Source organism: Virgibacillus aidingensis, assembly GCF_010994035.1.
In the GTDB taxonomy this organism is placed as follows: Bacteria; Bacillota; Bacilli; order Bacillales; family Amphibacillaceae; genus Virgibacillus_N.
This window is the reverse complement of sequence record NZ_WIXN01000014.1, coordinates 57,672-105,063: the sequence shown is the minus strand read 5'-3', so window position 1 is coordinate 105,063 and position 47,392 is coordinate 57,672. Positions and strand designations below refer to the sequence as shown.

The 47,392-nt window shown below is 36.1% G+C and carries 44 protein-coding genes and 7 pseudogenes (1 of these 51 running past the window's edge); 41 read left to right on the top strand and 10 right to left on the bottom strand.

What is annotated here, in order from left to right; translation table 11 throughout:
• Window positions 1-217 precede the first annotated feature (217 nt).
• The 3 genes from GHD25_RS13095 to GHD25_RS13085 are packed head-to-tail and all read left to right on the top strand — an operon-like array spanning window position 218 to window position 3,378.
• Window positions 218-1,816 carry a Vga family ABC-F type ribosomal protection protein gene (locus tag GHD25_RS13095; RefSeq protein WP_240452361.1) on the top strand — a complete coding sequence of 533 codons (1,599 nt, stop codon included), beginning with the start codon at window positions 218-220 and terminating at the stop codon, window positions 1,814-1,816.
• A gap of 12 nt (window positions 1,817-1,828) precedes the next feature.
• Window positions 1,829-2,716 (top strand): Vgb family protein, encoded by an 888-nt coding sequence (locus GHD25_RS13090; protein ID WP_164217511.1) that lies wholly within the window; start codon window positions 1,829-1,831, stop codon window positions 2,714-2,716.
• Window positions 2,717-2,733: 17 nt separating this feature from the next.
• Complete coding sequence (locus tag GHD25_RS13085; protein ID WP_164217509.1) at window positions 2,734-3,378, top strand: Vat family streptogramin A O-acetyltransferase; 645 nt, start codon at window positions 2,734-2,736, stop codon at window positions 3,376-3,378.
• A gap of 571 nt (window positions 3,379-3,949) precedes the next feature.
• Here GHD25_RS13085 and GHD25_RS13080 read toward each other — a convergent pair.
• Together GHD25_RS13080 and GHD25_RS13075 are read right to left on the bottom strand one after the other, a co-directional pair.
• A pseudogene (locus GHD25_RS13080) lies at window positions 3,950-4,270 on the bottom strand (Rrf2 family transcriptional regulator); the annotation flags it as partial.
• A gap of 124 nt (window positions 4,271-4,394) precedes the next feature.
• A pseudogene (locus GHD25_RS13075) lies at window positions 4,395-4,615 on the bottom strand (TetR/AcrR family transcriptional regulator); the annotation flags it as partial.
• 318 nt (window positions 4,616-4,933) lie between these two features.
• Between GHD25_RS13075 and GHD25_RS13070 the strand changes: the two are divergent.
• Window positions 4,934-5,686: an alpha/beta fold hydrolase gene (locus GHD25_RS13070; RefSeq protein ID WP_164217505.1), complete on the top strand. Its 753-nt coding sequence runs from the start codon at window positions 4,934-4,936 to the stop codon at window positions 5,684-5,686.
• 556 nt (window positions 5,687-6,242) lie between these two features.
• Here GHD25_RS13070 and GHD25_RS13065 read toward each other — a convergent pair.
• Window positions 6,243-6,848, bottom strand: coding sequence for a TetR/AcrR family transcriptional regulator (locus GHD25_RS13065; protein ID WP_063608846.1), 606 nt, complete (start codon window positions 6,846-6,848; stop codon window positions 6,243-6,245).
• Window positions 6,849-6,944: 96 nt separating this feature from the next.
• On the opposite strand from GHD25_RS13065, the gene GHD25_RS13060 reads away from it, so the two are divergent.
• The 6 genes and pseudogenes from GHD25_RS13060 to GHD25_RS13030 all read left to right on the top strand — a co-directional run.
• On the top strand, window positions 6,945-7,658 hold the full coding sequence (locus GHD25_RS13060; protein WP_164217503.1) for a GAP family protein: 714 nt from the start codon (window positions 6,945-6,947) through the stop codon (window positions 7,656-7,658).
• A gap of 24 nt (window positions 7,659-7,682) precedes the next feature.
• Entirely contained in the window at window positions 7,683-7,904 is a 222-nt protein-coding gene (locus tag GHD25_RS13055; protein ID WP_077735380.1) for a hypothetical protein, read from the top strand.
• A gap of 102 nt (window positions 7,905-8,006) precedes the next feature.
• The gene (locus GHD25_RS13050; RefSeq protein ID WP_164217500.1) at window positions 8,007-9,158 is read left to right on the top strand and encodes an acyltransferase family protein; all 1,152 of its coding nucleotides are present in this window, start codon (window positions 8,007-8,009) and stop codon (window positions 9,156-9,158) included.
• 467 nt (window positions 9,159-9,625) lie between these two features.
• A complete protein-coding gene (locus tag GHD25_RS13045) occupies window positions 9,626-10,063 on the top strand; it encodes an RNA polymerase sigma factor (RefSeq protein WP_164217499.1) in 438 nt (145 codons plus the stop codon).
• Window positions 10,047-10,214, top strand: a complete 168-nt coding sequence (locus tag GHD25_RS13040; RefSeq protein ID WP_164217496.1) for a helix-turn-helix domain-containing protein — start codon at window positions 10,047-10,049, stop codon at window positions 10,212-10,214. The genes GHD25_RS13045 and GHD25_RS13040 overlap by 17 nt, the downstream gene beginning before the upstream one ends.
• A 433-nt stretch (window positions 10,215-10,647) precedes the next feature.
• Window positions 10,648-10,967, top strand: a pseudogene (locus GHD25_RS13030) (sigma-70 family RNA polymerase sigma factor); the annotation flags it as partial.
• Window positions 10,968-11,125: 158 nt separating this feature from the next.
• Here the strand turns inward: GHD25_RS13030 and GHD25_RS13025 are convergent.
• On the bottom strand, window positions 11,126-11,290 hold the full coding sequence (locus GHD25_RS13025; protein WP_164217494.1) for a hypothetical protein: 165 nt from the start codon (window positions 11,288-11,290) through the stop codon (window positions 11,126-11,128).
• A 776-nt stretch (window positions 11,291-12,066) separates the two neighbouring features.
• Here GHD25_RS13025 and GHD25_RS13020 point away from each other — a divergent pair.
• From GHD25_RS13020 to GHD25_RS12955, 14 genes are all read left to right on the top strand, one after another.
• A complete protein-coding gene (locus tag GHD25_RS13020; RefSeq protein WP_407637999.1) occupies window positions 12,067-12,168 on the top strand; it encodes a 50S ribosomal protein L33 in 102 nt (33 codons plus the stop codon).
• Window positions 12,169-12,274: 106 nt separating this feature from the next.
• On the top strand, window positions 12,275-13,264 hold the full coding sequence (locus tag GHD25_RS13015; RefSeq protein ID WP_033826672.1) for a ZinT family metal-binding protein: 990 nt from the start codon (window positions 12,275-12,277) through the stop codon (window positions 13,262-13,264).
• 208 nt (window positions 13,265-13,472) lie between these two features.
• Complete coding sequence (locus tag GHD25_RS13010; protein WP_154665482.1) at window positions 13,473-13,610, top strand: hypothetical protein; 138 nt, start codon at window positions 13,473-13,475, stop codon at window positions 13,608-13,610.
• An 18-nt stretch (window positions 13,611-13,628) separates the two neighbouring features.
• A complete protein-coding gene (locus GHD25_RS13005; protein WP_156987657.1) occupies window positions 13,629-15,167 on the top strand; it encodes a metal ABC transporter solute-binding protein, Zn/Mn family in 1,539 nt (512 codons plus the stop codon).
• 130 nt (window positions 15,168-15,297) lie between these two features.
• Window positions 15,298-16,005 (top strand): metal ABC transporter ATP-binding protein, encoded by a 708-nt coding sequence (locus tag GHD25_RS13000; protein WP_033826670.1) that lies wholly within the window; start codon window positions 15,298-15,300, stop codon window positions 16,003-16,005.
• Window positions 15,951-16,793 carry a metal ABC transporter permease gene (locus tag GHD25_RS12995; protein WP_156987653.1) on the top strand — a complete coding sequence of 281 codons (843 nt, stop codon included), beginning with the start codon at window positions 15,951-15,953 and terminating at the stop codon, window positions 16,791-16,793. Before GHD25_RS13000 ends, GHD25_RS12995 begins: the two co-directional genes overlap by 55 nt.
• 443 nt (window positions 16,794-17,236) lie before the next feature.
• The gene (locus GHD25_RS12990; RefSeq protein ID WP_033826668.1) at window positions 17,237-17,638 is read left to right on the top strand and encodes an Rrf2 family transcriptional regulator; all 402 of its coding nucleotides are present in this window, start codon (window positions 17,237-17,239) and stop codon (window positions 17,636-17,638) included.
• A gap of 547 nt (window positions 17,639-18,185) precedes the next feature.
• The gene (locus GHD25_RS12985; protein WP_164217492.1) at window positions 18,186-19,100 is read left to right on the top strand and encodes an NAD(P)/FAD-dependent oxidoreductase; all 915 of its coding nucleotides are present in this window, start codon (window positions 18,186-18,188) and stop codon (window positions 19,098-19,100) included.
• A gap of 655 nt (window positions 19,101-19,755) precedes the next feature.
• Window positions 19,756-20,718, top strand: coding sequence for a VanZ family protein (locus GHD25_RS12980; protein WP_033826666.1), 963 nt, complete (start codon window positions 19,756-19,758; stop codon window positions 20,716-20,718).
• Between the two features lie 1,378 nt (window positions 20,719-22,096).
• Window positions 22,097-22,645 (top strand): NADPH-dependent FMN reductase, encoded by a 549-nt coding sequence (locus tag GHD25_RS12975; protein WP_164217489.1) that lies wholly within the window; start codon window positions 22,097-22,099, stop codon window positions 22,643-22,645.
• Window positions 22,646-23,034: 389 nt separating this feature from the next.
• Window positions 23,035-23,685, top strand: coding sequence for an RNA polymerase sigma factor (locus GHD25_RS12970; protein WP_462943731.1), 651 nt, complete (start codon window positions 23,035-23,037; stop codon window positions 23,683-23,685).
• Window positions 23,669-23,923: a helix-turn-helix domain-containing protein gene (locus GHD25_RS12965; protein ID WP_017795849.1), complete on the top strand. Its 255-nt coding sequence runs from the start codon at window positions 23,669-23,671 to the stop codon at window positions 23,921-23,923. The genes GHD25_RS12970 and GHD25_RS12965 overlap by 17 nt, the downstream gene beginning before the upstream one ends.
• Before the next feature lie 363 nt (window positions 23,924-24,286).
• On the top strand, window positions 24,287-24,433 hold the full coding sequence (locus tag GHD25_RS12960) for a hypothetical protein (RefSeq protein WP_018705607.1): 147 nt from the start codon (window positions 24,287-24,289) through the stop codon (window positions 24,431-24,433).
• Window positions 24,434-24,494: 61 nt separating this feature from the next.
• A complete protein-coding gene (locus GHD25_RS12955; protein ID WP_164217487.1) occupies window positions 24,495-26,255 on the top strand; it encodes a recombinase family protein in 1,761 nt (586 codons plus the stop codon).
• A 781-nt stretch (window positions 26,256-27,036) separates the two neighbouring features.
• Here the strand turns inward: GHD25_RS12955 and GHD25_RS12950 are convergent.
• The gene (locus tag GHD25_RS12950) at window positions 27,037-27,630 is read right to left on the bottom strand and encodes a TetR/AcrR family transcriptional regulator (protein WP_164217485.1); all 594 of its coding nucleotides are present in this window, start codon (window positions 27,628-27,630) and stop codon (window positions 27,037-27,039) included.
• A gap of 97 nt (window positions 27,631-27,727) precedes the next feature.
• Here GHD25_RS12950 and GHD25_RS12945 point away from each other — a divergent pair, with 97 nt between their 5' ends.
• The 3 genes from GHD25_RS12945 (at window position 27,728) to GHD25_RS19995 (ending at window position 29,329) form a co-directional block, all read left to right on the top strand.
• Entirely contained in the window at window positions 27,728-28,441 is a 714-nt protein-coding gene (locus GHD25_RS12945; RefSeq protein ID WP_164217483.1) for a GAP family protein, read from the top strand.
• Between the two features lie 22 nt (window positions 28,442-28,463).
• Entirely contained in the window at window positions 28,464-28,685 is a 222-nt protein-coding gene (locus GHD25_RS12940) for a hypothetical protein (protein ID WP_164217481.1), read from the top strand.
• A gap of 149 nt (window positions 28,686-28,834) precedes the next feature.
• Window positions 28,835-29,329: a hypothetical protein gene (locus GHD25_RS19995; RefSeq protein WP_240452359.1), complete on the top strand. Its 495-nt coding sequence runs from the start codon at window positions 28,835-28,837 to the stop codon at window positions 29,327-29,329.
• A gap of 518 nt (window positions 29,330-29,847) precedes the next feature.
• On the opposite strand, the pseudogene istB reads toward GHD25_RS19995, so the two are convergent.
• The 5 genes and pseudogenes from istB to GHD25_RS12910 all read right to left on the bottom strand — a co-directional run bounded on the left by istB (window position 29,848) and on the right by GHD25_RS12910 (window position 32,818).
• A pseudogene (gene istB / locus GHD25_RS12930) lies at window positions 29,848-30,596 on the bottom strand (IS21-like element helper ATPase IstB).
• Window positions 30,597-31,052: 456 nt separating this feature from the next.
• Window positions 31,053-31,208 (bottom strand): annotated as a pseudogene (locus GHD25_RS20420) (Mu transposase domain-containing protein); the annotation flags it as partial.
• A 24-nt stretch (window positions 31,209-31,232) separates the two neighbouring features.
• The gene (locus GHD25_RS12920; RefSeq protein ID WP_164217479.1) at window positions 31,233-31,469 is read right to left on the bottom strand and encodes a hypothetical protein; all 237 of its coding nucleotides are present in this window, start codon (window positions 31,467-31,469) and stop codon (window positions 31,233-31,235) included.
• Between the two features lie 16 nt (window positions 31,470-31,485).
• The gene (locus tag GHD25_RS19990) at window positions 31,486-31,782 is read right to left on the bottom strand and encodes a transposase (RefSeq protein WP_164217477.1); all 297 of its coding nucleotides are present in this window, start codon (window positions 31,780-31,782) and stop codon (window positions 31,486-31,488) included.
• A gap of 121 nt (window positions 31,783-31,903) precedes the next feature.
• Window positions 31,904-32,818 (bottom strand): class I SAM-dependent methyltransferase, encoded by a 915-nt coding sequence (locus tag GHD25_RS12910; protein ID WP_164217476.1) that lies wholly within the window; start codon window positions 32,816-32,818, stop codon window positions 31,904-31,906.
• A 173-nt stretch (window positions 32,819-32,991) separates the two neighbouring features.
• On the opposite strand from GHD25_RS12910, the pseudogene GHD25_RS12905 reads away from it, so the two are divergent.
• From GHD25_RS12905 to GHD25_RS12840, 14 genes and pseudogenes are all read left to right on the top strand, one after another.
• Window positions 32,992-33,438, top strand: a pseudogene (locus GHD25_RS12905) (UPF0236 family transposase-like protein); the annotation flags it as partial.
• Window positions 33,439-33,720: 282 nt separating this feature from the next.
• A pseudogene (locus tag GHD25_RS12900) lies at window positions 33,721-35,036 on the top strand (arsenic transporter).
• Complete coding sequence (arsC, locus tag GHD25_RS12895) at window positions 35,033-35,455, top strand: arsenate reductase (thioredoxin) (protein WP_164217472.1); 423 nt, start codon at window positions 35,033-35,035, stop codon at window positions 35,453-35,455. Before GHD25_RS12900 ends, arsC begins: the two are co-directional and overlap by 4 nt.
• A 290-nt stretch (window positions 35,456-35,745) precedes the next feature.
• Window positions 35,746-36,429 (top strand): response regulator transcription factor, encoded by a 684-nt coding sequence (locus GHD25_RS12890; protein ID WP_164217470.1) that lies wholly within the window; start codon window positions 35,746-35,748, stop codon window positions 36,427-36,429.
• An 11-nt stretch (window positions 36,430-36,440) separates the two neighbouring features.
• Complete coding sequence (locus GHD25_RS12885; RefSeq protein WP_164217469.1) at window positions 36,441-37,478, top strand: sensor histidine kinase; 1,038 nt, start codon at window positions 36,441-36,443, stop codon at window positions 37,476-37,478.
• A gap of 165 nt (window positions 37,479-37,643) precedes the next feature.
• Entirely contained in the window at window positions 37,644-38,417 is a 774-nt protein-coding gene (locus GHD25_RS12880) for an ABC transporter ATP-binding protein (protein ID WP_164217467.1), read from the top strand.
• Window positions 38,418-38,419: 2 nt separating this feature from the next.
• Window positions 38,420-40,342, top strand: a complete 1,923-nt coding sequence (locus GHD25_RS12875; RefSeq protein WP_164217465.1) for an FtsX-like permease family protein — start codon at window positions 38,420-38,422, stop codon at window positions 40,340-40,342.
• Between the two features lie 15 nt (window positions 40,343-40,357).
• On the top strand, window positions 40,358-40,675 hold the full coding sequence (locus tag GHD25_RS12870; protein ID WP_164217462.1) for a YxeA family protein: 318 nt from the start codon (window positions 40,358-40,360) through the stop codon (window positions 40,673-40,675).
• 345 nt (window positions 40,676-41,020) lie between these two features.
• Window positions 41,021-41,992 carry a tRNA dihydrouridine synthase gene (locus GHD25_RS12865; RefSeq protein ID WP_164217461.1) on the top strand — a complete coding sequence of 324 codons (972 nt, stop codon included), beginning with the start codon at window positions 41,021-41,023 and terminating at the stop codon, window positions 41,990-41,992.
• Window positions 41,993-42,286: 294 nt separating this feature from the next.
• A complete protein-coding gene (locus GHD25_RS12860; protein WP_164217459.1) occupies window positions 42,287-43,402 on the top strand; it encodes an ABC transporter ATP-binding protein in 1,116 nt (371 codons plus the stop codon).
• Window positions 43,403-43,404: 2 nt separating this feature from the next.
• Window positions 43,405-44,343, top strand: coding sequence for a carbohydrate ABC transporter permease (locus tag GHD25_RS12855; protein ID WP_164217534.1), 939 nt, complete (start codon window positions 43,405-43,407; stop codon window positions 44,341-44,343).
• Complete coding sequence (locus tag GHD25_RS12850) at window positions 44,340-45,155, top strand: carbohydrate ABC transporter permease (RefSeq protein WP_164217457.1); 816 nt, start codon at window positions 44,340-44,342, stop codon at window positions 45,153-45,155. The genes GHD25_RS12855 and GHD25_RS12850 overlap by 4 nt, the downstream gene beginning before the upstream one ends.
• An 85-nt stretch (window positions 45,156-45,240) precedes the next feature.
• A complete protein-coding gene (locus GHD25_RS12845) occupies window positions 45,241-46,635 on the top strand; it encodes an ABC transporter substrate-binding protein (RefSeq protein WP_164217455.1) in 1,395 nt (464 codons plus the stop codon).
• Between the two features lie 130 nt (window positions 46,636-46,765).
• Window positions 46,766-47,392, top strand: the 5' portion of a protein-coding gene (locus GHD25_RS12840; protein WP_164217453.1) for a glycerophosphodiester phosphodiesterase. Its footprint extends 132 nt past the window's final position; the window shows 627 of its 759 coding nt (coding positions 1-627); its start codon is at window positions 46,766-46,768; its stop codon lies beyond the right edge, outside the window.

The window sequence follows — 47,392 nt, the reverse complement described above, 5'->3', positions numbered from 1 at the left end:
AAACTCCCCCTAAGATAGAAACAGATTTTTATTTTTAATCTGTCTACCTTAAGGGGAGCATATCAAATTAATTGTTTAAGTGTTTTCTTTTTGCGATTAATTATGTGCCTCCTATTCAGAAATGATAGGAGGTTTTTTGTTTTCTTAAGTAAAAATTGAGAGTAAGTATAAGAATTGTTTGCCTTAATAAAAAAGTGTATGAAGTACATTATTTGTTATGTATGAAGGGAGGGCTCAAGTAATGATTCTTGAAGCTAAGAATATTGAATTAACAATAAAAGACCGTAAACTTTTAGATATTGACCAATTATATATTCATAATATGGATAGAATTGGTGTAGTTGGTCGTAATGGAAGTGGAAAAACAACATTATTGTCCATATTGTCTGGTGAAATCGAAGCAGATAAAGGAGAAGTTATGACAACTGTAAGCCGCTATTATTTACCTCAATTGCAAAAGATGGATACCTTTAAAAGTGGTGGTGAAATAACAAAGTGTTATATTGACAAAGCATTGGCTACTAAGGCAGAAATTTTATTTGCAGACGAACCAACAACAAACCTTGATGCCCGTAGTATAGAAGAACTTGAGAAACATTTCATTCGATATCGTGGAACAATTGTCCTTGTTTCACACAATCGTTATTTTTTAGATCAAATTTGCACAAAAATTTGGGAAATAGAAGAAGGGAACATTAAGGAATTTATCGGTAACTATACAAATTATGTGGAGCAAAAGGAATTACTCCGGCGAAAACAAAAAGATGAATATGAAAAGTTTATAACGAAGAAACGACAATTGGAACGTGCTACAAAACTAAAAGAGCAAAATGCTAAAAAAATGATTAAGCCACCTTCAAAGCGAATGGGTACATCTGAATCTCGCTTATATAAAATGGAGTATGCGACTAAACAAAAGAAAATGCATCAAAACATTAAGGCTCTGGAAACACGTGTAGAAAAATTGGAAAATGTTAAAAAACCAAAAGAACTGCCAGCAATAAAAATGAATTTGCCGAATGGGGAACAAATTCTAGGACGAAATGTAGTTCGTGTTAAAAACTTATCTGTAAACTTTGAAGATCATGTGCTTTGGAGAGATGCTTCATTTGTTATAAAAGGTGGTGAAAAGGTTGCAATTATTGGTAATAATGGGTCTGGAAAAACAACATTGTTGAAACAGATTTTATTAAGAGTACCAAAAGTATCCATATCGCCAGCAGTAAAAATCGGGTACTTTAGTCAAAAGATTGATATTTTAGAAAACAAGAAAACTATATTAGAAAATGTAAAATCCACCTCTCCTTATCCAGAAGATATTGTCCGTACAGTACTTGCTCGGTTACATTTTTTTGGTGAAGATGTATATAAGTCTATTGAAGTATTAAGTGGTGGGGAAAGGGTAAAAGTAGCTTTTGCAAAAGTATTCTTGAGTGATATGAATGTATTAGTAATGGATGAACCAACAAACTATTTAGATATTGAAACTGTTGAGGCACTAGAAAGGTTATTAATGAACTATGAAGGGACAGTCATCTTTGTTTCACATGATAGCCGTTTCGTTGATAATATTGCAACTAAAATTATTGAAATTTCTCAGCAAAAGGTTACAGAGTTCACTGGAAGTTATAAAGAATTTAAAGAAAGGAACCAGAAGACAGAACATGATTATATTAAAGATGAACTCCTAAAAGTTGAAGTCAAACTGACTCAAATCATTAGTGAACTAAATAGTAAGTCTTCAGGAAAACTAGAACAAGAATTCCAAATGTTGATTAATAAACGTAATAATTTAAGAAATCGATTAAAAATATAGAGGAAATTTAGTATGAATATAGCAGAATATATGATTGCAAGAACTAACTCTGGACCTTATGGGATAGCTTCAGCAAAAGACGGAAATGTATGGTTTACTCAACATAAAGCAAATAAAATCAGCTGTATAGATCAAAATGGCAGAATAAGAGAGTATACAGTTCCAACCCCTAACGCTAAAGTAATGTGCTTAACTGTTTCTTCCCGTGGTGATATATGGTTTACAGAGAATGGAGCCAATAAAATAGGAAAAATGACAATAACAGGTGATTTTACAGAATATCCATTGCCACAGCCTGATTCTGGTCCTTATGGAATAACTGAAGGTCCAAATGGTGAAATATGGTTTACTCAGATGAATGGAAACCGGATAGGAAAGTTGACGGCTGATAGTACTATATATGAATATGACCTACCAAATAAGGGGTCTTATCCTACATTTATTACATTAGGTTTGGATAACGCACTTTGGTTCACAGAGAACCAAAATAATTCAATTGGAAGAATTACGGATAAAGGAAAAATAACTGAATATCCCCTACCAACACAAGCAGTAGCTCCAGTAGGTATTACTAATGGCAACGATGGTGCAATCTGGTTTGTAGAAATTATGGGAAATAAAATAGGTCGAATTACTACTGATGGTGAGATTAGAGAATATGATATTCCAACTCCAAATTCACGTCCACACGCTATTACTGCGGGAAAGAATGGTGAAATGTGGTTTACTGAATGGGGAGCAAATAAAATTGGTCAAATTTCTGCTATTGATGGGAAAATTAATGAGTATGAAATTCCAACATCATCAGCAGAACCACACGGTATCGCATGTGACCCAAATGGGGATATCTGGTTTGCATTAGAGTGTAATAAAATAGGCCGTATTAGACATAACTCATAAAAAGGAGTGTATTGTATATGTCAGAAAAAATAAAAGGTCCTAGCCCGAATAGAATATATCCAATAGATGAAAATAAAAACCTTCAGTTTATTAGACCATCATTAACAAAGCCGAATATTATAGTTGGCGAGTACACTTATTATGATAGCAAGAATGGAGAACTTTTTGAGGATCAGGTTTTATATCATTATGAAGTTATAGGAGATCGATTGATCATCGGAAAATTTTGTTCAATCGGTCCTGGGGTCACTTTTATAATGAACGGAGCTAATCATCGCATGGATGGTTCCACTTACCCATTTAATATCTTCGGAAACGGGTGGGAAAAGTATACACCTACATTGGATATGCTACCTTTAAAAGGAGATACTGTTATAGGCAATGATGTCTGGATTGGACTAGACGCTACAATTATGCCAGGAGTAAATGTCGGGGATGGAGCGATTATTGGAGCCAAGTCCATCGTTACAAAAGACGTAGAACCTTACACGATTGTTGGAGGAAATCCTGCTAAGGAAATAAAGAAACGATTCTCTGAATCGAAAATAAAAGAATTACTAAAAATAAAATGGTGGGACTTAGAAAACGAAGTTATCTTAGATAATATTGATGCAATTCTTAGCTTGGATGTTGACGTACTTAAGAATATCATTAAACCCTGATCTTATATGAATTTGTGATGCTCCCCAATATGGTTTTGTTTTTTGGAAATGAATTTAATTGAATTAATATGACACAAGGAAAACTTTAACAAGCATTTTGTCTAGGAGTCGATAGTTAGGTGAGGATTGACCTTATTGCTGTTGCCGAAGATATTTGATGTTTTCGCTGGGAGATAGATTTCACCCCAAAAATGATAGGAACCTGAATGTGATTCAACAACAGGTTCCTATATCCTAAAGTGGAAGGTGATTTCTTTATTAATGAAATTCGTGAAAGTAAAGATACATAAATCTTGGAATTTTACGTGTTATGATGGACAAGTAGTGAGATATAGATCCTATAAGAACTGAAAAGCATTTATGTTTCGGTTTTGATAAAAAAAACACAATTACGCTTCAAGCCCGCTACATTTTCAACTTATTTTCTTTCCTCAAGGGCTGTTAGAGCAGTTTCGACATTCTTAAGAAATACTTTCCCAAACGAGTGTGCTGGATGTTCCTTCGCTTTCAATTAAATAAGGATATGCACAGGCCCTCCTCCAACCGAGAAATGGTTTTTATCTAGTCACAACTAGTTGTTAAGTTTTTTAACAAGATCAATGATTTTTTTGTTCTTTAGTAGTTGCTCCATTTGTTGTTCCGCATCTAAGATTACTTGCTGAATCAAGCATTCGCTTCCATGATTAAAACTGCATTCGAATATAGATGCCCTACCTTCAATTGCATGGATTACATCTAAAAAGGATATTTCATTCTGGTTGCGTTTCAGCATGTATCCACCGCTAGCGCCTGATATAGAATGGATTAAACCAGCCTTTACTAATTTGGTCAACATTTTTGAAAGGTAGGTTCTTGAGACTTCCAGTTTTTCAGCTAATATGTGGACTCTCACAGTCTATTTTGACTTTTAAGATTTGAGTAGAAAAAGAGCTATCATTCCCCCTTTCAATAAATTATTTTCTTGATTTTAATTTTGTTCTTTAACAAAAATAGCACGGAAGATATCGCCGTGCAGTATTCTCCGACCGTTCTTTCTCATGAGCAAGAAAATATTCCATAATAAATAATAGTAATTCATCTTGTTTGAGAAATAATGCCTAAGTGCTCTGGTAGACATTCCGACTTCAGATGCAATTCTTCGGATAGATGCTTTTTCAATACCTTCCGTTTCAATAATTTTCCAAGCTGTTTCAACGATCATTTTTCTTTTGTGATCATGATCAACTATTTTCTGCACTCAAATCACTCTTGCTTTTATTTAATACACTGTGCTATTATAATTTTATCGCAGTGTGTGAAATAAATAAGGGGGGATGTTTAGGTTCTTGAAATCACTTATAGGAACATTAAAGCGGATGGACATTATCAAAGTGGTGAAATAGGACCTTTTTGAGAAATTAAATCATTTGTAAGGTACATTAAACTTTTTTTATAATCGAATAAGTTTAATAAATGGTTTATTAACAGTTTGGGGGATAAGGGAAGGAATCATAGAATGAAACGAAGATAGTCATGGGCAGTGCCTACTTTTTTCATGGAAAGGAGATTGAAATAGATGGATCTTCATTACGAAATTAAAGGAAGTGGAAAGCCGGTTATACTACTTCATAGTGGAGCTATGGATTCACGTGACTGGGAATTCATCACCCCACATCTTTCAAAGTCGTTCAAAGTAATCACTCTTGATGTCCGGGGTGCAGGGAAGTCACCCGTTCCTAATGAACCCATTGATTATGTTGAGGATCTTAGAAAACTCTTGGATCATCTTAAAATTAAGAAAGGTGCCCTCGTTGGACATTCCCTGGGGGGACAAATTGCAACTGATTTTACTCTGACCTATCCAAAAAGAGTGTCTCAACTGGTATTGGTCGCTCCAGGACTGTCGGGGTTTAAATTTTCTTCCGAGCATGCGGAATTAGAGAGCCGAGTTTCTAAAGCTGCACCAGATGTCGAGAAAATGATTAATATAACATTAAACGAGCCTTCCTGGAGCGTTTCTTTCGGAAAAGTATACGATTTATTACGTGAAATGATGATACATAATATTCAAAAGACTTTTGATTGGAAAACATTCAAAACTGCTTCCTCCAATTCAGCGATGGAAAGATTGGGAGAAATTAAAACAAAGACACTTTTTATCATAGGAGAGAAGGACTCAGAAGATCTCTTTAAAATCGCACAATTATATAAGGAAATTCCCAATATTAACTTTGTGCGTATACCTGGTGCTAATCACATCATCACTTTGACCCATCCTAAGGAGGTTTCCGACCACATCAGTCATTTTTTGAGCTTACTAGAATGGTAATATCGCGAAAACACAGATAAGGGATCTGTTCCAGTTAGGGAAAATCGTAAGTGGAAGCAATCAACCAACCATAACGTTGTCCTGAATGTGGTTTTGATAAGAATACCGTCAGAAGTCTTTAGGGACTACTTATCATCTAAAAGCGAGAATACTACCCGATGGCATTCATTGGTTTGGGCAGTCATTCTGTATTTGTTTCAGCAGATTCTCTTCAAGCTTTTTGGACATGGGATTGCTGAAAGGCATTACGCTAACTTGGGGTAGTATGGATGCACTGGTTAGGAGCTTGAAGTAAAGTAGAGAACAAGACTTTATAATTTAATATGATTTTAAAATTATAAAGAAATATTCACAAAGGCGATTGACCCAAATAGTTAATCGCCTTTTAATTACATTTTGTATAGATGTTTACTTGTCTCCAAACGGTAAAGAATACTCTTATTTCAAACCTATAAAATTGCTTAAACAATATAAAATATTATTAAGCACTTTTTAAGTGAAAAACTTCTAAAAACTAAATCTACTAACCCGTTGAATAAAATTGATACATGATCAACTAACTCAATTGACTTTCATTGCAGAGTGTTTCTAAATGATAACGGATTACTTCCTTCACCTTATCTGGAGAGTAGACATCAGGTCTTAACAGAGCATGAATGGACAATCCATCAATTAATACCGCTAGCCTACTCTTTTCTAATTTTACATTAGTTGAATCAGATAAAATCCCTTGTAGAACTAATATCTCGATCATTGAACTTGCTAATTCATACATACCGTTAGTCATTTCATCTTTTTTTTCTTTTAAAGTATCACTTGTAAGTGACTGAAGTGCAAGGATCCACCAAACACTCGTTTCGATTTTCTTTTCTTCATCAATTGGTATGAGCTCTAATAAAACTTCCGCAACCGCCTGCAATGGATTGTCTGACCAACTTTTACTTTGAGAACGTTTTTTCCCTTCTTCCAGATAATAATCCATGATAAATAATAACATTTCATCCTTAGTTGAAAAATAATGTCTTAACGCTCCAGCAGACATGCCTGCTTCAATAGCAACTCTTCTTATAGATGCTTTTTCGATTCCCTCTTTCTTAATAATACTCCAAGCGGCCTCAGCAATTGACTTCCTCTTTTTTTCATGATTAACAATCCTTGGCATAAAAAATCACTTCCCTTTATTAACACAGTGTGTTATTATAGCTTTAACACACTGTGTTATTTAAATTATAACATATAAAAAGGAGGGACTCTATATTTGATCGAAAGTATTGAAGCATTGATGCCTTCTTCATCAATAGACACATCGATAGCTTTGCTAATTATTTCTATTTGCGCATTAATTGATATATTAAGTCCTGGTGTACTTGCTGTAACAGCTTATTTATTATTGACACAGCCTAATCAATTATCTTCTCGCTTGCTTGTTTTTTTGTTTATTACGCAGTTTGGCTACTTCGTAGTGGGCTTATTCCTATACTTTGGTGGAGATTCACTATTGAAAGGAATCGGAAAATTATCTGAATTTGACTTTATCAATTGGTTTTATCTCCTTTTTGGAGCAGTTATGGCTCTAATTAGCTTCTGTAAACCAAATGATAATACAAAAAAACGTTTAATTTCATTTATACCCCAAAAAACAACGATGAAAGGGATGATCATGTTAGGTATCATTGTTTTTCTAATTGAATTTGTAACTGCTTTGCCTTACTTTTATTCAATTTTGTTAATGAATCACCTTACAATTGAGCCTTCCTCTTCTATCTTTATTATAATTGGCTACAATCTTGTAATGGTGCTTCCTTCTCTTCTTTTGTTAGGGGTTAATATTATGTTTAAAGAGAGACTGCAACAATTTCTAAATAAAATTAGATCAAAATTAAATGAAGCTCCGATTTCCTCACTCTTGGTAGCGATAGGAGTAGTAGGTGCGGTTTTTTTCAACATCGGTCTTAGAGGCATATTAAATTAAAAAATTATTAATGAGGTGTTCATCATGAAAGAAATTATCAGTGGACTTGGTCTACTTTTCGTTATACAGGGAGTAGGCGGATTAATCAATCATTTGACTAATGGTGGAAAAAGTTGGTTTTTGGTAAATTATATTGATGCGTTTCAGGGATTTGAAATTGTTATGGACATTATATTTATTGTAGTTGGCGGGATCATAAGTTTAGCCTCTTGGAAAATAGGCGGATCAACTAAAAGTGAAAATTAAAATATAGAGCAAATAGGACGGATTATACATAGCCGTCCAGCTTGGCGGATGCTCCGTTGAGATATATTTTTAAATATTAATAGGGGGAACATAAGAATTATTATGAATTCAAGACATATAGGGAGCTCGTCTCTCCAAAAGGAAGGTCGGTTATACTTTATTGATAACCTAAGGGCAGCTCTTACAATGTTAGTAGTGCTACATCATTTAGTGTATTTTTCCATCTATAACGAAGTATTATCACAAGGGTCTATTGGGGTTGTTATGGGCCTTCTATTCCTTGCTTTTAATCAGACTTTTTTCATGGGGACGTTTTTTCTTATTTCCGGATATTTTGTTCCTTCATCTTTTGAACGTAATGGAGCGACCCGATTTATCAAAGATAGATTCATCCGGTTCCTAGTCCCGTTTATCTTCTACGTTCTCATTCTTAGCCAAGTTCAATCAATTGAAGTCTATATGCTTAACCAGGAGCCATTTACATGGCAAACCTATTTTTCAAATTTAACCTATGGCCCGATGTGGTACGTCGAGCTACTTTTCGTATTCGTTTGTTTATACGCAGTCTGGGCGAAGTTTATGAGTAAAAATAAGCTATCAATAGTTCGGCAGAGTACGCCACCCACCTACAGAATGTTTACAGTCTTTGTCATGATATTAGCGGTAGGATACTTCATCATAAGACTGTGGGTCCCTGCTCTTGATTTACCCGGTGGATCTCCCGAGGTTCAATCATTCGTTGGACTTTTTACAGCAAGCGGGTATGATCTCCCACAATATGTCGGGCTATTCATTTTGGGCATCATCGCTTACCAACGCAATTGGTTTCGAAATATTCCTGATTCTATGGGTAGGGCGGGTTTTGGAATTGCAATTGGAGCATCGATTCTTCTTCTTCCCTTAGTCTTGTTATTGGGGGTAGACGGATTACAGTTTTCTGGTGGCTGGAACTGGACATCTTTGGTTTATTCTCTGTGGGAAGCTCTATTTTGTGTTGGCGTCATTCTCGGATTAATCATATTCTTTCGCAAAAGAGTTTTTCATCAAGGAAAAGGTTGGAGCTTCTTGTCAGCCCATTCTTTCGTGATTTACATCATTCATATACCGATTATCGCTATTGTTATTGCTGGATTGAAGGTCATCCACTTTCCACCATCCTTCATGTTTCTAGCTATGATTCTGATCACGATACCACTTTGCTTCTTGTTAAGTTATATAATTAAGCAGATTCCCTTTGTGTCAAAGATTCTTTAGGATGGTGAATATTAAAGAAGAAAAGAGGATACGACGATAACCATATCTGCCCTTATGCTTCTCAAAAATAGAACTAATGAGCCTTTTCCACTTTGAATTTTTATCTGAGTGCTCAAAAGTATTAATTTTATAATAATAAGTGTTACGTGGAATACCGGAAATTTTGAGTAATGTCTTCACAGGATAATCGTGCCTTAGCTCATATACTACTTTTACTTTTTTGTTTTGTCGTAATTTGTTTTCTTCTTGAACTAAGGCTTTCAACTTTTTGAAATAGAATTTTCCATTTAATAATATGTATAAATTTTTACTCCCACCTGGCTTATGTTCAGTTGGGCTTTTTTGTATTTAATGAATATTTTTTAAAATATTACTCTTATTTTTGGCATTTCATAAAAAATCTTGTTGAAGGTTATGAAAGGGGAAATCATCACCCACCTTTGCAGTTACGAAGGGAGAGGAAATGCATGATAGAACCAGATCGTACCGAGTGGCAAGTTCGCTGTGCATTTAATGCTTTTTGTAAACGTGTATTGAAGAATGAAGCAATCAATATTTTCAACGAAAGACAACAACGACAAGCAAAGGAGATGACATTTTCTGATCTCACACCACAAGAAGAAAATCAACTCTATACCTTAGATCAGCAATATGAAGGAGAAGAAGGACAAAGTTTTCAAGTGGTTGGAAAGAAAATAACTCCGAAATTACTCGCTGAAGCGTTGCGTACTTTGCCAATAGAAAAGCGTAAGACAGTCCTACTATACTATTTTTTTGATAAATCAGATGTAGAAATAGCCAAACTACTAGAGATTCCTCGTAGTACGGTTCAGTATAGACGGACAAGCTCTTTTAAAAGGTTAAAGCGATTTTTGGAGGAACATGCAGATGACTGGGATGATTGATGCTAACACAAAAGACAACGAATGTGGCTTATTACCGTATCCAATTATTTTAGCTGCAAATAAGGGTGATCCAGAAGCGATGAATTACGTTATTTTACATTATACTCCTCTACCGTCATGGTTCGAGCGTTCAAAGCGTCGCAAGCTATGAGTAGAGCTGGAAGGAATACTTGCAGGGTGAAATTCCCGTGGAGCTGTACCAACAGCCGTCTGATTTTAATTGATTAATTATAAGGGGGCGTGTTTTTTGAAACAGAACTTGATTCCTTATAGTATACAAATTGCTATGTTAAAACAACTGCTAACCCGTAAATAATTACCGAGAAAGAATATTACATGGTTCAAAATAAATTAATGAAAAAATATGGCATCATTTCTGATATTACAGGCTGAATTGTGTTTCTATTGGCGATACAATAGAAATAGACTGAGCAATCTGTTTATGTGTTTTTTGTTTGTTGAGAATTTTTTAAGTAGTTTTTTCAATTATGCAACAAACATCTCTTTTGTGTTGGGACTTAGTACAAAGGGAGAAAATAGAGTATAGCTCACTTCCTTTTATGACACGAAAGGAGGTGAGAAAAATGAAACCATCTTCTTTTCAACCAACCATAGAAAATCAATTTTATTATATCTGTAAGAGTGCGATGGAAGATGAGCGTAAAAATCATTTCAAAAATCTATCGAGAATTTCAAAACAAGAAATTTCCTTTTCTAATGCAGAGAATTCTCTTGTGAATCAATTATTTACTTTTGATCACTATGCCACGGATTTGCAAATGTTCACAGTGTACGGTTCTAACATTGGTGTAAAAAGTGATTTGTTAAGTGAAGCATTACGAAACCTGACAAAGAAAAACGCAGGATTATTATACTTTATTATTTTATGGATATGAGAAATGTCTAGATGAAATCTAAATATACCTAATCCATCGAAATCCTTTTATATCAACGTTTTGGGAATTGTTATATGGATAAAAATGTATGAAAAAGGGTTGAAATTGATGTTACTAGAACCAATTTGAACCAAACTGATAGATGTTAGTTGAATACAATTATTATTTACGAAATTTTTACTTTAGACAACGTAAGCTCAAAATCAGATAGATTGGCATATTTTTCAATAATACATTTTACAGCATTATTATCTTCACCTGTATTTAAAAGGCTTAATAATTTCCTCGAAAACGCTTTCATTAAACAGGCTTCTTCAAATGTCATATTCAAATACTTATAGATTGTTTTACGTAAAGCTTTTAACTTCCTCGCAACTTACGAAATCCTTAATGCGTTGTCATGTAAACGATGAATCTCAACACATAAATAACACTAATTCTAATCCATTAGTTCCTACCAATAAACTAAATAACCCAGTTTATTAGAAGTGTATTTAATTGTGAAAAAGTGTTCAATTCAAATGTACAAATTCGGAGGTGCGGATGTTTTCTTTGACTATTTATAGCTAAAGATTTCTAACATCGAGTAAATCAAGTAAGCAACACGGTATTTATGTATACAACTGCAATTAAAAATATTAAATAACAAGGGCTTGTATAACAAATAAATGCCGTTTAATGGTAGTGACTCCTAAATGTTAGATTTTTTATAAGTCCATTTAGGTTATAGAAAATAAAAGAGGAGTTGAGATCTTCGCAATTACCGAATTTAAAACACAACCAATTTTCAAGTCCACATGATTAGGGAAATTAGCTGATTGCTATTATTTAGTATGTGAGAGAAAAAACTGTTGCAAATAGTAATGATTACGATTTATAATAATGAGGTACATTTCAAATCGTAATCATTACGTTTTATCCTCAAGAATCGATTGAATATTAACTTAATAATTCAATACATCGAGTTTTTGTATATTCTAGTTTTCGAAATAATTTTATTTTAGAAGCAACAATGTCTACGCAAAGAAACATATCAATTATTTGGGGGGGAAAGTAATGGGAGTCAAAATTACTTTAGCATCTACATAAGCAAGCGACAGAAATTATATTATTACAAATAATAAGCGAACAAATCTTGACCGTATTGCAAACAAAAAGTTTTGTTCTCGTTTGAAAAGACATACTTTTATCGGGAAACAAAATAATTAATTTCAATCTAGACAAAAAGATGTATTGATTTGGATAAGTATGAGGTATAAAACGTAACAATTACGTTTTATATAAAAATAATAGATAGAAGATTGGAGATGAGAAAATGAAGAAACTACTAATTGGTTTATTCAGCTCGTTATTACTTTGTTTGGTTTTAACAGCATGTCAAGGAATGAAAGAAGAGCAAGTAAGAGGGAAAGAAGAAATTCATGATGAGGAACACGATCACGTTGATGAGCATTCGAATGATGAAGAGACACAAGTTGGGATAAAAATTGAAGGTCTCGCAGCGCATTATCATACTGGAGATAAAATTGAGTTATCAGCTGTATTAGATGAAGAATCAGAGTATGAACATTGGCACTGGTATAGTAGAGAAAGTACAAGTGAAGAATGGGAAGTCGTTTCAGGTCAGGAAACAGAAACATTCATAGGCGAGGCAACGACTGATGGCTTAGAATTAAAAGTTGTTTTGTTTGATGATAATCACGAGCCAATCGTTCAATCAGAGCCAGTTAAAATCGTCATTGATGATCATCATGGACATGACGAAGCAAGTCAACGAATCTATCAAGGATATTTTGAAGACGAGCAAGTGATAGACCGTGAGTTATCTGATTGGGATGGAGATTGGCAGTCTGTTTATCCATATCTTTTATCTGGAGATTTAGATGTTGTGTTTGAACATAAAGCAAAAAACGGAGATATGACTGCTGAAGAGTATAAAGAGTATTACACAGTAGGATATGAAACAGATGTAGATCACATCAAGATTGAGAATAATGTTGTAACATTCTACCAAAACGGTAAAGAATACTCAGGTGAGTACGAATCAGATGGATATGAAATCCTTACTTATGAAAAAGGTAATAGAGGAGTTCGTTTTATTTATAAATTAGTAGATGGAACAGAAGGTATGCCTCAATATATTCAATTTAGCGATCATAATATTTTTCCAGTCGACTCAGATCATTTCCATTTATACTGGGGAGATGATCGAGATGAACTATTAGAAGAAGTTACGAATTGGCCAACATATTATCCAGCGGAGTTAGATGCAGAAGGTCTAGTGCGTGATATGTTAGCTCATTAGTGGCATTTTAGAAGTAACTTGCCAATAAAGATGTTAAAAAGCAGTATCAGTGACAATGTCTGTTTCTATTCTTCTCAAGATATTTTATTTAGAAAAAAATAAACCTTTATAGATTTCTAGGGCTCTATAATGAATGTGGTGGTGAGTTGAATCAATACCTAAAAATAGGACAAAAAACAGACTCCCCCCTCTTTGTTCACCAAAAGCTGTGAAACAAAAAGACAAAGAAGAGGGAAAGACTCTAGTCAAAAAAGGTTTAAAAATCGAGAAAGATATATTTCTCACCACCACATTTGATAATGAATCATTTTTAGAGGGAGTTAAAGGAGATAAATTTTTAATGTAGGTAAAAGGAGAGAAAGAAATGAAACGAAATAGCTTAGTGGCAATTTTACTTATTACAATGATTGGTGTTATTCTTTTTGGCTGTCAAAATGAAGAAAACACTTCAGATAATAAGCTTTCGGTTATAACATCATTTTATCCAATGTATGAATTTACTAAACAAGTAGCTGGGGATCGAGCAGACGTAATGTTAATGGTCTCTGATGGGCAAGATGCACACCACTATGAACCAAGTGCTAAAGACGTGGCACATGTCAATGAAGCAGACGTGTTTGTTTATAGTAGTGAAGATATGGAGCATTGGGTAAGCAGCCTACTCAAAACAATTGAAAACGATAATCTTGTTATAGCTCGTGCAGCGGATGGTGTTGATTTAGCCAATCATGACCACGGACATAGTCATCATCATGAAACAAATCATGAAGCTACTGAAATTATAACAATTAATGGTGTTGAGCACCATTATCATAAGGGTGACATGATTAAGTTAATTGCAGAAATTGATGAAGGTGTAGATTATGATCATTGGCATTGGTATACAAGAAAAGGTTCTGACGAGGAGTGGAAAACTGTTCCAAATCAATTTGGACCTGAATTCAATTATGAAGCAATTGAAGAAAGTTTTGAGGTGCGAGCGGTATTATATGATGAAGCTCATAATGAAATTGCACAGTCAGAAATAATAGAAATTGTTATTGATAATCATCATGGACACGATCAAAACCATGACCACGAACATGGAAGTGAAGAAACAACTGCAAAAGTGGATATAATCGGGATTGCTGATCATTATCATACAGGAGATGTCGTTTCACTTGTTGCTAAGCTTAAAGAAGAGACTGACCTTGAGAATTGGCAATGGCTTACACGCGAAAACCATTATGAAGAATGGGAAGTAGTCACTGGTCAAGAAACGGACCATTTTGAGTATAAAACGTCTGAAGAAAGTTTTGAAGTTAAAGCAGTACTTTATGATAATGATCATAATGTTTACGCAGAATCAGAGCCAGTGTCCGTTTTAATTGACAATCATGACAATCAAGATCCTCATATTTGGTTAGATCCAGTTTTGGCACAAGAGCAAGTAAAGGTTATCCGTGACGCACTTATTAATGCGGATCCAGATGGAAAAGACATCTACGAAAAAAATGCGGAATCATTTATTAAAGAACTTCATGAATTGCATAAAAATTATGAATCCGCATTTAAAGATGCAAAAAATCGGGTGTTTGTCGTACAACACCAAGCGTTTGGATACCTTGCTAAGCGTTATAATTTAGAGCAGATTGCTATTGGTGGCTTATCTACAGAAGTCGAACCAAGTCCTTCACGTATTGCAGAGATTGGAGACTTAGTGAAAGAATATAATGTGCCAGTTATCTATTATCAACAAGGAGCTAACTCAGCAATTGCACAAACTGTCGCCAATGAAACAGGAACGGAGACAGCAGTACTATATGATTTAGAAGTAATATCTAAAGAATTACATGATAAGAATTTAGGCTATTTAGACGCAATGCGTGAGAACCTGAAATCTCTACAGTTAAGTATTCAATAATATGTTGATTAATTAGATGAGTGGATACTAAAAAATTATTATTCTATTTATTAATTAATAGAATGCTATATATGCTACATATTTTGAATATGTAGAAAGAATAAACTAACTAATAGAAAGGTTGTTTAATATGAATTATATTAAAGTGAAAAATCTTGCCTTTCATTATGAAGATGAACCAGTACTAGAAAATATTTCTTTTGAAGTGGATCCAGGAGATTTTGTGATGCTTACGGGAGAAAATGGTGCGGCTAAGACAACACTTTTGCGGAATATTTTAGGTCTCCTTAAACCATCAAAAGGAAGTGTTCAACTTTCATCTAAAAACCGTATGGGTGAAAAGTTAGTTGTAGGCTATGTTTCCCAACAGGTCGCTTCCTTTAATGCAGGTTTCCCGAGCACTGTACTAGAACTGGTGCAGTCAGGGCGTTTTCAAAGAGGCAAATGGTTTAAAAGGTTAGATAAAGAAGATAAAGAGCATGTTCGTCGTTCCCTTGAATCAGTGGGAATGTGGGAGATGCGTCATAAAAAGATAGGGGAATTATCAGGTGGACAAAAGCAGCGGATATCAATTGCTCGTGTGTTCTCAACAGATCCAGATTTGTTTATATTAGATGAACCTACAATTGGAATGGATGTACATTCACGTAATGAATTTTATAAATTATTGAAGCACAATAGTACAGAGCATGACAAGGGTATTTTAATGGTTACACATGATCATGAAGAGATTCGTCACTACGCTAATAAACACATTGAGTTGATACGGAAGGAGGACTCACCTTGGAGATGTTTTTCTATGGATTCATGCAAAGAGCTTTCCAAGCTTCATTTTTAATCTCATTAATCGCTCCAATATTAGGATTGTTTTTGGTATTGCGTAGGCAATCACTAATGGCAGATACTTTATCTCATGTCTCGTTAGCTGGGGTAGCGCTAGGTCTGTTAATTGGTATCAATCCGACATGGACCAATATTCTCGTGGTAATCATCATCGCAATTCTACTTGAATTTTTGCGTCAGATTTATCGCACATATTCTGAAATTTCGATTGCCATATTAATGTCTGTCGGAATGGCAGTAGCGCTTGTCTTGATGGAAATAGGTGCTGGTAGAACTACATTAAGTGTAACGCAATTTCTATTCGGTTCAATTGTTACTATTAACAAAGAACAAATATGGATGTTACTAGGATTAACGATAATTATCGGATTATTATATTTAATATATCAAAAACCTATGTATGTTCTTACATTTGATGAGGAAACAGCTTTTACAGTTGGCCTGCCTATTAAAATGATGTCGATTTTGTTTAATGTGTTAACAGGGGTCACAATAGCAGTAATAATGCCGATTGTCGGGGCTTTACTTGTCTCAGCCATTATCATTTTACCTGCAGCTATCTCGCTTCGTTTAAGCAAAAGCTTCTACGGTGTCATATTAAATGGAATGGTCATTGCACTTGTCGGCATGTTAAGTGGTTTAGTCGCTTCTTATGAATTGGGTACACCACCAGGCGCTTCCATCACAATAATTTTAATGTTGATTTTTGCAGTCATAACACTTGCAAAGTACATGTTACATTACTTGAAATTTGATAGACTATTTAATAAAAGTCAAGGCTAGAATGAAATAAGCAGAAAAGACAAATCGAGTTTACGTCGTAGAATTGTTATTTCAAATACTAAATTCCAAACTCTACTTAATTCTCAATGTATGAAAATCATTGAAACCTTCAAATCAAATATATAAAAATTATAAAAAAAGAACTAAAAGAATATTTCTACAAGCTATTATTAGAAAGAAGGATAGGTTATAAGCTGTTATACTAAGTTGGGTGCATAGAGTAACAATAGATTGACAATATCATAGTAATGTGTCTGCAGAAGAATATATAAGAGAAGCATTACCATTCATAACGAGAGAAATGGGGATTTATAGTCACGATTAGAGCATTTTCAAGAAGTTCGACTAACTACTATAATATAATAGCCCATGCATTATACTTGGCGTCTAACAACATTCAAGTTATTATAGATAAATAAAATCCTTAATTAGGGTGATGATAAATGAAGTTTTCAAAGGCTACAGATTATGCTCTACATACGATGCTTTTTCTTACTGCAGCGACTCCGGATAAACCTGTTGGCGTTCAGCTGCTTGCTGAGAAGCAAAAGGTGTCACCAACTTATCTGTCCAAGATACTGACCAAGCTAGTAAAGGCTGGTATGATTGAATCCATAACAGGAGTGAATGGTGGATACAGGCTGAAACGAAATTGGGGAGATATTTCATTTCTTGACATTATTCATGCGATTGAGGGATCAGCCTCTTTGTTTGATTGTAGTTTCGATCACGGGCCAGATTGTCCGATTCAAAGAGTAGTATTGGCAGCAGAGGAAAAAATGGAAGAGCATTTGAGAAATAAAAAAATGTCCGATCTTGTGCAGGAAATGAACATCGTTTTCTAGCACATATTCTTTCAACCAATTATAGATAATATATATCTCTAAAATCTTTAATGAAATTATAAAAAAAATTAGGAGATTCAAAAAATGAACATGTATAAAAGTACCGTATAAGTTGATTCAAGATACAGCGATCTTTAATCCGGTATTGTAAAACGATGTCCCCGAAAGATTATAGGAAAAAAATCGAAAGTTAAGGAGGAGTTTCTGTACGTAGTCTGCATATTCATATCGCTAACTGTCATCGAATTTTACTAGGGATTTATGACTGAAAAATCCATATACAGAGAAAATCAGCGCCTATCGATGGTGTTTCAAAGATGTGCGAATTATTTAAAAGTCAAATGAGCTAGTGGATGAGTTCTTATGTAAGGAGGTGATGCCAACATGTAATGTAATCATCGTAGCACAGTTAGAATACAGTATAAACTGAATTATGGTTATTTTCAGTAGTACTGGTTAGGTCTTAACAACATATGAGATGTACAGAGTAATTATTGGGCGTATACACATTTGGAAAGTTAATCTAATAAGAGGAAGTGAGTTAATCATGAAGGAAGTTGATGTTGTTATTATTGGAGGAGGTCCTGCTGGTTTAAGTGCTGGACTTATATTAGGACGAGCTAGGAAGAAGACATTGATTATCGATGAGGGGCAACCGCGTAATGCTGTCACTAGAGAGGCTCATGCCTTTTTAACACGTGATGGCATTAGCCCACATGAATTTAGAAATATTGCAAAAGAACAGCTTCGCACGTATCCGTCGGTTTCCCATTTGGAAGATACGGTCGAGTTGATAGTAGGTGAAGATGGACAATTTTTGTTGGAAACTGCTTCAGCGGTGAAGATAGCCGCAAGAAAACTGTTGTTTGCTATCGGAATGAAGGAGCGTGATCTTGGTATACCAGGGTTGGCGGAGGTCTATGGTAAGAGTGCGTTTGTATGCCCGTATTGTGATGGCTGGGAACTAAGGGATCAGCAATTAGTTGTCATAAACAGAGGAGCGACATTAATGCATTTTGTCCCATTGCTTTCTGGGTGGTCGAAGCAGTTAGTAGTTTGTACAAATGGTCCTGATGAATTGAGTGAAGCAGAACGTGAAGAATTGCGTGCACATAATATCCCGGTATTCAATACGCCAATTCATTCAATCCAATCAAATGAGGGCATGGTAAACCATGTTAAGCTTGAAGATGGAACAGAAATTCCGTGCACAGGAATTTTCTTCAAATCAGAATTGGTAATTGGATCGGAATTGCCAGTCGCACTTGGTTGCCGTATATCGGATACAGGAATAATTGAAGTCGATGAGTTTGGAAAAACAAGTGTACCTGGTGTTTATGCAGCGGGGGATGCAACTACACACTTGCACCAATCTATTGTTGCAGCTGCTTCAGGCGCTGCATCCGCAGCCGCAATAAACGGAGAATTAAATCGAGAAGAATGGCAGAAGAGCAACGTTTGATTCAAATTCTAAATATATTTATGAAGAGGACCTTAAATTTATAATGTACCCTTTGTAAAAGACACTTTTATAAGGCCGAGCTACTTGAAGAAAGTGATTCCAGCACTATGAAATACTCCTCATTGGTAGACAGATTAAAAATAAAAATCTCCTTCTATCTTTGGGGAGCATTTTCAACAATGGTAATTTTTGAAAAAAATGAAGTGATAATAGCTTACAAAAATGAAAATATATACTCGTAGTGAGTTATGTTCAGAACCATTTATAAATCAACTCTTTAGAAAAGGTGGCAGGGATACTCCTGCACGGTTTGCCACTGTGCAAAACGGTCCTAAAACAGGCGTGTCAATTTGTGGAAATAACCGTAAATATATTTAGTCGGTGTGGAGGATAATTCTGTCCACGAAGCGGATAGACAACCAGAGATGAGATTATTTCCACAAAAAAGGAGCCATTCCTTCTTTGTGAAGCCCCCTTTAGTTCAGTAACAATTCCTGTACTCTACTTGAAGAGTTCCATATACGTCAATATCTTCATATACATTTTGCAGAAGTCTATTTTGTCTTAATGTCCTCCTCTTTTGTAATCCAGCTTTCTCCAATACTATGTATTTTACACATGACTTTTGATACACTGTTTCAGGAGGTGTTTTTATATGACTGCCAAGGGCAAAAAAACATTGCCACAAAAACGTACAGTTATTTTTACCGTAACTATTCTTTATACTATTTTGATACTATATTTTATTTTTTTCGCTTTCGGCAGAATAGGTGCATCTGCAAGCACGACTGGGGTCACCTTTATTTTCTTTCCGATTGAGTTCTACCATTTGCCAAAGATTTCTGATTTTCTGCATCCTACTCTGATGGATTTCGTAGATCTAGGGAATGTGGCAGCCTTCATTCCATTCGGCATATTGATTCCATTGTTATTCCGTGTGAAGTTTATTCGTTTCTTTTCATTGTTCTTCCTGTCTATTCTCGTGATCGAAACCATACAGGCACTAACTTTGCTCGGAAGCTTTGATATTAACGATGCCATACAAAACTCTTTAGGTGCAAGCATTGGATTCGGAGCGTACAAACTGGGGTATCGGACAAAGAACTTTTGGCTAAATATGGCTATTACCGGTATCTCGTGTATTGTTCTTCTAATCGGGGTATTAGCAATTTGCGGAATTGTGGAGAAAACGTTGACCAAAGCAGAGGGTCCCTTTATAGCTTTGAATGAACTGAAAGATAGTTCCGGGCATACAACAGCAGGAACAAAACCGTACAGCTTTAAAGTTAGCGGTCAAAACGTTGAACCTGAATATAATGTATTTGACGCCAAAAGCAAAGGAAGTGAAACCTACACGTATACGTCCAAGAAGGAGATTATTTTTTCATTTTATTATGGAATACCGGACTTAATGGATAGTGATGGAGGTATACGAGTTTTAGTCGATGGTCGTGAGGTATTATCCGGCTCTGGAACGGAGCAAATGAATTATCCGGAATTGTTCCCACAAATGTTTGAAATTCCACTTGAACGTACAAGCAAGATTATGATAGTCGTTAAGGGAAATATAAAGCTTTGGGATGTAGGGTTTAGGGAAATGAAATATTTCTGGAATTGATCCAAACGTTTTGTTCAAGATAATGGTCTTTTTTTCCACCCCAAACATGCGGTGGTTGAGGAAAGACCTTGAAAACTCATATTAAAGATTTAGCTAAATAAACATATAGTTAAATATCCGAAACCGAAACTAGTGAATACTTAATATCGTAAAGGTAAGCACAACGATAGAGCTTGTCAACGGGGATAGATTCTGCCTTTTTTATTGCCAGCATTTCTTAAACGCATTGAGACTGTCATAGTTTCTGTTCCTCCTAAATTCTTATTTATACTAGCGCATTTTCTCACAAAATAAATTCATTTAATCAATATCGAGGGATATAAAAGTAGGAAAAACGCCAAAAGGTCTCTATTGTTATTGGAAAAGTAAATTCTACTCTTTGTTAATTTAGGCTTTAGATTTTTCCTTATGGAGTTTAATAATTAAGCCAAATACGTTCAAATTCATGCTTTATCTTGCAATTCCAAGAAAAACAAAAAATCCGCGAATCCGTGATATGTTAAGTTTTCTAAGGCTAAGTTTTGCAAAAAGAATTTCCTATTCTAATATGCCTCCAGGTTTGATTCGGCCTGTCAAGTAATCTCATCCTTCTCGTCCATAGAAGAAGAATGACCGTTTGATTGCTCGCATATAAATTGAATTCTCTCTGTCGAAATATAATCCGAAATGATTTGCTTCATTTGAACAATCGCACTAATATGGCCTGTAGATTATCTTTTTCTTTTATATAATGGAGTAGTGCTATGAAATCTTTCTCTTTTCCCATATAACAGTAAATATTTCTAATATGTCTGGGTGTGGAAGCCCAATGAATTAGGGTGCGTTAAAAGCGTTAATTACTTTATTACGCACCTTATCCTACTTGGCTGACTCATAAAGATCCGAAGAACGAAGACCCTTAACTTAATCGATAATTCTTCTCTGCTTTACAGACGAATTAGAAGATCATAATTAGGGGGCTGAAAAGGATGATTAGGGTACTTTTTATTTAAGGCCTATCGCTTTTAGTTTCCTTCAATAATTTCAGTATTTCATCTAACTTGTTTTCTACTTTAAGTGTTTGATCCAAGTGATAAACCTCTTTTCTACTTAATGCTGAAGAGGATTCAGAAATATCGTTTTTTATATGATTAGCAATGTTATTTAATATATTTGCGTTCTCTTCAACACCTCGGTGTAGAGCAATATAATATTCCTTGGTATCTTCTAATTTTTTATTTTGATGTCCTATCTAAGGAGGATGTTAGAAGCACAGAGGTTTAAATTTAATAAATTTTTTGGGTGCTATGTTAGTTATTAATAACTACCTATTTGTTGGGGGAATACTTCTCCCATTCAGTGTATGCAATTTTACAATAATCCTAAGGAGGATGGAACGATGACAAAAATCAATTTAACTATTGGAATTATTCTAGGAAGCTCACGCCCAGGAAGGGTTAGTCCACAAGTAGGTGAATGGGTAAAAGAAATTGCCGACAAGCGCAGTGATGCCAATTATGAGATTGTCGATGTCGTAGATTATAACTTACCTTTCTTTGGAGACATCAGTGGTGAAAAACAAGTCTTAGAATGGTCAAAGAAAATTAGTTGTTTAGATGCGCTTGTATTTATTACTGCTGAATACAATCACAGCATTACGGGAGTATTAAAAAATGCCCTTGATTCAGCTCGAGATGAATGGTATGACAAAGCAGCTGGCATTGTAAGCTATGGTTCATCAGGAGGAGTTCGTGCAGCGGAGCATTTACGAGGAATTTTGGCAGAGTTGCGTATTGCAGATATTCGCACACATCCCGCATTGTCAATGTTTACAGACTTTGAAGAATTTAATGTTTTTAAACCTGCAAAATTACACGAGAAACATGTTAATGAAATGTTAGATCAAGTAAATTCATGGGCATCCGCTTTAAAGTCAGTTCGCAACTAGAAAATAGGTCAAATAGTCTTCTTGATTCTAAAAACATTCATAATTTATCGAAATATTAACTCTGAATACTCTTCTAAAAAAGGATTTAGATATTTAAATAGGAGCTGATTTTTTGAGCTAACAGCATATATCTTTACGCACGAATACAACCTAAAAAACCGTTGTTTGTTAGGAGTGCAAAACTATATAGATAGTTAAAATATCAAACGGCGGTTTTGAAAATAAGAAAATTCAAAACCGCCGTTTTTGCGAAAAATAGGATTACGAAAGGTGTATTAAGTTCGCTCTTTATTAAGGACACGGCGATATGAAGGAGGTTATCGCCGTGTTTATTTATGTTTACCCTGATTTAATATCACTCGACCTATCAAGAAAGGTCTTAAAGTGCTATGGGATGGCTGCAATGTGCGAATACACAATTTCTAATAAAATATATCAACTTTTATGCCCAGCTGTCTTATGTTCAGTTGGGCTTTTTTGTATTTAATGAATATTTTTTAAAATATTGCTCTTATTTTTGGCATTTCATAAAAAATCTTGTTGAAGGTTATGAAAGGGGAAATCATCACCCACCTTTGCAGTTGCGAAGGGAGAGGAAATGCATGATAGAACCAGATCGTACCGAGTGGCAAGTTCGCTGTGCATTTAATGCTTTTTGTAAACGTGTATTGAAGAATGAAGCAATCAATATTTTCAACGAAAGACAACAACGACAAGCAAAGGAGATGACATTTTCTGATCTCACACCACAAGAAGAAAATCAACTCTATACCTTAGATCAGCAATATGAAGGAGAAGAAGGACAAAGTGTTCAAGTGGTTGGAAAGAAAATAACTCCGAAATTACTCGCTGAAGCGTTGCGGACTTTGCCAATAGAAAAGCGTAAGACAGTCCTACTATACTATTTTTTTGATAAATCAGATGTAGAAATAGCCGAACTACTAGAGATTCCTCGTAGTACGGTTCAGTATAGACGGACAAGCTCTTTTAAAAGGTTAAAGCGATTTTTGGAGGAACATGCAGATGACTGGGATGATTGATGCTAACACAAAGGACAACGAATGTGGCTTATTACCGTATCCAATTATTTTAGCTGCAAATAAGGGTGATCCAGAAGCGATGAATTACGTTATTTTACATTATGGAAGCTATATGGCAAGTTTGTCTATGCGTAAACTTTATGATGAGCGTGGTAATACGTATTGGGGCATTGATGTAGACACACATGATCGTTTACGTTCGAAGCTTATGCAGGGCATTTTAGCTTTCAAGATTTAATTACATGGTTAAGTTTTCCCTTTCACATATATTGTTCTTTGACAAAGAAAGCACGGAAGATAACGCCGTGCAGTATAGACCGAAAATCAGATACGTTCTACTGATGACGAGCCACTTGATTCATACGCCATGACTTTCATTAGAAACGAGCGATAATCTATGAATCTAATGCAATCGTGGTGGATTGTTGGCGATAACCCATCAGTATAGATAATGATACTCCTCTACCGTCATGGTTCGAGCGTTCAAAGCGTCGCAAGCTATGAGTAGAGCTGGAAGGAATACTTGCAGGGGTGAAATTCCCGTGGAGCTGTACCAACAGCCGTCTGATTTTAATTGATTAATTATAAGGGGGCGTGTTTTTTGAAACAGAACTTGATTCCTTATAGTATGCAAATTGCTATGTTAAAACAACTGCTAACCCGTAAATTGATTACCAAGAAAGAATATTACATGGTTAAAAATAAATTAATGAAAGAATATGGCATCATTTCTGATATTACAGACTGAATTGTGTTTCTATTGGCGATACAATAGAAAGTAAATAGGGAACACAAAAGGAGGAACTGTTATGTCAAAAGTAGAAGTGATTCGTGCCAATAGTGACTTAGCCAGCCGGAAGCGTGGAAAAGAAATAAAACAGCTTAGGGTAGCAGCCTATTGTAGGGTAAGTACAGATTCGGAAGATCAGTTAAATAGCTATAAATCACAAGTCTCTTATTATTCTGATTTAATTCAGAAAAATGTTGAATGGGTGTTAGTTGATATCTATGCAGATGAAGCCATTACAGGCACACAAGTAACGAAACGTGAAGACTTTCAACGAATGATCAATGATTGTATGAATGGAGATATTGATATGGTGATTACGAAATCAATATCTAGATTTGCAAGGAATACATTAGATACGCTGAAATATGTTCGGATGTTAAAAGAAAGAGATATAGCCGTTTATTTTGAAGATGAAAAAATCAATACATTGACAATGGATGGAGAATTGTTGCTTGTCGTATTAAGTTCAGTCGCACAACAGGAAGTTGAGAATATATCCGCTAATGTTAAAAAAGGTTTAAAGATGAAAATGCAACGTGGAGAGTTAGTTGGTTTTCAAGGATGCCTTGGTTATGACTATCATCCAGAAGATAAAAGTATTTCAATTAATGAAAAAGAAGCGGAAATTGTTCGTTATATTTTTCAAAGATATATTGAGGGAGCCGGAGGGAGTATTATCTCAAGGGAGCTAGAGAATTTAGGCTACAAAACAAAGAGAGGTACTCCAACATGGGCTGAAACAACTGTACTCGGAATTATCAAGAATGAAAAATATAAAGGCGATATTTTAATGGGAAAAACTTTTACATTAGATCCCATTTCAAAACGTCGATTAGAAAACTTGGGTGAGGAAGATCAGTATTATTTACGAAATCACCATGAACCAATTGTCAGTGCTGAAATATTTGATAAAGCACAGGAAATCAGAATGAGAAGAAATCGGGGACGAAATACAGTAGAAAATTACGGCGGGAAGCGAGAGAAGTATAGTCGTAAATATGCGTTTAGTTGTATGATTGATTGTGCCTATTGTGGAGGTACACTAACAAGACGTAGATGGCATAGTTCAACGAAATATAGCAAAACGATTTGGCAGTGCGTTACAAGTACAAAGAAGGGAAAAAAGTTCTGTCCACACAGTAAAGGAATACCCGAAGAAGCTATTGAAAAAGCTTTTCTAGAAAGTTACCGAATTATGTGTAATAATAACAAAGACGTATTGGAAGAATTTTTGCAACGAATGGAAGAAGCATTAAGTTCCAATACGATTCATAAAGAAATAGCTAAAATAGAAAAAGAAATTCAAGGATTAGAAAACAAAAAGAATAAATTAGTGGATATGAGACTGGAGAATATTATCGATAAAGATACGTATGAAGATAAATATAATTCACTTATGCAAGAGATTAATGAGAAAGTACAAACAAGAGAAAAGTCCTTATCGAATTTAGAAGAAGAAAAGGATATTAAAAAACGCTTGTTAGCTTTCAAAAAAGTATTGGAACAAAATGAAGTGATTGATACGTTTGATCGGTATGTATTTGAAAGTGTCGTTGACAAGGTAATTGTAGGTGGAGTAGATGAAAATGGAAACAAAGATCCTGCCATGATTACATTTGTTTATAAAACAGGTTTAAGTAATTGTCTAGATGGCGAAAAATTTAAACCTGCCCGAAGAAATGCGAAAAAAGATAATACAAAAACATCTAACGAATTGTGTTCACATACAGACAACGAGGATAATAAATTGTGTTCACATAGTAGTGACGACACATATTGAGTGTGTGAGCTGGCTGAGGAAGCGGGTTGTAGATCTCGAATAAACAATTTCTTGTCAAAATAAACTCTTGCTAACTTCACCGCCAAATCCCGTAATAATAAACAATTGCTTTTTCAATACAGTACTCAATAAATTCTCGGGATTACCTCATCAGGATCCCGGGTTTTTTCATGCCTTTTTCAATATCTTTTCAATACAGTTGTGTTCCTAAACCATTGATACTACTGGGTTTCTTCAATGTAAGATTCAATATCAAATCAATACTCATTCAATATTTTATCTTTATTCTAAGCCTCTTTCCCCATTATCTTTCCTCGTACTTTTCTTGATTTTGTTAGCAAAACTCTATTATAACTCCCCAAAAAAGGGTGAAAAAACAGCCAAAAGAGCGGGAAAACAGCGATAATTAAACCCAAAAATGGGGGTTCTGTAGCAAAACTTTACTATGACTCGAACGGTGGAATGCGGGTTGGAGGAGTGGGGTTTAGCAAATGATTAATCTTATGGTACAGCGGGTGTAGATCAAAAATAAACATTTGGCAACCATAATAAACTCTTGCCTAATCCCCACCACCAATTCTTTAATAATAAACATTTGCTTTTTCAATATTAAACTCAATAATGACTCGGGTTTTCCTCATCAGGATCCCGAGTTTCATGCCTATTTCAATATCTTTTTAATAAAGTTCTTCAATATAGGATTCAATAGGAAATCAATATTAATAACTATAAGGGTGGAAGTAGATAATCAAATGAGAATGAATTATCTACTTCCGAGTATTTATTTATTATAGAGTGTTTTTAAATGGTAACTAATTACTTCCTTCACCTTTTCTGGAGGATACACATCTGGTCTTAACAAAGCATGGAATGACAGCCCTTCAACCAACGCAGATAACCGGCTGCTTTCTAAATCTGCATTAACTGAATCCGATAATATACCTTTTAGAGTTAATATCTTGATCATTGAATTTGCTAAATCGTATGTACCATCAGTCATTTCGTCTTTCTTCTCCTTTAATGCATCACTCGTTAGGGAACGGAATGCAAAAATCCACCAAACGCTCGTTTCAATTTTCTTTTCTTCGTCAATTGGTACAAGCTCCAGTAACACTTCCTCAACTGCCTGTAATGGATTTTTTGACCATTCTTTATGATCAGAACGCTTTTTACCTTCTTCTATGAAGTATTCTATAATAAACAGCAGCATTTCATCTTTAGTTGAAAAATAATGTCTTAACGCACCAGGAGACATTCCTGCTTCAGCGGCGACTCTTCGTATTGATGCTTTCTCAATACCTTCATTCTCAATAATCTTCCATGCAGCTTCAGCAATTAATTTTCTTTTTTGATCATGATTAATCATTTTTGGCATAAAAACCACTTCCTTTTTTTAATACAGTGTGTTATTATCTTTTTAGCACGTTGTGTTATTTTAATGGTAACACACTATATAAAGGGGGACTAATTATTTGATTGAAATCATTGAAACAATGATGCCTTCCTCATCAATTGATATATCCTTAGCCCTACTAATTATTTCCATTTGTGCCTTAGTTGATATATTAAGTCCTGGTGTGCTAGCTATTACGGGCTATTTATTACTTACACAACCTAATCAGCTATCTTCTCGTCTATTTGTATTTTTGCTTGTTATTCAGTTAGGTTATTTCATGATTGGTTTATTACTGTACTTTGGTGGAGATACACTATTTGAGTTGATTGAACAGTTATCTGAATTTGATTTTATCAATTGGTTCTATACTGTTACGGGAACACTTCTTGTTTTAGTTAGCTTCATAAAACCAAAAGAGGGCACAATAGAACGTCTTACGTCATGGATTCCAAGACAGACAACAATAAAGGGAATAATTTTTTTGGGTATTATTGTGTTTCTTATTGAATTTGTAACGGCATTGCCTTATTTCTATTCGATTTTTTTATTAAATCATCTGTCAATTAATTCTTTTTCTTCTATATTTGTAATAATTGGATACAATCTTGTAATGGTCCTTCCTTCTCTATTATTGTTAGGAATTAGTATTGTGTTTAAAGATAAACTGCAGCATTTTCTAAAAAATATAAAAACAAAATTAAATGAAGCACCGATTTCTTCACTATTAGTAGCAATGGGTGTAGTAGGTGCAGTATTTTTTAATATTGGTATTAGAGGTATCTTAAATTAAAAATATGAACGAGGTGTTTTATATGAAAGAAATTATTAGTGGAATTAGTTTACTTTTCCTAATCCAAGGAGTAGGAGGTTTGATAAACCATTTGACAAATGGTGGGAAAAGTTGGTTTTTGGTGAATTATATTGATATGTTTCAAGGTTGGGAAATTGCGATAGATATTTTATTGATTGTTATTGGTGGAGTTATTGGTTTATTTTCTATGAAAAAATCTAGTTCACCTAATAATAGTAAATAAAGAGTAAGATGATTATCTTTCCTTATCTTAATAGAATAACTTAAACTCATAGGTAAAAAAATCTTGTTTATCTTAGCGTTATTGACATCCAATGTAAGTCTAAAAATGTAATTGTGATGTTGGTTACGAAAATTCGTATGTACTAAGAGGTGAGAAAAATAAATCAACAAAAAAAAGCATTTCAAGAGGGTTTAGAAAATTTTCCAGGAAGATGGCTAGGGGGGCTTTCTTTAATTATAGCTCCTATCCTATTAGTTATTTCCGCTTTGCTGAGAATAAGATTTAATTTCTTTTTCCCAGACCAGTTAGCGGCTTATAATACACATCCGACCTTAATGCTTATATCCTATAGTCTTTTTTTGATTGGAACAATTCTATTATTTCCAGCTGTTTTAATACTTGTACAGTTAATTAGCAATAAAAAACCACGTTTAGGTTTTTGGGGTGGCTTATTAGTCATCGTTGGTCTATTTGCAAGAGCGTTCCACTCGGGAGTAGATCATTTCGCTTTTCAAATTGTAAAAAGTACAGACGTTGACGTTGCTACAAACCTTGTAGGAGATTTTTATGGCATGTTCCATGTTGTTAATATATTAAATCTCTTTTGGATGGATTGTATTAGCTATAGGAGCATATGCGTCTAAAGTTTTTGGATGGTTTCGTTCACTTGCTTTAGGAGTGATGTTTACCTTAGCGTTAGGGGTACTAAAAGGAACAAATATGACAACGATTATCTCATTAACTGGGCTTCTGCATCGCACTTCTTCCATTGGGCGTTGAAGTTTTAAGAAATGGTAGTAGGCCTAAATTGAAAACCGTTCTGTTTTACGTAGTTATTATTGTTTTGGTACTCGGTTCGTGGTTATTCATGAGTGAGATGGAAAGACCAAATTAACTAATACTCTATATAGTAAACAAGGATTGGTTCAAATGTATAAACATATCTATTTCACAAATCAGAGACATACCAGACGGAATACGTGAGGAAGGACATAGCTTAGCTCCAGTTCTGCCATCTTTTTGACCCACTTCAGACAAGTTATTGATCCACTCGTGACAGAAGTGAACCATAAGTTGATTCATAAAAGCCAGTGGAAAGTAATGCATCCCACTGGCTGTTAGCTTATCTAAACTTTTTACCATCTAGTAATTTATAAGGAGATTACTTGGATATCGTTAATCCATGACGCTCTCTCATCGATACTTCACCATCAATAAGTATGTTGTAAGAATCATGCACAATTCTATCCAAGATGGCATCTGCCAGCGTAATTTCGCCAATTTTTCGTGCCATCCTCTTGGGTCAAATTGGGAACAAAAGATTGTTGATCCCTGTTGGTGGCGTGCTTCCACGATTTCAAGAAGATCTCTTGCTTCCGTTTCTTTTAACGGAGTTAATCACCATTCATCTAAGATAAGTAGATTTACATTCTTGTATTTTTTCATTACCTTTCTGTAGGTTCCTTCTCCTCTTGCGATTGCCAATTCATCCAAAAGATCAGGTAATCGGATATATTTTAATTTATAGAATTGACGACATGCAGCGATGCCAAACGCACAAGCTAAATACGTCTTACCGTTTCCCGAAGCACCCATTAATATAATATTGTGATGCTCTTCAATATAATTTCCAGTTGCTAAACGTAAAATTTGTGCCTTATCGAGCTTTCTATCCGAATGATATTCTATATCTTCGATGCATGCCTATGTGTCTCGTAATTCTGCTTGTTTGATGAGTCTATCAAGCTTATTATTTTGTCTTCTGGACCATTCGATATCTACCAGTAATCCAAATCGGTCTACGAAAGATAGTTCTTGGTATTCCGGATTCCTCATTTGCTCTCTAAGTGTTTCTGCCATCGCAGACATTCTCATTTCATTTAATTTTGTTAGTGTGTTATCAGTTGTCATTATTTTTCCCTCCGTAGTAAGAAGCGCCACGAGTGAACCCGTATGCGTTATCATTTTTGGTGTGTTCCTTTGATTGCTTGTTTTCTCTAATGGTAATTTATCATGTCCTGTTTTTAGGATGGTTTGTATACTTTTAAATTCTGGTCGTGGCGTATAAGACAACACTCTTTCACACGCCTTCTCAATGCGTTCAACCGAGTATTTATCTGCCAGTTTCATCAAAGCGTAGGTGGATTTTAACCCTTGCTTTTCTGTCGGATAAGATTCAAGTATTCTTTCTATGGTTAATTTTGTGGAAGGACCGGTTGTGGCACCCCACTCTAATATAAATTCCTTATCAAACGATGCATATTTTCTGTGATCCCTAGGCATATGATCAGGGAACGTACAGAAATCCCCACCTGTTTTATTGGACCTCTTATGCGAAGCAATCCGGATATTTTTATAAAACACCTCAACGATATTTCGGGCTACTCGAACGTCTACGGTACATTTGATATAATCATAGGGAACAGAGTAGTAGTTATTATCAATTTTCACATGGTAATCGGGCTGGACAACGGTCTTTGACCAACTCGCAAGCTCGTATGGTGAATAGGGCAGGGGAATCAATGCAAACTATGGTGGACCCCATTGTCAAGACACAAATTTTATAAAAATAAGGTTAATGTTCACTCCTTCATTTTTTAGAAATTCGGCAATCTTGCGTGAACCAAAATACGGGTATTTGGTATAGATCTCATCAATCCGGTGTTTAATGGCAACCTCTTCAGGAGACGGCTGCACAGGCTTGTAGTAAAGGCTGGAACGGTTGATTCCAAGTAGTTTAGCCTGCTGGGAGACAGGAAGGTCTGGATCCTTCCAATCCACCATCTCCATGCGTTCCCGTCTAGTCGTGGTAGATTCCAGATATTTTTTTCATCCACGACAATTGCGTGGTTAATTTGCCAACTTCAGCGTAGAGAGCTTCTAGTTGTTTTTCGTAATCTTCTTTCATTTTTTCCTTGTCTTTATTCTTTTTCTCAAAGACTTGGGACATATCTTGCAGAAACTGTGTTTTCCACTTTTGCAGCTGGTTTACATGAATACCATGTTCCGAAGCTATCTGGCTCATTGGCTTTTCTTCCTTCAAGATTTCCAACACGATTTGCGATTTGAATTCTGGTGTATATCTTTTTCGTTTCATATACCTACCTTAACATCTCCCTTATTCGTGTCTAAAATCTTGGGTCCATTATATAATGTAGTATCAAATAATAAAAGCCTCTCAATCACCATTACCAATGAGAGGCTCTTAAATTACAAAATTATTTCTTTACAGCGTGGATTAAGTGGATTGTCTCGAATGCAGACAAATAATCCGTTCTATTTTTAAAGAAAAGCCCATTTATCGTGGTTGGTGTTAAATGTTCATAAATTAGTAAACCTGATTTTTCTAACATATTCTCTATTTCATTATAAGTGAAACACGATTTCATTGGTTCTCCACTTGCTGAAGCCATTTTCACCATATTTTCCACTCTATTAGACATTCCTTTTTCTTCAAAGAGTTTTTCATCTGCATAGTCAAAAACAATAGAGCTACCTGATGGAACGTTAGCAAATAAATGGTTGATCAAGTCCGCATTTTCTTCTTTAGTTAAATAATATGAGACACCCAAAAAGCTAAAGAATGTTTTTTTGTTATCAAAACCTTCATCTACTAAATCTTGATGAGAAAACTTACTAGTAAAGTCCATAGAAACAAAATGAAGATGATTCGGGATATTAAGTTTAGCCTCCTCTAACTTTTTCTTTTTTAATTCTTGTGTAGCTGGATGATCAATTTCAAATATCTGTAATCTGTTTTTCAACTCTGGATATCGGAAACTAAAAGTATCTAACCCAGCTCCAAGTATGACATACTGTTTTACTCCTAACTTAACTTCATTAAGTAATACTTTTTCACAATAGGCAGAGCGTGCTAGTGGTGTTGGGGAAAGCTGGACTTGTGTAATCCATTTTAAAATTTCCTCTGTATTATCTTTAAACCTCTGCCCAACATCTTTGTTAAAAAATTGTATCCCATCAATCATATTCTTGCTGATAGCTGAAAACTCTTCTTCGGAAATTAAATTGTTTGCAATAAAATCATCAAAAATTTTTGGTGTATCATATTTACTGTGATATGCTCGGCCGAAAGCCGATACTAAGGAAGTTAAACTGGACTCATTTTGTTTCATACCATCTTCCTCTCAGATAAAAAAATAAGATTCCCCCTGGCAAGGTGAACCTTATTATATACAATAAATAGATAGTTGTAAATTATAGCACAAATAAATTATTTTGTCAAATTAAATGATTGTGTATTATGGGGAAAATATTTTCTAGTTCGACTAGCGGGGTGTTTTCCTTAACCTATGAAAGCACACTTGATGATACCAAGCAGACAGAAAAAGTGGAGAAATTCCGTTCGTATATCCTAAACAATTGGGATCGGATTATAGATTGGAGAGCGTGCATTAACAATCCGCCAAAGGATGCAAGAAGCCTGGGAGCGATGGAATCCAATCAACGCCATATTACGTATCGGATGAAGAAAAGAGGAATGCATTGGAGTCAGGATGGTGCCGAAGCCATGGTCAAAGTGAAGCAGGGCAAGCTAAACGGGACTTTAAGAGAAGCTTATCTTCAGGGTCTGCATCGGAGTGCAAGAAAGCAGCGGGAAGTGAAAAAGATGGTTCGAAGATCATTTTCTCTGCATCAACCGACTCGTTCGTCCATTGGAGCGAAACTGGGTTCAATCGCTGTGTACGAATCCCATTCATCGGCTATTGGAAAACTGGCTAAGAGCTTTAGATAATCACCCTGTCATTTTGTGTTAGGTTCTTGGTTTGTAGAACGTAACACAAAATGACAGGCCACCAAGCGATGACAATCGCGCGGTAGCGTGTAAGCGTACAAAAACAGAGTGCCAGAAATATTGGTATTATAAGGGTACCGAGAAAAGCTTGACACAAACGAATGAATGGGAGTTCTTTTATACAAAAGAAGATAATGATACAGAGCAAGGTGATGAAGAATCTTGTTGTGCAGGTTAATAAACATCGTAGAAATTTCTTGCTGTTAATTGGAGGTCTATTTTTTGTCAACAACATTGATTTTAGCGCTTATTATTTTTATTGTTACATTAATTTTTGTTATTTGGCAGCCTAAAGGATTAAATATCGGTTGGTCTGCCTGTATTGGCGCAGTCATTGCCCTATTAGTGGAAGTGGTCGGATTTGGTGATGTTTTAGAAGTTATAGATATTACGTGGAATGCAACATTATCTTTTGTGGCAATTATCCTCATTTCATTGATATTAGATCAAATTGGTTTGTTTGGGTGGGCTGCCTTACTTATGGCGAGAATTGCAAAAGGGAATGGAATCAAAATGTTCGTCTATGTAAGTATTTTAGGTGCCATCGTTGCTGCATTATTTGCCAATGATGGAGCTGCATTAATATTGACCCCAATTGTACTTGCAATGGTCCGGCATTTGAAATTTAAAGAAAAGATGGTTTTCCCGTTTATTATCGCTAGTGGCTTTATTGCCGATACGACTTCACTGCCATTTGTCGTAAGTAACCTAGTGAATATTGTATCGGCGGATTTCTTTGGAATTGGATTCCTCGAATATGCTTTGAGGATGATCATCCCAAACACTTTTTCACTCATTGCAACAATTACAGTTTTACTAATTTACTTCAGAAAAAGTATCCCAAAAGCACACGATTTATCTAAATTAAGAAAACCAGAAGAAGCGATTAAAGACCAAAAATTGTCGCTTATCTTGGTATGTTTTAACGGTATTATTAATTGGTTACTTTACGAGCGAATTCATTCAAATACCTGTTTCCATCGTTGCAGGGATTGTCGCGATACTCTTTATTCTAATGGCTAGAAGAAGTAAAGCAGTGGATACGAAAGCAGCGATTAAAGGCGCACCTTGGAACATTGTGTTTTTTTCGATTGGAATGTATGTGGTTGTTTATGGATTAGGGAATGCGGGCCTTACCTCAGTTTTGGCAGGTGTTATTCAGGAATTGGCAGAGGAAGGATTATTTATTGCTACCATTACCATGGGATTTATAGCAGCTATTCTTTCCGCAATTATGAATAATATGCCGACGGTTATGATTGACGCTTTAGCAATTGCAGAAACAAATACAACAGGTGTCATCCGAGAGGCACTTGTTTATGGAAACATTATTGGATCCGATTTAAGGTCCAAAGATCACTCCAATTGGGTCACTTGCCACATTAGTATGGCTTCATGTATTATTCCAAAAAGGTGTGAAGATATCGTGGGGAACATACTTTAAAACAGGGATTGTATTAACAATGCCTATCCTATTTGTAACATTGATTGGACTCTATGTTTCATATATTACTTTTCTAAGGAGAATTATTTTATGACTAAAAAGATAATCTGTTTTCTATGTACTGGGAATTCATGCCGAAGCCAAATGGCAGAAGGTTGGGCAAAAGAATACTTAAACCAGGATGAATGGGAAGTTAAGAGTGCTGGAATTGAAGCACACGGACTGAACCCGAATGCAGTTAAAGCAATGAAAGAATCAGGGATTGACATTTCAAACCAAACATCCGATATTATTGATTCTAAAATACTAAATAATGCAACTTTAGCTATTCCCCTTTGTAGTAATGCAAAAGATAGTTGCCCTGTAACACCACCGGCAGTGAAAAGGGAACATTGGGGATTTGATGATCCTGCAAGAGCAGAAGGAACAGAGGAGGAAAAATGGGAAGTTTTCCAGCGTGTTCGTGATGAAATTGGGGAACGAATTAAGCTGTTTGCAGAGACAGGGAAATAGTTTAGGCTAGCTCCTATTGGTTTCAGTATTTTTGTTCGTACTTTTGATGAGGAGAACAAATAAATGAGAGGGTTGATCTCCTCTCCAACTATTTTAAACTGTAAGGGTTTTCCATACTCTATAATCCTATTGGTGATTCACCAAATTCAGTGAAATAATTGTTTATTTTCAATAGGATCGTAAATCCCCAATCAAAGGTGGCTCCATCTTAGTGATAGATAGGAAGGACAAATTGTTTTCTAATTATGAATAGTTTAGAATAAATAAGTATAAAGAAAGGAGGACATCCAATGAATATGAACATTTTTATTATCGAAGACGATTCCCTTCTCTTAGAAGCACTAAATGAAGGGTTAAGCCAGTGGTCATATGAGGTAAGTAGTCCAAGTAATTTTTCTAATGTAATGGAAGACTTTGCAGTGCATCAGCCTCACTTAGTCATGATTGATATACAGCTTCCTAAGTTTGATGGGTTTCATTGGTGTAGAGAAATACGTGCCGTGTCCGAAGTTCCCATTATTTTTCTTTCATCAAGAGATCATCCGATGGATATGGTGATGGCCATGAACTTTGGGGCGGATGATTACGTTCAGAAACCATTTCATATGGATGTCCTTCTCGCCAAAGTTCAGGCAATTCTTCGTCGAACCTATACGTATGAAGAAGTATCCTCCGATGTAATTGAATGGAATCAAGCCATTATTGACGTAAAGGCTGGAAGAATTTATAAGGATGGGCAAAGCATTGAACTTACCAAAAATGAATTTTTTATTCTCTCGGTATTAGTCAAATCAAATAATAAAATTGTTTCCCGTCACGAATTAATGCAAATGCTTTGGGATGATGATCAATTTATTAATGATAATACGCTTACAGCTAATGTTACCAGGTTACGGCAAAAGCTCTCCTCTCTTAATTTAGCCAATGGGATTGTGACCAAAAAAGGACTCGGTTATATGTCCGTTACACTATAGGAGGATTCAAAATGTTTATCTCTTACCTAGTTTATAAAAAGAGTTGGATTGGCCTAATTGCGTTACTCCTTCTGCTCACTAACGCTTTAATCCTATTTGATGCGGGCATTCGTGTGGATTCACACTCAATCATTTATTTAAACGTGTTGTTTCTAACAATCTGTGCTGCTTTTTTTATTTTTAGATACAAGAAAGAAACTTCTTATTTTAAATCCCTGCTTATTCTTTCCAACGAACTGGGAGATGACTGGTTTGAAAGCTTACCTTCCCCTCATAACGGTTTTCCGGACAAAATTGTTTATACACTTTTACAGACAATTCACGAGTTTGAGCAAAATAAACGACGTGAGGATCTTTCCTTCCAACAAATGGACGATAATGATCTTGCATCATGGGTTCATGAATTGAAAACGCCTCTAACAGCGATGAAGATAATCATGGATGCTTATCCTTCTAACGAGTTAGCTCAGAGGCTAAATTCGCTCTGGTTGAGAATGCACCTATTGACCGACCAACAACTTTATATTTCGCGTTTAGCTAACCTAGACTCAGACTTACTCCCCGAAAAACAGAATGTGCAAGATTTGATAAGAGAAGAGATTCGTGAATTATCAACATGGTGCATGGAAAAAAATATATCGATTGATTTGACGGGGAACACTTCATCTACCGTTTACACTGATAAAAAGTGGTGCGGGTTTGTGATTAGACAGCTTTTAACGAATGCGATTAAGTACAGTCCTACAGATGGAAATATATTCATTCACATTGGCCTCCATGAAAATGAATTTGTCATCGTAACAATTAAAGATGAAGGGCCTGGCATTCAAGTACATGACCTGCCAAGAATATTTGATAAAGGCTTTACCGGAGAAAATGGGAGGATACAGCATTCATCCACAGGCATGGGACTTTATCTTGCAAAAAAAATAAGCAAGATGTTACATATTCAACTTGAAGTTGCTTCAACCGTGGGAGAAGGTACTACTATTTTAATGATATTCTCCGGTGATAATCCATTTGAAAGCATTAGGCGATCATTACTATAAAACAGGCATGAATGAAGTAGTTAGGATATTTCAATCCTGACTGCTTTTTATTTGGCAAAGTGACAAAAATATCACATTGGATCGCAATTTATCACGTAAAACTTACGACCTGGAGAAATAAAAGAATTATACTGTCTATAAAGCAACTTGATTGGAGTGTATGGAATGGAAAATCAAAATACACCAAAGACAGTTCTAATTGCTGAAGGATTACGTAAATCTTTTGGTTTAAAGGGAAATGCTCAACAGGTGTTACAAGGAATCGACCTTCGAGTGATAGAGGGTGAGTTTGTTGGAATTATGGGACCTTCAGGTTCAGGCAAGACAACTCTTTTAAATACATTAGCTACTATTGACCGTCCCACAGAAGGGCAGGTTTCTATAAAAGGCAACGAGATTTCGAAAATGAGGGATAGCCAGCTTTCAAATATACGTCGGGAACATTTAGGCTTTATTTTTCAAGAATACAATTTGCTTGATCCATTAACAGTAAAAGAAAATATATTGCTGCCTGTTTCTTTAACAAAAATAAGCAAACATCAAGCTGAAACTGAGTTTAATGCCATTGCAGAGATTTTAGATATTAAGGAATTAGCTAATAAGTACCCTTCTGAAATTTCAGGTGGTCAAAAGCAACGTACCTCTGCAGCACGTGCTTTAATTCATTCGCCTTCGATTGTTTTTGCTGATGAACCTACCGGTGCCCTTGATTCAAAGGCAGCCGCCAATTTATTAAAAAATTTACATGAGATTAACCAAGCAAGACAAGTCACCATAGTTATGGTTACTCATGACCCGCTGGCATCTAGCTATTGTAGCCGTGTGGTCTTTTTAAAGGATGGAAGAATCTTTTCTGAATTGTACCGTGGAGAAAAAACGAGAGAATCCTTCTTTAAGGAAATTCTTGATATGCAAGCTGTTCTTGGAGGAGGCGACTAGAAATGAATACACGAAAATTAGTGATCCGTAGCATGCGAAAAAACATCAAAATGTATTATCTCTATTTTTTCGCAATGATTTTCAGTATAAGTTTGTATTTTATCTTTTCTACCCTCCAGAATGACCAAACCATTGTTCAAATGGTTAAAACAAGTACGAACTTCTCAACAGCCTTTCAAGTTGCCGGAATATTACTCATTTTTATTACTGTAGTGTTTACGATATATGCGACGAGCATCTTTATTAGAAGGCGCAGTCAAGAAATTGGATTGTATCAATTAATTGGTTTGTCTAAGGCTTGGGTCGCTCGGGTCCTGATTTTGGAGTACACTATTCTTGGTCTGGGAGCTTTATTAATCGGAATGCTAGTAGGAGCTTTGCTCTCGCGACTCTTTCTCATATTGTTTATGAACCTGATAGATATTGAGGTTATGGTTGGCTTAACATTCTCAAGCCAAGCAGTCATTCAAACAATCACCGTTTTTACTTGCTTGATTGTTGTCACATCCTTGCAAATTATATGGACGGTGTATCGCAGTAGCCTGCTTCAATTGTTTCAAGCAAATAATCGGACTGATTACTTTGTCAAACGTCCAAGTATCGTTTCAGGCATTTTAGGGTTAGCAGGGTTAAGTTTAATAGGGTTTGGATATTATGTGTCAACCTTGATTATAGACAATGCAGATGCACTGATGTTCCTTATGTTATTCGTTCTCGCTAGTACGATACTCGGAACCTATCTGGTCTTTCATACGACAATCAGCTGGATTTTATATATTTTTCGAAAAAAGCAAAATGGACATCTCGGCTTGTATAATAGCCTGTCAGTAGCACCTTTAATGCACAGAATGAAAGATCACGCCAATTCCTTAACCATAATCACAGTATTGTCTGCGATGACAATTACGATGATCTCACTTTCTTATTCCCTATACTATTCAACTGAAAACGATGTGAGGTTGGCGATGCCTTTTGATTTTGCAGTGGAAAATATGGAAGAGGAAGCTGCTATTATTTCAAGCAGGTTAGAAGAAGAGCAAATTAAATTCAATCATTATGAATTAGATGCTATACGATTTGATGGCGCATGGGTAGAGCAGGATCCAAGTGCAGATCGTCGTCAGAGAACGTTTATGCTTTTCTCAGCAGAGCAGATGGCACATGCAGGATTAGATGTTGAGAGCCCCCAAGATGGTGAAGCAATCTATCATAATACGAGAGCAATAATAGAAGGAATGGAGATTTCATATCCAAAATACGTAGAGTTCCCATCAAATGATGAAGTTAATCGACTAACAGTTTCTAATTTTAAGCTTGAAAACGTAATGAATTACAGATTCTATGGTTCACAATTACTTGTTTCTGGGGAAACTTTCGAGAGAATGAGAGACCGAATTCAGGAGAGTGAGGACAAAGAAATATTGACCTTCGAGGTATTCCAATTATTAGATGATGAAAAATCGGAAACCGCCTCTGGTATCTTTCTTACGAATGTAGACAGTGATCTGTATATAACGGATTTTTATACCGCATACCAGGACTCTCTTCAAACCAACGGGCTGCTCATTTTCATCGCTGGCTTGTTAGGTTTTGTGTTCATTCTTTCAACGGGAAGCATTTTGTATTTTAAACAAATGACAGAGGCTGAACAAGAAAAAACATATTATCTTACACTGCGGCAGCTTGGATTTCGAGTAAACGATATAATGAAAGGCATCATTCGTAAACAGCTCTTTGTTTATTTAATTCCCCTGGGAATTGGGTTGATTCACGCTGCTTTTGCCCTTAACGTAGGTTCTGTTCTTATCGCAGCAAGTATGCTTACTCCAATCTTCATTAGTATGGCCGTGTATATTGTCATCTATTTAATGTTTACCTTTGTTACCATTCGATATTACAAGAGCATTGTTACAAAGGCTTTATAGAAAGGGCGAAAAGTTATGAAAAAGAAGATCTTATTTTCTTGTCTCGTTGTAGTTGTTATTATTGCTAGCCTGTACCTCGGATTTCGCGAAACATTCGATCGTTTTAATCCATTGATTGATCAGGAATATGTATATGTTGAAGTTCAAGATGAACCAACAGATGATAACGGAAGATATAAATATAGGGAGCAAGGTGTCACCGAAAGCGGAGAGACGAAACGAGTCGTATTTACCGCCAGTACGAGACTAGAGCAAGGCACACTCTTAAAAGTACTCTCCAAAGGTACCTATACAGTAGAATATAAATTCATAAATGAGGATGAAATGCCATAAAACCAAACGTTATTAGTGGTTTAGTTAGGTTAATTGCAGAGTTAAGAGTTGCTGGCAAAGAACTAGATAAATGTGCCGATGTGGAAAGGACCAATATGTAATTTAATTTTTAATAAATAAAGGAGCAGACTATGGAAAATAATGATTTTGAATTTTCTATCCTTTGATAAAAAATGCTTATTCATGGTATAAGTATAAAGGAAGCAGGCACTTTCCTGCTTTCATTTTTTACATGAAGTATAAAAATAAAAAACTGGCGCATTTACCAAAAGATGAGCGAATGCGAGTTTTTTTATGCATAAAGTTAGGATAAGGTTATCCGCAAATGAGAGGAATTGAATTACAATGATAGATAATTTCTGGCGTGATTTACCACGGCCGTTTTTTATACTGGCACCAATGGAAGATGTGACAGATGTTGTATTTCGTCATGTGGTGAGTGAAGCAGCCAGGCCTGATGTGTTTTTTACAGAGTTTACGAATACGGAGAGCTATTGTCATCCTGAGGGAATCCAAAGTGTACGCGGCCGTTTGACCTTTACAGAGGATGAACAGCCAATGGTAGCCCATATATGGGGGGACAAGCCTGAATACTTTCGGCAAATGAGTATTGGTATGGCCGAACAAGGTTTTAGCGGGGTGGATATTAATATGGGCTGTCCTGTACCGAATGTGGCGGCCAAAGGAAAAGGCTGTGGCCTGATCCGCCGTCCGGATGTTGCAGCAGCGCTGATAGATGCAGCAAAAGCGGGAGGTTTGCCAGTTAGTGTGAAAACAAGGCTGGGTTACACAAAGTTGGATGAGTGGCGTGATTGGCTGACACACATATTGAAACAGGATATTGTCAATCTATCCATTCATCTGCGCACAAAAAAGGAAATGAGCAAAGTAGATGCGCACTGGGAACTCATCCCGGAGATTAAGAAGCTTCGTGATGAAGTGGCACCGAGGACACTGCTGACAATTAACGGTGATATACCTGACCGCAGCACCGGGCTGGAGCTCGTTCAGCGATACGGTGTGGATGGTGTGATGATTGGGCGCGGTATTTTTAAAAACCCATTTGCTTTTGAAAAAGAGCCGAAAGATCATACCAGTGAGGAATTGCTTGATCTTTTAAGGCTGCATCTGGATCTTTTTGATAAATATTCAAAATCAGAACCGCGTCCATTCAGACCACTTCGCCGCTTCTTTAAAATATATGTCAGGGATTTCCGTGGAGCGAGCGAATTAAGAAATCAATTGATGAGCACTGAGTCAACCGATGAAGTGCGTACATTGCTCGATATTTTTGAACAAAAGCGTATTAAAGTTTAACGGAGAATAGTAGGCGGGAGTACCGTGGAGGTATTTTTGATCATGCCCCGATCCCAAAAAGCGTCTGAGAGATTGTTGGAAAAGGCTGGATTCCTTTTCCATCCTGTCTTTCAGATGCTTTTTTTATTTGTATTAATAAAGTCTGGCAACAATCAAGCCGAAAAAATATTAACACAATATTAACTTTTTTAACTCTTTGTATGCTTTTTGTAATAATGCGGTAAATAATGACTTCCTGCTAAATTATTATGTTTAAATACTAAATAGGAAATCTAAAGAAAAGGGGTGGGGCATATGGGGCAAATTGATTTGATAGATATTTCAAAGTCATACGATAAACAAAAAAACGTATTGGATGAAATTAATCTGTCCATTGAAGAGGGAGAATTTTTTGTACTGGTTGGTCCTTCCGGGTCCGGAAAAAGTACGCTGCTTCGCATGATCGCAGGTTTGGAAGATATTACATCCGGTACGTTAAAAATTAGCGATAAGATTGTAAATCACCTGCCGCCAAAAGATAGAAACCTTTCAATGGTTTTTCAAAATTATGCGTTGTATCCGCATTTATCGGTAGAGCAAAATATTCTGTTTGGTCTAGGTGCAAAAAAAGTAAATAAAAAAGAGCAGCAAAAAAGATTGGCAGAGACTGCTGAAATGATGGGACTGAGTGAACTGTTAAACAGAAAGCCAAAAGAGCTTTCAGGCGGACAAAAACAGCGGGTGGCATTGGCCAGATCTGTTGTGAGCGAGGCACCCCTTTGTTTAATGGACGAACCACTTTCTAATTTAGATGCAAAGCTTCGTGCGCAAATGCGGATTGAGATTCGCCGTCTGCAAAAAAGATTAGGGCTGACAATGGTATATGTTACCCATGATCAGGTGGAGGCCATGACTATGGGTGACCGTATTATGGTGCTTAATGACGGAAAAATTCAGCAGGTCGGCAAACCAATTACGCTTTATAATGAACCGGAGAATTTATTTGTTGCCTCATTTATTGGCTCTCCAAAAATGAACATGGGGAAAGCCGTTTATTCCATGAATCAAAACCAATTAGTTATAGAAGATACACTTCGTATTGCGCAGGGCCCTGATATGGATGATATTCCAGGAAACATTGATTTGACGGTAGGCATTAGAGCAGAACATCTTTTACCCGGAACAGCTGAAAATACAACACATCATTTAGAAGCAGTGAATGTCGAACAGCTTGGGAATGAAACCTTAATTGCATTTGATGTCGGATCCACATTATGGATGGCTAAATGGCTGGGGCAATGGGATGTGCAAGTAGGGGAAATGGTTCCTGTACATATTGATAGTGGAAATTTTTGCTTTTTTGATTCAAATACAGGGTTATTGATCAAGTCTGCAAACTTCGTGAAGGAACAAGAGGTTGTGTCCATATGAGTATGCATAGTACAGCTATTCCGGCAACCGCAGGCAGCCAAATTCATTTTGATAAGGTGAAAAGGAAACAGAGGATAAAGAACTTTTTCAAAGGTATGCTGTTTTTATTGCCATCCATTGTTCTATTTGGCGTGTTTCTTTTCTATCCGCTCGTCCGCACGATCTATTTAAGTTTTTTTCTAACAGATGCTGCCGGAAATACCACCGTTTTTGTCAATTGGGAAAACTACGTGAACCTGTTTAGTTCACCGGTATTCCTGCAAAGCATAAAGTCAACATTTTTATTTGTACTATACACTGTTCCAGTAACCATTATTATTGCATTATTTTTAGCTGTTATTGCTAATGAAAAGTTAAGAGGGATTGGCCTTTTCCGTACCCTTTACTCCTCCACCATGGGGATATCTGTTGCCGCTGCGTCTGTTTTCTGGCTGTATTTATTTCATCCTTCTATAGGTTTACTGAATATGCTGCTCGAGGCGGCTGGTATTGACGGAGTAGGCTGGCTTACGGACCCGGCATGGGCCTTGATAGCCGTATCGATTACAACCATCTGGATGAATCTTGGTTTTACCTTTCTCATTTTATTAGGTGGTTTACAATCGATTGACTCCTATTTATATGAAAGTGCAGACATTGATGGGGCAGGTTATTTTTACAAACTAAGAAGAATAACTATTCCCATGCTTTCACCGTCACTGTTTTTTGTTATAACGGTCACCATTATTAATGCCTTTCAAACATTTGGCCAGATCGATATATTAACACAGGGCGGCCCGGTGAATGCAACCAATCTTATTGTCTATTCTATTTACCGGGAGGCGTTTGTTAATTATCAATTTGGTTCTGCAAGTGCGCAGGCTGTCTTATTGTTTATCATTATTCTTATCATGACATTTTTGCAATTTAAAATTGGTGAAAGGAGAGTTCATTATCAATGACCATTCCAATCACCAGAAAAATCATTTTCTATCTGTTGTTAATCATCTCAAGTATGCTTGTGTTTTCGCCGACTTTGATGGCATTTGTTATGAGCTTTATGACAAATCAGGATATTATGACCGGAAGCTTACCTTCTTCATTGACATTGGATAATTATGTGAAAGCATTTAATCAGTTTCCTTTACTCAAATACTTGTTTAATAGTCTTGTTGTTTCCATTGTAATTATGCTGGGACAATTAATTTTATCCAGCTTGGCAGCATATGCCTTTGTATTTTTGGAGTTTAAAGGAAGAGATTTACTTTTCTATGTCTTTATCGCAACCATGATGGTTCCTTTTGAAGCTTCCATCATTCCAAACTTCCATATCATTCGGGACTTAGGCTGGATTGATACATATCCCGGGTTAACCGTTCCTTTTTTTGCAATGGCATTTGGTACGTTCTTATTGAGGCAAAACTTTAAACAGATCCCAAAGGAATTAAGAGAAGCAAGTCAGATAGCAGGCATGGGAGATTTTAAATTCTACTTAACGGTCGTTCTGCCTGTTGCAAGAACGAGTTTGGTGACATTGGGTGTTTACGGGTTTTTGACTTCCTGGAATATGTATTTGTGGCCATTATTATCAACCACAAATGATAGTGTTCGTACCGTACAAATTGGATTAAAGCAGTTACAGACACAGGAACAGTTAAATGACTGGGGGGTGATTATGGCTGGTGCTATCATAGTTGTCATCCCAACATTGATTTTATTATTCCTGGGTCAAAGTAAATTACAAAAAGGATTGACGGAAGGGGCATTAAAATAGACAGGGATAAAAAGTGAGCAAATGTGCGTTGTTCCGGCGGAAAGCAAATGTAACTATATTTTATAAAAAAGGAGTGTCCAGAAGTATGAAAAAAATATTCCCGATAATAATGTTAGGTATTCTATTATTCATTGCTGCATGTGGTTCAGACAGTTCAGGTGAGAGTACAGATGATGCAGGTGCTGAAGGAGAAACGGAAGCCGCAGCGACTGAAACTGCGAGCGGGGAAGAATCCGGTGACAGTAATGAGAAACAAGTTGTTACGTTCTGGCATTCCATGGGAGGAGCCGGACAGGAAGCGCTGAACGCGATTGTTGACAGTTATAACGATTCTCAGGAGGAAGTACAAGTGAATGCAGAATATCAAGGATCGTATGATGAAGCATTGACAAAATTCAATAGTGTTGCTGGTACAGACAGTGCGCCAACGATTATTCAAACTTTTGAAATTGGGACAATGTCGATGATCAATAGCGGAAGCATTGTGCCGATTCAGGAATTTATCGATGCAGATGGGTATGACATGAGCGGTTTGGAAGAGAATATTATTAACTACTATTCATTAGATGGTACCTTTTATTCTATGCCATTTAACTCTTCTACGCCTGTCATGTATTACAATAAAGATGCCTTTGAAGAGGCAGGTTTAGATCCCGAAGCTCCACCGGAAACTTTTGCAGAAGTAGAGGAAGCCAGTAAAGCGATTGTGGAATCAAATCCGGATATGCAGGGTTTTGCACTTCAGGCGTATGGCTGGTTATATGAACAGCTGCTCGCAAACCAAGGTGCATTATTACTAAATAATGATAATGGGCGCTCAGATACACCTTCTGAAATTGGCTGGTCGGAAGAGGAAGGAAAATCAATCTTTAATTGGGTTGAAAATATGGTTAATGATGGAACATTTGCAAACTATGGTACGAACGGTGATAACATGTTAGCCGGATTCCTGGCTGGCGATGTATCCATGTTCTTACAGTCTTCGGCAAACTCAAGAGATGTCATCGATAATGCACCATTTGAAGTGGGCATTGCATTCTTGCCGCACCCTGAAGGTAAAGAACGTGCCGGTGTAGTCATCGGCGGAGCAAGTCTTTGGATGATCGATGGAAAACCGGAGGCGGAAACAGATGCTGCCTGGGATTTCATGAAATACCTGCAAACCCCCGAGGTACAGGCAGAATGGCATGTGGGAACCGGTTATTTTGCAATTAATCCTGACGCCTATGAGGAACAAGTGGTAATAGATGCATATGAAGAAATGCCTCAGCTGCAGGTAACAGTGGATCAATTACAGGCGACCACGTCATCCTACGCAACACAAGGGGCATTAATGGATATGATCCCTGAAGGCCGTAAAATTATGGAAACTGCACTTGAATCGGTATATAATGGCGGAGATGTTGATGAGGCCTATAATACAGCAGTTGAACAATTTAATCATGCGATAGAGCAGGCAAACGCAGCCAGAGGAAATTGATTTCCAGCAGCAATATGAGATTGGGGAATAGAGTTTATGCTTTGTTCCCTTTTTTCAATAACCTGCCATGATGTAATAAGTGACTTAATGACTGTTGAAGCTTTCTATAAATTAATAAGGAAGTGTTACGATGACTGAGACGAAGATATATGGACACCGTGGTTGTATGGGTACATTGCCGGAAAATACGCTGTTAGGGTTCCGTCAGGCGATTGAACTGGGTGCAGACGGAATTGAAATAGATGTTCATATGACAAAGGATGGCGAAATTGTTGTTATTCATGATGAAATTTTAGATAGGACGACAAACGGCACAGGCTATGTGAAAGATCATTCATTAAAAGAAATAAAGCAGTTTAGTGCAGGGATGAATTATGCACATTTTCCAAACTATGAAGAGGCTTGGAATTTGGAACGTATACCAGCACTTCAGGAAGTTCTTGAGCTTTTAGCACCGTATAAAATAGAACTGAATATTGAATTAAAGACCTGCCACTTTAGATATGAGCACCTGGAAGAAAAAGTTTTATCACTTGTAAAGGAATACGGGGACGGGCGTAAAGTGGTTTATTCTTCTTTTCATTTACCTAGCATACTGCGTATTAAACAGATAGATCAAAATGCAGAAATTGCCTGGTTATTGGATCAGCAGATTTCTCATCCAAAGGATTACTTACAAAGCCTGGAGCTGGAAGCACTGCATTTATCAAGGGGAACCTTTTTTTCAGATGTGTTTTCTTATAAGGATCTATTAGAA

Bases quoted from the DNA above. Each gene is read 5' to 3' on its own strand.
- GHD25_RS13045 (WP_164217499.1), top strand. From the start codon at position 9,626: ATGATAGAACCAGATCGTACCGAGTGGCAAGTTCGCTGTGCATTTAAT.
- GHD25_RS12870 (WP_164217462.1), top strand. From the start codon at position 40,358: ATGAAAAAGAAGATCTTATTTTCTTGTCTCGTTGTAGTTGTTATTATT.
- GHD25_RS13085 (WP_164217509.1), top strand. From the start codon at position 2,734: ATGTCAGAAAAAATAAAAGGTCCTAGCCCGAATAGAATATATCCAATA.
- GHD25_RS12955 (WP_164217487.1), top strand. From the start codon at position 24,495: ATGTCAAAAGTAGAAGTGATTCGTGCCAATAGTGACTTAGCCAGCCGG.
- GHD25_RS12875 (WP_164217465.1), top strand. From the start codon at position 38,420: ATGAATACACGAAAATTAGTGATCCGTAGCATGCGAAAAAACATCAAA.
- GHD25_RS12850 (WP_164217457.1), top strand. From the start codon at position 44,340: ATGACCATTCCAATCACCAGAAAAATCATTTTCTATCTGTTGTTAATC.
- GHD25_RS13000 (WP_033826670.1), top strand. From the start codon at position 15,298: ATGAATTATATTAAAGTGAAAAATCTTGCCTTTCATTATGAAGATGAA.
- GHD25_RS12970 (WP_462943731.1), top strand. From the start codon at position 23,035: ATGGGATGGCTGCAATGTGCGAATACACAATTTCTAATAAAATATATC.
- GHD25_RS13015 (WP_033826672.1), top strand. From the start codon at position 12,275: ATGAAGAAACTACTAATTGGTTTATTCAGCTCGTTATTACTTTGTTTG.
- GHD25_RS12885 (WP_164217469.1), top strand. From the start codon at position 36,441: ATGTTTATCTCTTACCTAGTTTATAAAAAGAGTTGGATTGGCCTAATT.
- GHD25_RS13040 (WP_164217496.1), top strand. From the start codon at position 10,047: ATGACTGGGATGATTGATGCTAACACAAAAGACAACGAATGTGGCTTA.
- GHD25_RS12940 (WP_164217481.1), top strand. From the start codon at position 28,464: ATGAAAGAAATTATTAGTGGAATTAGTTTACTTTTCCTAATCCAAGGA.
- GHD25_RS13055 (WP_077735380.1), top strand. From the start codon at position 7,683: ATGAAAGAAATTATCAGTGGACTTGGTCTACTTTTCGTTATACAGGGA.
- GHD25_RS12860 (WP_164217459.1), top strand. From the start codon at position 42,287: ATGGGGCAAATTGATTTGATAGATATTTCAAAGTCATACGATAAACAA.
- GHD25_RS12975 (WP_164217489.1), top strand. From the start codon at position 22,097: ATGACAAAAATCAATTTAACTATTGGAATTATTCTAGGAAGCTCACGC.
- GHD25_RS12990 (WP_033826668.1), top strand. From the start codon at position 17,237: ATGAAGTTTTCAAAGGCTACAGATTATGCTCTACATACGATGCTTTTT.
- GHD25_RS12865 (WP_164217461.1), top strand. From the start codon at position 41,021: ATGATAGATAATTTCTGGCGTGATTTACCACGGCCGTTTTTTATACTG.
- GHD25_RS13070 (WP_164217505.1), top strand. From the start codon at position 4,934: ATGGATCTTCATTACGAAATTAAAGGAAGTGGAAAGCCGGTTATACTA.
- GHD25_RS12910 (WP_164217476.1), bottom strand. From the start codon at position 32,818: ATGAAACAAAATGAGTCCAGTTTAACTTCCTTAGTATCGGCTTTCGGC.
- GHD25_RS12985 (WP_164217492.1), top strand. From the start codon at position 18,186: ATGAAGGAAGTTGATGTTGTTATTATTGGAGGAGGTCCTGCTGGTTTA.
- GHD25_RS12920 (WP_164217479.1), bottom strand. From the start codon at position 31,469: ATGGTGGATTGGAAGGATCCAGACCTTCCTGTCTCCCAGCAGGCTAAA.
- GHD25_RS13090 (WP_164217511.1), top strand. From the start codon at position 1,829: ATGAATATAGCAGAATATATGATTGCAAGAACTAACTCTGGACCTTAT.
- GHD25_RS12980 (WP_033826666.1), top strand. From the start codon at position 19,756: ATGACTGCCAAGGGCAAAAAAACATTGCCACAAAAACGTACAGTTATT.
- GHD25_RS19990 (WP_164217477.1), bottom strand. From the start codon at position 31,782: ATGAAACGAAAAAGATATACACCAGAATTCAAATCGCAAATCGTGTTG.
- GHD25_RS12880 (WP_164217467.1), top strand. From the start codon at position 37,644: ATGGAAAATCAAAATACACCAAAGACAGTTCTAATTGCTGAAGGATTA.
- GHD25_RS12855 (WP_164217534.1), top strand. From the start codon at position 43,405: ATGCATAGTACAGCTATTCCGGCAACCGCAGGCAGCCAAATTCATTTT.
- GHD25_RS13050 (WP_164217500.1), top strand. From the start codon at position 8,007: ATGAATTCAAGACATATAGGGAGCTCGTCTCTCCAAAAGGAAGGTCGG.
- arsC (WP_164217472.1), top strand. From the start codon at position 35,033: ATGACTAAAAAGATAATCTGTTTTCTATGTACTGGGAATTCATGCCGA.
- GHD25_RS13065 (WP_063608846.1), bottom strand. From the start codon at position 6,848: ATGCCAAGGATTGTTAATCATGAAAAAAAGAGGAAGTCAATTGCTGAG.
- GHD25_RS13005 (WP_156987657.1), top strand. From the start codon at position 13,629: ATGAAACGAAATAGCTTAGTGGCAATTTTACTTATTACAATGATTGGT.
- GHD25_RS12890 (WP_164217470.1), top strand. From the start codon at position 35,746: ATGAATATGAACATTTTTATTATCGAAGACGATTCCCTTCTCTTAGAA.
- GHD25_RS12845 (WP_164217455.1), top strand. From the start codon at position 45,241: ATGAAAAAAATATTCCCGATAATAATGTTAGGTATTCTATTATTCATT.
- GHD25_RS12965 (WP_017795849.1), top strand. From the start codon at position 23,669: ATGACTGGGATGATTGATGCTAACACAAAGGACAACGAATGTGGCTTA.
- GHD25_RS13095 (WP_240452361.1), top strand. From the start codon at position 218: ATGTATGAAGGGAGGGCTCAAGTAATGATTCTTGAAGCTAAGAATATT.
- GHD25_RS12950 (WP_164217485.1), bottom strand. From the start codon at position 27,630: ATGCCAAAAATGATTAATCATGATCAAAAAAGAAAATTAATTGCTGAA.